The organism is Pantoea sp. RIT-PI-b (assembly GCF_001187905.1).
Taxonomy (GTDB): domain Bacteria; phylum Pseudomonadota; class Gammaproteobacteria; order Enterobacterales; family Enterobacteriaceae; genus Pantoea; species Pantoea nemavictus.
Window position 1 is genome coordinate 56,821 of sequence record NZ_LGIS01000015.1, and the last position, 57,317, is coordinate 114,137.

The 57,317-nt window shown below is 55.0% G+C and carries 54 protein-coding genes (2 of these 54 only partly in view); 24 read left to right on the forward strand and 30 right to left on the reverse strand.

The annotated features are described in order from the left end of the window. Together tdh and AC790_RS09340 are read right to left on the reverse strand one after the other, a co-directional pair. Positions 1-451, reverse strand: the 5' end (the start) of a protein-coding gene (tdh, locus tag AC790_RS09335) for an L-threonine 3-dehydrogenase (protein ID WP_049851578.1). Its footprint begins 578 nt before the window's first position; only the first 451 of its 1,029 coding nucleotides appear in the window; the start codon lies at positions 449-451; the stop codon falls past the left edge of the window. Positions 452-462: 11 nt separating this feature from the next. Continuing rightward, a complete protein-coding gene (locus AC790_RS09340) occupies positions 463-1,659 on the reverse strand; it encodes a glycine C-acetyltransferase (RefSeq protein WP_049851579.1) in 1,197 nt (398 codons plus the stop codon). Positions 1,660-1,890: 231 nt separating this feature from the next. Between AC790_RS09340 and rfaD the strand changes: the two genes are divergently transcribed. The 4 genes from rfaD to AC790_RS09360 are packed head-to-tail and all read left to right on the forward strand — an operon-like array spanning position 1,891 to position 5,972. Then, positions 1,891-2,823, forward strand: coding sequence for an ADP-glyceromanno-heptose 6-epimerase (rfaD, locus tag AC790_RS09345; protein ID WP_049851580.1), 933 nt, complete (start codon positions 1,891-1,893; stop codon positions 2,821-2,823). Between the two features lie 17 nt (positions 2,824-2,840). After that, the gene (rfaF, locus tag AC790_RS09350; RefSeq protein WP_049851581.1) at positions 2,841-3,884 is read left to right on the forward strand and encodes an ADP-heptose--LPS heptosyltransferase RfaF; all 1,044 of its coding nucleotides are present in this window, start codon (positions 2,841-2,843) and stop codon (positions 3,882-3,884) included. Between the two features lie 2 nt (positions 3,885-3,886). After that, positions 3,887-4,885, forward strand: coding sequence for a lipopolysaccharide heptosyltransferase RfaC (gene rfaC, locus AC790_RS09355; RefSeq protein ID WP_049851582.1), 999 nt, complete (start codon positions 3,887-3,889; stop codon positions 4,883-4,885). Next, complete coding sequence (locus AC790_RS09360; protein WP_152929123.1) at positions 4,878-5,972, forward strand: glycosyltransferase family 9 protein; 1,095 nt, start codon at positions 4,878-4,880, stop codon at positions 5,970-5,972. Before rfaC ends, AC790_RS09360 begins: the two co-directional genes overlap by 8 nt. Before the next feature lie 72 nt (positions 5,973-6,044). Here the strand turns inward: AC790_RS09360 and AC790_RS09365 are convergent, their stop codons facing one another. The 3 genes from AC790_RS09365 to envC all read right to left on the reverse strand — a co-directional run bounded on the left by AC790_RS09365 (position 6,045) and on the right by envC (position 9,494). Further along, a complete protein-coding gene (locus AC790_RS09365) occupies positions 6,045-7,145 on the reverse strand; it encodes a glycosyltransferase family 9 protein (RefSeq protein WP_049851583.1) in 1,101 nt (366 codons plus the stop codon). 138 nt (positions 7,146-7,283) lie between these two features. Continuing rightward, entirely contained in the window at positions 7,284-8,189 is a 906-nt protein-coding gene (locus AC790_RS09370; protein ID WP_007885322.1) for a divergent polysaccharide deacetylase family protein, read from the reverse strand. A 3-nt stretch (positions 8,190-8,192) separates the two neighbouring features. Continuing rightward, positions 8,193-9,494 carry a murein hydrolase activator EnvC gene (gene envC / locus AC790_RS09375; protein WP_049851584.1) on the reverse strand — a complete coding sequence of 434 codons (1,302 nt, stop codon included), beginning with the start codon at positions 9,492-9,494 and terminating at the stop codon, positions 8,193-8,195. A gap of 249 nt (positions 9,495-9,743) precedes the next feature. Between envC and AC790_RS09380 the strand changes: the two genes are divergently transcribed. From AC790_RS09380 to cysE, 5 genes are all read left to right on the forward strand, one after another. Next, positions 9,744-10,175 carry a rhodanese-like domain-containing protein gene (locus AC790_RS09380; protein ID WP_007885326.1) on the forward strand — a complete coding sequence of 144 codons (432 nt, stop codon included), beginning with the start codon at positions 9,744-9,746 and terminating at the stop codon, positions 10,173-10,175. Positions 10,176-10,193: 18 nt separating this feature from the next. Then, on the forward strand, positions 10,194-10,448 hold the full coding sequence (gene grxC, locus AC790_RS09385) for a glutaredoxin 3 (RefSeq protein ID WP_007885328.1): 255 nt from the start codon (positions 10,194-10,196) through the stop codon (positions 10,446-10,448). Positions 10,449-10,488: 40 nt separating this feature from the next. Beyond that, entirely contained in the window at positions 10,489-10,953 is a 465-nt protein-coding gene (gene secB, locus AC790_RS09390; RefSeq protein ID WP_049851585.1) for a protein-export chaperone SecB, read from the forward strand. Next, positions 10,953-11,972 (forward strand): NAD(P)H-dependent glycerol-3-phosphate dehydrogenase, encoded by a 1,020-nt coding sequence (gpsA, locus tag AC790_RS09395; protein WP_007885332.1) that lies wholly within the window; start codon positions 10,953-10,955, stop codon positions 11,970-11,972. Before secB ends, gpsA begins: the two co-directional genes overlap by 1 nt. Before the next feature lie 69 nt (positions 11,973-12,041). Then, the gene (gene cysE / locus AC790_RS09400) at positions 12,042-12,857 is read left to right on the forward strand and encodes a serine O-acetyltransferase (RefSeq protein WP_007885334.1); all 816 of its coding nucleotides are present in this window, start codon (positions 12,042-12,044) and stop codon (positions 12,855-12,857) included. Here the strand turns inward: cysE and trmL are convergent. The 3 genes from trmL to cpxR are packed head-to-tail and all read right to left on the reverse strand — an operon-like array spanning position 12,854 to position 15,434. Next, positions 12,854-13,327 carry a tRNA (uridine(34)/cytosine(34)/5-carboxymethylaminomethyluridine(34)-2'-O)-methyltransferase TrmL gene (trmL, locus tag AC790_RS09405; protein WP_007885336.1) on the reverse strand — a complete coding sequence of 158 codons (474 nt, stop codon included), beginning with the start codon at positions 13,325-13,327 and terminating at the stop codon, positions 12,854-12,856. The two genes, cysE and trmL, sit on opposite strands and share 4 nt — an antisense overlap. A gap of 35 nt (positions 13,328-13,362) precedes the next feature. Continuing rightward, on the reverse strand, positions 13,363-14,739 hold the full coding sequence (gene cpxA / locus AC790_RS09410) for an envelope stress sensor histidine kinase CpxA (protein ID WP_007885338.1): 1,377 nt from the start codon (positions 14,737-14,739) through the stop codon (positions 13,363-13,365). Continuing rightward, on the reverse strand, positions 14,736-15,434 hold the full coding sequence (cpxR, locus tag AC790_RS09415) for an envelope stress response regulator transcription factor CpxR (protein ID WP_007885339.1): 699 nt from the start codon (positions 15,432-15,434) through the stop codon (positions 14,736-14,738). Before cpxR ends, cpxA begins: the two co-directional genes overlap by 4 nt. A gap of 150 nt (positions 15,435-15,584) precedes the next feature. On the opposite strand from cpxR, the gene cpxP reads away from it, so the two are divergent. The 4 genes from cpxP to AC790_RS09435 all read left to right on the forward strand — a co-directional run bounded on the left by cpxP (position 15,585) and on the right by AC790_RS09435 (position 19,507). After that, a complete protein-coding gene (cpxP, locus tag AC790_RS09420) occupies positions 15,585-16,097 on the forward strand; it encodes a cell-envelope stress modulator CpxP (RefSeq protein ID WP_049851586.1) in 513 nt (170 codons plus the stop codon). A 202-nt stretch (positions 16,098-16,299) separates the two neighbouring features. Then, on the forward strand, positions 16,300-17,202 hold the full coding sequence (gene fieF / locus AC790_RS09425) for a CDF family cation-efflux transporter FieF (protein ID WP_007885341.1): 903 nt from the start codon (positions 16,300-16,302) through the stop codon (positions 17,200-17,202). A 207-nt stretch (positions 17,203-17,409) separates the two neighbouring features. Continuing rightward, positions 17,410-18,372, forward strand: a complete 963-nt coding sequence (gene pfkA / locus AC790_RS09430) for a 6-phosphofructokinase (protein ID WP_007885343.1) — start codon at positions 17,410-17,412, stop codon at positions 18,370-18,372. A gap of 145 nt (positions 18,373-18,517) precedes the next feature. Next, positions 18,518-19,507 carry a sulfate ABC transporter substrate-binding protein gene (locus AC790_RS09435; protein ID WP_007885344.1) on the forward strand — a complete coding sequence of 330 codons (990 nt, stop codon included), beginning with the start codon at positions 18,518-18,520 and terminating at the stop codon, positions 19,505-19,507. 42 nt (positions 19,508-19,549) lie between these two features. Here the strand turns inward: AC790_RS09435 and AC790_RS09440 are convergent, their stop codons facing one another. From AC790_RS09440 to AC790_RS09475, 8 genes are all read right to left on the reverse strand, one after another. Further along, complete coding sequence (locus AC790_RS09440; protein WP_049851587.1) at positions 19,550-20,719, reverse strand: hypothetical protein; 1,170 nt, start codon at positions 20,717-20,719, stop codon at positions 19,550-19,552. Between the two features lie 10 nt (positions 20,720-20,729). After that, positions 20,730-21,512, reverse strand: coding sequence for an HpcH/HpaI aldolase/citrate lyase family protein (locus AC790_RS09445; RefSeq protein WP_049851588.1), 783 nt, complete (start codon positions 21,510-21,512; stop codon positions 20,730-20,732). Then, a complete protein-coding gene (locus AC790_RS09450) occupies positions 21,494-22,210 on the reverse strand; it encodes an alpha/beta fold hydrolase (RefSeq protein WP_049851589.1) in 717 nt (238 codons plus the stop codon). The genes AC790_RS09445 and AC790_RS09450 overlap by 19 nt, the downstream gene beginning before the upstream one ends. Before the next feature lie 2 nt (positions 22,211-22,212). Then, positions 22,213-23,394: an MFS transporter gene (locus AC790_RS09455; RefSeq protein WP_049851590.1), complete on the reverse strand. Its 1,182-nt coding sequence runs from the start codon at positions 23,392-23,394 to the stop codon at positions 22,213-22,215. Between the two features lie 10 nt (positions 23,395-23,404). Further along, entirely contained in the window at positions 23,405-24,166 is a 762-nt protein-coding gene (locus tag AC790_RS09460; RefSeq protein ID WP_049851591.1) for an SDR family NAD(P)-dependent oxidoreductase, read from the reverse strand. Between the two features lie 10 nt (positions 24,167-24,176). Then, positions 24,177-25,496, reverse strand: coding sequence for a histidinol dehydrogenase (gene hisD, locus AC790_RS09465; protein WP_049851592.1), 1,320 nt, complete (start codon positions 25,494-25,496; stop codon positions 24,177-24,179). A gap of 180 nt (positions 25,497-25,676) precedes the next feature. Beyond that, positions 25,677-26,981 carry an amidase gene (locus AC790_RS09470; protein WP_049851593.1) on the reverse strand — a complete coding sequence of 435 codons (1,305 nt, stop codon included), beginning with the start codon at positions 26,979-26,981 and terminating at the stop codon, positions 25,677-25,679. Beyond that, positions 26,978-28,213: an MFS transporter gene (locus tag AC790_RS09475; RefSeq protein ID WP_049851594.1), complete on the reverse strand. Its 1,236-nt coding sequence runs from the start codon at positions 28,211-28,213 to the stop codon at positions 26,978-26,980. The genes AC790_RS09470 and AC790_RS09475 overlap by 4 nt, the downstream gene beginning before the upstream one ends. A 300-nt stretch (positions 28,214-28,513) precedes the next feature. Here AC790_RS09475 and AC790_RS09480 point away from each other — a divergent pair, with 300 nt between their 5' ends. The 5 genes from AC790_RS09480 to AC790_RS09500 all read left to right on the forward strand — a co-directional run bounded on the left by AC790_RS09480 (position 28,514) and on the right by AC790_RS09500 (position 33,968). Beyond that, complete coding sequence (locus tag AC790_RS09480) at positions 28,514-29,581, forward strand: LacI family DNA-binding transcriptional regulator (protein ID WP_007885356.1); 1,068 nt, start codon at positions 28,514-28,516, stop codon at positions 29,579-29,581. Beyond that, positions 29,581-30,549: a nuclear transport factor 2 family protein gene (locus tag AC790_RS09485; RefSeq protein WP_007885358.1), complete on the forward strand. Its 969-nt coding sequence runs from the start codon at positions 29,581-29,583 to the stop codon at positions 30,547-30,549. Before AC790_RS09480 ends, AC790_RS09485 begins: the two co-directional genes overlap by 1 nt. A gap of 153 nt (positions 30,550-30,702) precedes the next feature. Next, the gene (locus AC790_RS09490; protein ID WP_049851595.1) at positions 30,703-31,857 is read left to right on the forward strand and encodes an ester cyclase; all 1,155 of its coding nucleotides are present in this window, start codon (positions 30,703-30,705) and stop codon (positions 31,855-31,857) included. Further along, positions 31,854-33,152 (forward strand): histidinol dehydrogenase, encoded by a 1,299-nt coding sequence (hisD, locus tag AC790_RS09495; protein WP_049851596.1) that lies wholly within the window; start codon positions 31,854-31,856, stop codon positions 33,150-33,152. Before AC790_RS09490 ends, hisD (AC790_RS09495) begins: the two co-directional genes overlap by 4 nt. Before the next feature lie 63 nt (positions 33,153-33,215). Then, positions 33,216-33,968, forward strand: a complete 753-nt coding sequence (locus tag AC790_RS09500) for a CDP-diacylglycerol diphosphatase (RefSeq protein ID WP_049851597.1) — start codon at positions 33,216-33,218, stop codon at positions 33,966-33,968. A gap of 63 nt (positions 33,969-34,031) precedes the next feature. Here AC790_RS09500 and tpiA read toward each other — a convergent pair whose 3' ends face one another. The 3 genes from tpiA to fpr form a co-directional block, all read right to left on the reverse strand. Then, positions 34,032-34,799, reverse strand: a complete 768-nt coding sequence (gene tpiA / locus AC790_RS09505) for a triose-phosphate isomerase (protein WP_049851598.1) — start codon at positions 34,797-34,799, stop codon at positions 34,032-34,034. Positions 34,800-34,919: 120 nt separating this feature from the next. Beyond that, a complete protein-coding gene (locus tag AC790_RS09510) occupies positions 34,920-35,510 on the reverse strand; it encodes a YiiQ family protein (protein ID WP_049851599.1) in 591 nt (196 codons plus the stop codon). A gap of 106 nt (positions 35,511-35,616) precedes the next feature. After that, the gene (fpr, locus tag AC790_RS09515) at positions 35,617-36,363 is read right to left on the reverse strand and encodes a ferredoxin--NADP(+) reductase (protein ID WP_007885373.1); all 747 of its coding nucleotides are present in this window, start codon (positions 36,361-36,363) and stop codon (positions 35,617-35,619) included. A gap of 284 nt (positions 36,364-36,647) precedes the next feature. Between fpr and emrD the strand changes: the two genes are divergently transcribed. Further along, the gene (gene emrD / locus AC790_RS09520; protein ID WP_007885374.1) at positions 36,648-37,844 is read left to right on the forward strand and encodes a multidrug efflux MFS transporter EmrD; all 1,197 of its coding nucleotides are present in this window, start codon (positions 36,648-36,650) and stop codon (positions 37,842-37,844) included. On the opposite strand, the gene glpX is transcribed toward emrD, so the two are convergent. From glpX to AC790_RS09535, 3 genes are all read right to left on the reverse strand, one after another. Beyond that, positions 37,834-38,844: a class II fructose-bisphosphatase gene (gene glpX, locus AC790_RS09525; protein WP_049851600.1), complete on the reverse strand. Its 1,011-nt coding sequence runs from the start codon at positions 38,842-38,844 to the stop codon at positions 37,834-37,836. The two genes, emrD and glpX, sit on opposite strands and share 11 nt — an antisense overlap. A gap of 98 nt (positions 38,845-38,942) precedes the next feature. Further along, a complete protein-coding gene (glpK, locus tag AC790_RS09530; RefSeq protein ID WP_007885381.1) occupies positions 38,943-40,454 on the reverse strand; it encodes a glycerol kinase GlpK in 1,512 nt (503 codons plus the stop codon). 30 nt (positions 40,455-40,484) lie between these two features. Then, entirely contained in the window at positions 40,485-41,333 is an 849-nt protein-coding gene (locus AC790_RS09535; protein ID WP_007885383.1) for an MIP/aquaporin family protein, read from the reverse strand. 420 nt (positions 41,334-41,753) lie between these two features. Between AC790_RS09535 and zapB the strand changes: the two genes are divergently transcribed. After that, positions 41,754-41,993, forward strand: a complete 240-nt coding sequence (gene zapB, locus AC790_RS09540) for a cell division protein ZapB (protein WP_007885384.1) — start codon at positions 41,754-41,756, stop codon at positions 41,991-41,993. A 50-nt stretch (positions 41,994-42,043) separates the two neighbouring features. On the opposite strand, the gene rraA is transcribed toward zapB, so the two are convergent. From rraA to priA, 6 genes are all read right to left on the reverse strand, one after another. Then, positions 42,044-42,529: a ribonuclease E activity regulator RraA gene (rraA, locus tag AC790_RS09545; RefSeq protein ID WP_007885386.1), complete on the reverse strand. Its 486-nt coding sequence runs from the start codon at positions 42,527-42,529 to the stop codon at positions 42,044-42,046. A 153-nt stretch (positions 42,530-42,682) separates the two neighbouring features. Further along, positions 42,683-44,020 (reverse strand): HslU--HslV peptidase ATPase subunit, encoded by a 1,338-nt coding sequence (gene hslU / locus AC790_RS09550; RefSeq protein WP_007885388.1) that lies wholly within the window; start codon positions 44,018-44,020, stop codon positions 42,683-42,685. An 11-nt stretch (positions 44,021-44,031) separates the two neighbouring features. Continuing rightward, on the reverse strand, positions 44,032-44,562 hold the full coding sequence (gene hslV / locus AC790_RS09555) for an ATP-dependent protease subunit HslV (protein WP_007885391.1): 531 nt from the start codon (positions 44,560-44,562) through the stop codon (positions 44,032-44,034). A gap of 105 nt (positions 44,563-44,667) precedes the next feature. After that, positions 44,668-45,552 carry a cell division protein FtsN gene (gene ftsN, locus AC790_RS09560; protein ID WP_049851612.1) on the reverse strand — a complete coding sequence of 295 codons (885 nt, stop codon included), beginning with the start codon at positions 45,550-45,552 and terminating at the stop codon, positions 44,668-44,670. 151 nt (positions 45,553-45,703) lie between these two features. After that, a complete protein-coding gene (gene cytR, locus AC790_RS09565) occupies positions 45,704-46,741 on the reverse strand; it encodes a DNA-binding transcriptional regulator CytR (protein ID WP_007885396.1) in 1,038 nt (345 codons plus the stop codon). Positions 46,742-46,907: 166 nt separating this feature from the next. Beyond that, on the reverse strand, positions 46,908-49,106 hold the full coding sequence (gene priA, locus AC790_RS09570; protein ID WP_049851601.1) for a primosomal protein N': 2,199 nt from the start codon (positions 49,104-49,106) through the stop codon (positions 46,908-46,910). Between the two features lie 224 nt (positions 49,107-49,330). On the opposite strand from priA, the gene rpmE reads away from it, so the two are divergent. Then, a complete protein-coding gene (gene rpmE, locus AC790_RS09575) occupies positions 49,331-49,546 on the forward strand; it encodes a 50S ribosomal protein L31 (RefSeq protein ID WP_007885402.1) in 216 nt (71 codons plus the stop codon). A gap of 77 nt (positions 49,547-49,623) precedes the next feature. On the opposite strand, the gene metJ is transcribed toward rpmE, so the two are convergent. Further along, positions 49,624-49,941, reverse strand: coding sequence for a met regulon transcriptional regulator MetJ (gene metJ, locus AC790_RS09580; RefSeq protein WP_007885403.1), 318 nt, complete (start codon positions 49,939-49,941; stop codon positions 49,624-49,626). A gap of 274 nt (positions 49,942-50,215) precedes the next feature. On the opposite strand from metJ, the gene metB reads away from it, so the two are divergent. From metB to metF, 3 genes are all read left to right on the forward strand, one after another. Then, the gene (gene metB, locus AC790_RS09585; protein WP_049851602.1) at positions 50,216-51,376 is read left to right on the forward strand and encodes a cystathionine gamma-synthase; all 1,161 of its coding nucleotides are present in this window, start codon (positions 50,216-50,218) and stop codon (positions 51,374-51,376) included. A 2-nt stretch (positions 51,377-51,378) separates the two neighbouring features. Further along, positions 51,379-53,811, forward strand: coding sequence for a bifunctional aspartate kinase/homoserine dehydrogenase II (locus AC790_RS09590; protein ID WP_007885405.1), 2,433 nt, complete (start codon positions 51,379-51,381; stop codon positions 53,809-53,811). A gap of 217 nt (positions 53,812-54,028) precedes the next feature. Beyond that, a complete protein-coding gene (gene metF / locus AC790_RS09595) occupies positions 54,029-54,925 on the forward strand; it encodes a methylenetetrahydrofolate reductase (RefSeq protein ID WP_049851603.1) in 897 nt (298 codons plus the stop codon). A gap of 86 nt (positions 54,926-55,011) precedes the next feature. Here the strand turns inward: metF and ppc are convergent, their stop codons facing one another. After that, positions 55,012-57,317 carry the 3' portion of a phosphoenolpyruvate carboxylase gene (ppc, locus tag AC790_RS09600; protein ID WP_049851604.1) on the reverse strand. Its footprint extends 346 nt past the window's final position, so 2,306 of the gene's 2,652 nt are visible here — the last part of the coding sequence; its start codon lies off the right edge, out of view; it ends in the stop codon at positions 55,012-55,014.

Below are 57,317 nucleotides of genomic sequence, written 5' to 3' on the forward strand. Positions count from 1 at the left end.
AGGGATCGAAAATGGCCGCCAGCTCATCAGAGATATTGTCGGGAATCTTGAAAGCATTAAAAGCCGGGATCACCAGATATTCGGCGAAGCAGCCCTGACGATTGACGCCGACACCGACCGTATTGCGGCATAAATGGGTGCGTCCCGCACGGCAGTTACGGCAATGACCGCAGGTGATGTGGCCTTCACCGGAGACGCGATCGCCAATGGCAAAACCTTTCACTTCCTGCCCCATGCCCACCACTTCACCCACATATTCGTGTCCGGTGATCATCGGTACCGGAATGGTTTTGCGTGACCAGTCGTCCCAGTTATAGATGTGCACGTCGGTGCCGCAGATGGCGGTTTTGCGGATCTTAATCAGCAGGTCATTGTGGCCCGGCTCCGGAATCGGTGCGTCGTTGACCATCCAGATGCCTTCTTCAGCTTTTAATTTGGCGAGTGCTTTCATGTCCTTGCTCCTTAAGCGATAACGCCCAGCTGCTGACCAATGCGCGTAAAGGCGGCAACCGCGTGTTCCAGCTGTGCCTGTGTATGTCCGGCCGAAATTTGTGTACGGATACGCGCCTGGCCTTGCGGCACCACCGGATAGAAGAAACCGGTGACGTAAATGCCTTCCTGCTGTAACAGGCTGGCGAATTGCTGCGCCACTTTGGCATCGCCCAGCATCACGGGAATGATGGCGTGGTCGGCTCCAGCCAGTGTGAAACCAGCGGCGGTCATTTGTTCGCGGAAGAAGCGCGCGTTTTCCCAGAGTCGCTGGCGTAAACCATCGCCTTCGCTTAGCAATTCCAGCACGCGCAGCGAGGCAGCCACAATCGCCGGCGCCAATGAGTTGGAGAACAGGTAAGGGCGCGAGCGCTGGCGCAGCCATTCCACAACCTCTTTCTTCGCTGCCACATAACCACCGGATGCGCCGCCCAGCGCTTTGCCCAGCGTGCCGGTCAGGATGTCGACGCGATCCATCACGCCGCAATATTCGTGCGTGCCGCGCCCGGCCGAGCCGACAAAGCCCACTGCATGCGAATCATCAACCATCACCAGTGCATCGAACTCATCCGCCAGATCGCAAATCCCCTGCAGATTGGCAATCACGCCATCCATAGAAAACACGCCGTCGGTGGCGATTAGGATATGACGCGCGCCTTTGTCGCGTGCTTCCTGCAAGCGTGCGCGCAGTTCGCTCATGTCATTGTTGGCATAACGAAAGCGCTGCGCTTTGCACAGACGCACGCCATCAATGATCGATGCATGATTGAGTGCATCCGAAATAATCGCGTCTTCCGCGCTGAGCAGCGTTTCAAACAGGCCGCCGTTGGCATCAAAGCAGGAGGAAAACAGAATGGCGTCTTCCATACCAAGGAATTCGGCTAACTTGTGCTCGAGCTGCTGGTGGATGTCTTGCGTGCCGCAGATAAAGCGCACTGAGGCCATGCCGAAGCCATGTGAATCCATGCCGTCTTTCGCCGCCTGGATTAATGCCGGATGATTAGCTAAACCCAAATAGTTATTGGCGCAAAAGTTGATGACGGGCGGGCTATTAGCGACGTTGATTTCCGCCTGCTGCGCCGACGTGATGGTGCGTTCTTGTTTGAACAATCCGTCGTGACGTGTTGTCTCAAGCTGTTGACGAATTTGCGAATAAAACTGACTGGACATGATTCTGCTCCTCAGATAGCAAAATTTTGGCACATATTACTGATCGAAAAGCGAATAGACGATATTTCAGCCATCAATATCTCGGTTTTGCAGCATAGTTCACGCTGCGGACAGGATTTGTGCAACGCTTCCGGAGTCATCTGGCTGCCTGCGTCTGGCTGAAATGTTATGATGTTAGGCATTCGTGGGTGAAACCTCCTGTTGCACCCCAACTCTTTAAAGGCAAAGCATATGATTATCGTAACCGGTGGCGCTGGCATGATTGGCAGCAACATTGTTAAAGCGCTGAACGACCGCGGTCTTACCGACATTTTGGTGGTGGATAATCTGAAGGATGGCACCAAGTTCGTGAATCTGGCCGATCTCGATATCGCTGATTACATGGATAAAGAGGAGTTCCTCAGCTACATCATGTCTGGCGAAGATCTGGGTCCAATCGAAGCGGTATTCCATGAAGGTGCTTGCTCGGCAACGACCGAATGGGATGGCAAGTACATGATGGATAACAACTATCAGTACTCGAAAGATCTGCTGCATTTCTGTCTGGAGCGTGAAATCCCGTTCCTGTACGCCTCTTCTGCCGCGACGTACGGTGGCCGCAATGAGAACTTCATCGAAGAGCGCCAGTACGAGCAGCCGCTGAACGTCTACGGCTACTCAAAAATGCTGTTCGATCACTATGTGCGCCAGATTCTGCCAGAAGCCGAATCACCGGTATGCGGATTCCGTTACTTCAACGTCTATGGTCCGCGTGAAGGTCATAAAGGTGGCATGGCCAGCGTGGCGTTCCATCTCAATACGCAGATCGGCAATGATGAAAATCCGAAGTTGTTCGAAGGCAGCGATGGCTTCCGCCGCGACTTTATCCATGTCGATGACGTGGTTGCCGTAAATCTGTGGTGCTGGGAAAACGGCGTATCCGGTATTTATAACTGCGGTACCGGCCGTGCCGAGTCTTTCCAGGAAGTGGCGGATGCGGTGCTGAACTTCCATCAGAAAGGCCAGATTGAGTACATTCCATTCCCGGATAAGCTGAAAGGTCGCTATCAGGCGTTTACTCAAGCCGATCTCACTAATCTGCGTGCAGCCGGTTACGACAAGCCATTTAAAACCGTCGCGCAAGGCGTGGGCGAATACATGGCCTGGCTAAACCGTAGCGCATAAGGAAAGCGGCTCCAGCGATGAAAATTCTGGTTATTGGCCCATCATGGGTCGGCGATATGATGATGTCGCAAAGTCTCTATCGCACGCTCAAGGCTGAGCATCCTGAGGCGGTGATCGATGTGATGGCGCCGGCCTGGTGCCGCCCGTTACTGTCGCGCATGCCGGAAGTGAACCAGGCACTGGCGATGCCGCTCGGGCATGGCGCATTAGCGCTGGGTGAGCGGCGCCGTTTGGGGAAAACCCTGCAGGCGAGCGGCTATGACCGCGCCTATGTGTTGCCGAACTCCTTCAAATCAGCGCTGGTGCCGTTTTTTGCCGGAATCAAACGTCGCACCGGTTGGCGCGGCGAGATGCGTTATGGCGTATTGAATGACGTACGCGTGCTGGATAAAGCGGCGTTTCCGTTGATGGTGGAGCGCTATGTTGCGCTCGGCTACGACAAACCGCTCGCTTCAGCCCAGCAACTGCCGCAGCCGTTGCTATGGCCGCAACTGCGTGTTGATGACGATGAGAAACGCATGACGGCGGCGCAGTTTGCCCTGTCAGCCGATCGTCCGGTCATCGGTTTTTGCCCGGGCGCCGAGTTCGGACCGGCAAAACGCTGGCCGCATTACCATTACGCCGCGCTGGCAGAACAGTTGATTGGCGAAGGTTATCAGGTGGTGCTGTTCGGTTCGGCGAAAGATCGTGAAACCGGCGATACCATTATTCAAACGCTGTCGGAAGCGGCACGTGTACATTGCCGCAATCTGGCTGGCGATACGCAACTGGAGCAAGCGGTGATTCTGCTGGCGAACTGCGCCGCCGTAGTCAGTAACGATTCGGGTTTAATGCACATTGCAGCTGCGCTGAATCGTCCGCTAGTGGCGCTGTATGGCCCAAGCAGCCCGGATTTCACTCCGCCGTTGTCCCAGCATGCTCGCATTATTCGTTTGATCACCGGCTATCACAAAGTCCGCAAAGGCGATGCCGAGCAGGGTTATCACCAAAGCCTGATTGATATTCAGCCGGCGCGTGTTCATCAGGAATTGAGCGCGTTGCTGTATCCGGTGCAGGAGTAGAAATGCACGTTTTGATTGTTAAAACCTCCTCGATGGGAGACGTGCTGCATACGTTACCGGCGCTCACTGATGCGATGCAGGCCATTCCAGGCATTCGGTTCGATTGGGTCGTTGAAGAGAATTTCGCCCAAATCCCGAGCTGGCATCCCGCTGTGGATAAAGTGTTGCCTGTGGCGATTCGCCGCTGGCGCAAGCATTGGTTTGGCAGCCAGCAGCGTGAAGAGCGCGTGCGCTTCAAGCGGGAACTGCAATCACGTGAATATGATGTGGTGCTTGATGCGCAGGGCTTGATCAAAAGCGCCGCGCTGGTCACACGTCTGGCAAAAGGTGAGAAACACGGCCAGGACAGCCGCAGTGCACGCGAGCCTTTTGCTAGCTGGTGGTACGACAAGCGTCATGAAATCGACAAGCAACAGCATGCCGTAGAACGCACGCGTGAGCTGTTTGCTAAGAGCCTCGGCTATGCAAAGCCCGCTACCCAGGGTGACTACGCCATTGCCGATCATTTCCTGTCAACGCTGCCGCATGATGCGCAGCCCTATCTGGTGTTTCTGCACGCGACTACGCGCGACAACAAACATTGGCCGGAATCACACTGGCGCGAGTTGATCGAATTAGTGCAGCCAACGGGCCTGCGCATAAAGTTGCCGTGGGGCGCAGAGCACGAGCATCAGCGCGCGCAGCGCCTGGCGGAAGGCTTTGAACATGTTGAGGTGCTGCCGAAATTAACCCTTGAGCAGGTAGCGCAGCAATTAGCAGGCGCGCGTGCGGTGGTTTCGGTGGATACCGGTTTAAGTCATCTGACCGCAGCGCTGGACCGCCCAAATATCACGTTATTTGGGCCGACCGATCCGGGATTGATTGGCGGATATGGTAAGAACCAGCATGAACTTAAAGCGCAGGATAACAATCTGGCCTCGATTGCTGCGCAGGATGTTTTTATTCAGCTTGAAACCTTATTACATTTCCCACAAGATGCCGGACAAATCAGCCGTGGATAAGAAGAAAAAATTCGCCAAACTGCGTGCGCTTAACCGTCAGCGTAATTATTTGATGAAAGCGTTGCGCTTGCATATTGCACGGCTGATATTGGATCATCGCTCAAAGCGACAGTTTGCGATTTCAGAGCGTAAATCCGTACTTTTCTTACGCGATGACGATAAAATTGGCGATATGGTGGTTTCAACCTCACTATTCCGTGAGTTTAAGCGTGCAGGATATGTCGTTGACGTATTGGCAGGGAAAAATAATGCCAAAATCATCGAATTTAATCCCTATGTGAATAAGTATTATGTGGTGGGGAAGGATAACAAACATAAGCTGGAGCAAGCTAAGGCTCTGGCGAAAAATAACTATGATGTTGTTATCGATATGGGGGATAAAATTTCCCCGTTCCACTTGCTGTTACTTAAAACGTTGAATGCCAGTAATGTGGTTGGATTTAATAAAAAAGGCTTTAATATCTATAATAAGTCATTAGATTATCTCGGATATTCCAGCCACGTAACTGAGCGTTATCAGTTGCTAATGGAAAGTTTTGATTTTATCGCCTTTAGTACCGATTATGACATTCATGTGCCTGACGCGGTACGTAGTGAGATTCATGAATTTATGTCGGGCATATCAGCGCCATATAAGATTGTTATCAATCCCTATGCTGCCGATCCGCGCCGGGATATGTCGCTGTCACAACTGAATGCACTGATTGAAAGAGTTAAACAAGAATGGCAGCAGGTAGAGGTTATTGTGGTTGGCGATCCGGCCAGGATTAAGCAGTTGACGCATTTGGATGCGATCATCAATCCTTATCCCACGTTGACCGGCGCATGTGAAATCGTTCGCTTAGCAGACATGGTGATCTCTCCTGACACCGCAATTGTCCACATTGCCGCCGCATGGAAAAAACCGTTGGTCAGCCTTTATGGTAATGATCTCCACGGTGAATTCGTGAATAGTAAGGTTTGGGGACCAGGATACGATACCGCTCGCCAACTCTATACCAGGGATAAACATCATCCAGTTTCAAGCATCGAAGTAGATGATATTATCTGCGCCATGAAAGATCTGAGGATTCTAGGCGAACGATGATAAGAGAATCAGTTGATTAATATCGGAAAGCAGAGTTTCCGATATTAAACCTTATTATTCGAGTAATAAATATTAATGCTTAGTTTGGGCTTTTAAAGCCAGCCTATGTGATAGTTTTTCAATTACCATACTGGGTTCAATAACATCCATGATATGTGCGCTATTCTGGCGATCCTTGTCCGGAAGAATATGGATGATATCGTGCAGTTCGGGATTCTGCAGTGGGCCGGTTGCATAGGGATTTGCGGTAGTAAACAAGCCAACCGTAGGGGTTTTAATCGCAACCGCAATATGCAAAGGACCCGTGTCGCCAGTTAATAGCACATCCAGATTATTCAGCAGGTCTGTTAGTTCAGGCAGGCTGGTATTCCCGACACGATTACTCACTCGAGAATGAAAAGATTCCGGCAAATGCTGGAGAAATGTTTCAGCACGGTGTTTATCATCTGGACCACCGATAAGCGTAATTTTTAAGCCTGCATGCGTTATGAATAATGAACTGGCTACTGATGCAAAGTGTTGCGGTGCCCAGCAACGTTCTGTTGTTGATGCTCCCAGTTGAAATCCAACAAGGGGTGAGCTGTTAACCTTTTTCTCAGCGATCGGAAAGGGCATCTTCATTTCAATATTTGAGCTGTCGCATCCTAAGGCCTCTACTAATGAGAGTTTACGCTCAATGATGTGACCGCGAAAATCAATCTGATATCTTGATAACCATTTGTCACGATAAGCGAAATGGTCAACATAGTTATCTTTAATAATACATTTCGAGCCCGCGAGTAGTGCCGCGATATAGTCGTAAGGTTCGTGTGAGTGTAAAAGCAGCATTAAATCAGGTTTTGGAAACTTGCCTAAATTTTTAAGCATGTCAGGCAAAGTGATGGCTTTATTATTCCAGAAAACTAAATTATCCCAGTCTTCGCCATCTTTTAAAAAATCAGCAAACTTCTGATGGGCGACAAGGGTAATGATCGCTGTGGGATAGCGCTGTCTCACTGCTCTTATTGCGGGGGAGTTAAAGAGAAAATCACCTAATGCGGTAGTAGAGAAAATAACAACATGACGGGCATCGATATTCGCCAGGTCGGGTGGTGTTTGCAGTGGATTGCCTTTCACCAGCATGTACAACCTGATCGCTTTATCAAGTGCCTTTATTTTCCACAATTTACGCATTATTAGAATTCATTCCATCATCATTAAAATTAACCAACTGAAACCTGTATGACCTGCGCCCAATTTATTAGTTTCATTTTTCACTGAGCAGAGCGGTACTTTGGCCCAGTTTGACGTCACCGGGCCTCGGCGAAAATCTTAAAAAAGCTGGCTCAATTGATGCGCAACATAACTGTTTACGATGCTCTCTTCCAGTACCTGCCATACCCGGCTCTGTGGCACCGGCGGCAACGGCTTGCCAGCCTTACACACGCCCGGCGCGCGGAAACGTGAATCTGGTAGTGGTAGGTTTTTAGCAGGCGACGAGGTTGAGCCGTGATGCAGCGGCTCATTCAGCAGCTGACTTGGGCGCACCAGCGTAATATCGGCGGGTAAGGACGGCAACATCTGCTGCAGTACGCGCACCGTTGTAGGATGCGGATGACCAATGGCGATGGCATAACCATCGCGCTGTGCCAGCTTCACTGCGCGGGTGAATTGCGTGCGGATGGCGGCTTCGTTCTGGCTATCATCGAGGAATACCCGACGTTTCAGCACTTTAACGTTTGTGCCTTGCGCTGCCGGAATCGACTGGCTGTTACCAATCGTCATGCTATCGAGAAAGTAATAGTTGTAGTGATTGAGCACCTGCATCACTTTCTGCATCCCGGGCAGGCTGGAGGTCATTTTACTGCCCATGTGATTATTCAGCCCAACCGCGTAGGGCACTTTGCCACTGGCTTCACGAATGATGCGCTCGATCTCGGCGCTGCTCATCTCCGGCGTCAGCGTGTCCTTCTCCAGCGGCTGTTTACTGAGTGGAGCCATTGGCAGATGGATCAGCACTTCGCGGCCGCCCTGATGCGCCTTTGTGGCCATCGCGCGCGCATGTGGCGCATTGGGCAATACCGCAACAGAAATTGCCGTGGGCATCTGCAGCACTTTATTCTCTTCAACCGGCCGGTAACCAAAGTCATCGATCACGATGGAGAGTTTGCCCGCATGGGCAGAAAGTGTCATAAACAGGCCGCACAGGGCGGCCGAGAGCTTAAAGGGTTGAAACAAAACTTATCTTCCTAACCACGGTAGTGGATTGACGGCCTGTCCTTGACGTCGGATTTCAAAGTAGAGCGAAGGCGTGCCGCGGCCGCCGCTGGTGCCCACAAGGGCGATAGGCTGTCCTGCCTTCACCTGAGCACCTACGCTCACCAGTGCACTTTGGTTGTAACCATAAAGGCTCATGTCGCCTTTACCGTGTTCCAGTACTACAACCAGACCGTAGCCTTGCAGCCAGTCGGCCATTAATACCCGTCCATCAGCGATGGCTTTCACTTCGGTGCCTTCTGGCGCATCAACCACCAGGCCTTTCCAGCGCAGTTCGCCCTGCATCGATTCACCGAAGCGATGTTCAATACGTCCACGTACCGGCCAAACCGCTTGCCCGCCGGGTTTGCCTAATCCACCGGTACGCGCCATCAGCTCGCGTTCACTCTGCGTTGGCTGATAACTGGATCCTTTGGCTTTCGCCTGCGCCTGACGCTGGCGCACCTTCTCGGCCTCGCGCGCTTCGCGTTCGGCACGTTCACGCGCTTCACGTTCAGCCTTGGCGATTTTGCTTTGCAGACGGCTTTCGTTCTCGCGCATCTCAACCAAATCGGCCTGATCTTTTTCTAGCGAGCTTTCCAGCACGCTGAGCGTCTTCTTACGCGCTGCGCTGGCCACTTGCAGTTTGTCTTGTTGCGTTTGCTGCTGAGCTAACAAGGATTTTTGTTGGTCTTGCTTACCTTGTAATGCCTGACGCTGTTCGGCCAATTGCTGCTGAGTTTGCTTGAGATCGTCGATGTTTTTCTGACGTGCGGCGTTGAGATAGCCGAAATAGGCAAGAATACGCTCGCTGCGTTGAGCTTCTTCACCACCGAGCAGTAACTGCAAACCGTTGTGTTGTCCCTGACGGAAGGCGGCATCAAGCTGCTGCGCCAGCAGTTTTTCCTGCTGTGCTTGCTGCTTTTCCAGACGAGAAATTGATGACGTAATCTGGGCAATTTCACCATCAAGCGTGCTCAGGCTATTGCGTGTTTCCCGCAGTTGACGGCTAGCTTGCGCGATCACCTTTTCCTGACTTTGCAGCTGGTCCAACAGTTTACTGCGCTGAAGTTTTTGCGCTTTAACGCTTTTCTCTTTCTCGGCAATGTCCTGTTGAATGGACTTCAACTGCGTTTTGCTATCATCCGCACTGCGAGCAGCAGCAGGTATTAACAGTGTGCCCGCCAGAAGCAGACTCAGGGAGATTTCGGACCAGCGGAATGACAACGGATGCGCAGTGCCGTTGTGACGGGTCCTTGTGTGTGTAACGGTCGCTTTTCCCTTCATAGTCGATAATTATTCCACGATGAACAGCCGCTTACCAGTTAGCCCGGCCGGGTTTTACTTTGCTAAAAATGTCTGTACCGAGCTTACCGGCATAAACTTTGTCTTAATTTTGGGATTAGAACACTTTTTTTGGAAAATGACGCACAAATCGTAACTCTGTCCCCTTAGCGACTGTACATGCGAAGTGGCGCAGGTATACTCAGAACCCTTGTTTTAGCTTATCAGCCCGGTTTGGAGTCGTTACCCCTCATGCAAGAAATTATGCAGTTTGCAAGCAATCACCCCATCCTCAGTCTGGCATGGGTTGCTTTACTCGTTCTCGTGATTGTGACCACCGTTAAAGGTATGTTCTCTAAGGTAAAAACCATCAGTCGTGGTGAAGCAACCCACCTGATTAATAAAGAGGACGCGGTGGTGGTAGACGTTCGTTCACGTGACGACTACCGCAAAGGACACATTTCTGGGGCTATCAACGTAGCGGCAGCAGACATTAAAAAAGAGAGTTTTGGCGAGCTGGAAAAGCACAAGTCACAACCCATAATTGTAGTTTGCGCTACCGGTCAAAGTGCGGGTGAATCTGCGGCTAAATTAAGCGCTGCAGGTTTCGAGAAAGTCTCCGTATTGAAGGATGGCGTGAGCGGCTGGAGTGGTGAAAATCTGCCACTGGTGCGCGGTAAATAACTTCTCAGAGGTAACCGTATGGCGAATGTTGAGATCTACACCAAAGTCACTTGTCCTTATTGCCACCGTGCAAAGGCGCTGTTGGATCAGAAAGGCGTGTCGTTCCAGGAGATTCCCATTGACGGGAACGCGGCGAAACGTGAAGAGATGATTCAACGCAGCGGCCGAACCACGGTGCCGCAGATTTTTATTGATGCGCAGCACATTGGCGGCTGTGACGATCTTTACGCGCTGGATGGGCGTCAGGGACTTGATCCTTTACTCCAGGCATAACTTTTCGGTCAGACAATTTTAACTCACAGGATTTAGTCACATGTCAGAACAAAGCAACAGCGAAATGCAGTTCCAGATTCAACGTGTATATACCAAAGATGTCTCTTACGAAGCGCCAAACGCGCCACAGGTTTTCCAGAAAGAGTGGGAACCAGAAGTTAAGCTGGATCTGGATACCGCCTCTTCTCAGTTGGCTGACGGCGTTTTTGAAGTTGTTCTGCGTGTCACCGTAACGGCAACCGTTGGCGAAGAAACCGCATTCCTGTGCGAAGTTCAGCAGGCCGGTATTTTCACTATCAGCGGTATTGACGGTACGCAGATGGCGCATTGCCTCGGTGCTTACTGCCCGAACATTCTATTCCCGTACGCACGTGAATGCGTAACCAGTCTTGTGTCTCGTGGTACTTTCCCGCAACTCAACCTGGCGCCAGTTAACTTTGATGCGCTGTTCATGAATTATCTGCAGCAGCAAGGTGAAGGCGAAGCGCCACATCAGGATGCCTGATGACTACACTCAACGCTTCAATTAGCGTGATCGGTGCCGGCTCGTACGGCACCGCATTGGCCATCACGCTGGCCCGCAATGGCCATCCAGTCCTGCTTTGGGGCCACAACCCGCAAAGCGTGGCGCAGTTGCAAGCAGACCGCTGCAATGCCGCTTTCCTGCCCGATGTTCCTTTCCCTGATAATCTCGTTCCTGAAGCCGATCTGGCGAAAGTGGTTAATGCCAGCCGCGATCTGTTGGTTGTGGTGCCAAGCCATGTCTTTGGTGATGTATTAACGCAGCTAAAGCCGCATTTGCGTGCCGATTCGCGGATTGTCTGGGCAACCAAAGGTCTGGAGAAAGAGACCGGTCGTTTGCTGCAGGATGTGGCGCGTGAAATCCTCGGGGATGCGATTCCATTAGCGGTGATTTCCGGGCCAACCTTTGCCAAGGAGTTGGCGGCAGGCATGCCAACTGCTATTGCGCTGGCATCAACCGACGCGCAGTTCGCTGAAGATTTGCAGCAAAAGCTGCATTGCGGCAAAAGTTTCCGCGTTTACAACAATCAGGATTTCATCGGCGTGCAGTTAGGCGGCGCGGTGAAGAATGTGATTGCGATTGGTGCCGGGATTTCTGACGGAATTGGCTTTGGTGCCAATGCGCGAACCGCACTGATTACACGTGGCCTGACGGAAATGAGCCGGCTTGGCGCAGCGCTTGGGGCCGATGCCACCACCTTTATGGGCATGGCAGGCTTGGGCGATCTGGTGCTGACGTGTACCGATAACCAGTCACGTAACCGTCGTTTCGGCATGATGCTGGGGCAAGGTGAAGGCGTGGAGGATGCGCAACGCATTATCGGACAAGTTGTAGAGGGCTATAGAAATACTAAAGAAGTCAAAGCATTAGCGGCTCGTGTTGGCGTTGAAATGCCGATTACTGAACAGATTTATCAGGTGCTCTATTGCGGAAAATCTGCGCGAGAGGCAGCATTGACTTTACTTGGCCGTGCAAGGAAGGACGAAAACAGCCAAAGCTGAAGCAGGATGCGCCAGCGTCACCACCTGTAGCGCCCTATCAGGCGCTTTTTTTATCGGGAGCAAACAGCAATGTCGTCTGAAGAGTTAGAACTGGTCTGGAACCATATCAAAGCCGAAGCCCGCGCGCTGGCTGACTGTGAACCAATGCTGGCCAGCTTTTACCATGCGACATTGCTTAAACACGAAAACCTCGGTAGCGCCCTCAGCTATATGCTTGCCAATAAGCTGGCAAATCCCATCATGCCCGCTATCGCCATTCGCGAAATCGTGGAAGAAGCCTACCGCGAAGATCCGGAAATGATTGTTTCTGCGGCTTACGATATCCAGGCGGTACGTCAGCGTGACCCAGCGGTTGATAAATACTCCACGCCGCTGCTCTATCTGAAAGGCTTTCATGCGCTGCAAGCTTATCGCATTGGTCATTGGTTGTGGAAAGAGGGGCGCCGCGCGCTGGCTGTTTATTTGCAGAATGAAATCTCCGTCTCATTTGCCGTGGATATTCACCCGGCGGCGCGCATTGGACGCGGTATCATGCTCGACCATGCTACGGGTATCGTCATCGGTGAAACCGCCATCATTGAAAATGATGTTTCAATACTGCAATCGGTGACGCTCGGCGGTACCGGCAAAACCAGCGGCGATCGCCATCCGAAAATTCGTGAAGGGGTGATGATTGGCGCGGGCGCCAAGATTCTGGGCAATATTGAAGTGGGACGCGGAGCGAAAATTGGTGCCGGTTCTGTCGTCCTGCAACCTGTGCCGCCGCATACTACGGCGGCCGGTGTGCCTGCACGTATTGTTGGCAAACCGACCAGTGATAAACCGTCGATGGATATGGATCAGCACTTCAATGGTGCGGGCTTTGAATACGGCGACGGTATCTAGCCTTTAATCAGCGCGCCAGCATAATCGAGTTGGCGCCACGCTTCATACACCACTACCGAAACTGCATTAGACAGATTCATGCTGCGGCTTTCTGCCATCATAGGGATACGGATTTTCTGCTCGGCTGGCAACGCGTCGAGCATCTCTGCGGGTAAGCCACGGCTCTCCGGACCAAACACCAGATAATCACCCTTTTGATAGCTCACCGCGCTGTGTGCAGGCGTACCTTTGGTAGTGAGGGCGAACATACGCTGTGGGTTTTCAGCCGCAATAAATGCCGCGTAATTAGCGTGTTTTTTCAAAGCGGTGTATTCGTGATAATCCAACCCGGCACGGCGCAGGCGCTTATCATCCCAGGCAAAACCAAGCGGTTCGATAAGGTGTAACTGGAAACCGGTATTCGCGCACAGGCGGATGATGTTGCCGGTATTTGGCGGGATTTCAGGTTCAAATAAAACAATGTTTAGCATAAGGCCCCCAGAAACGAGGGCCGAAGCATAACAAATTATTGGCGGGCGGAGTACAGCGGCAACCACAGCGTGAGGCGCAAGCCGCCTAACGGGCTATCATCGGCTTTGACCCAACCGCGATGCTGCTGAACGGCAGTTTCAACGATCGCCAGACCTAAACCGGTACCGCCGGATTCACGATCGCGCGCTTCATCAGTACGATAAAAGGGACGGAATATCTGCTCGCGATCTTCTGGGCTGACACCCGGACCATCATCATCGACATGGATAGTGATACCCTCAATATCCACCGAAAAGCTAACGCTGATGTGCGAATTCGAATAGCGCAAAGCATTACGCACGATATTCTCCAACGCACTCTCCAACGCGTGCGGGTTACCGTACAGCGGCCATGGACCAGGCGGATAGGGCACATCCATCATTTTCCCCATCTGCTCGGCTTCAAATTTGGCATCTTCCAGCACGCCGTTCCACAGCTGGTTGGCTTTCATCGCTTCGCTAACCAGCGCATTGTTGTGCTGCGTGCGTGACAGCACCAACAAATCGTTAATCATGCCATCAAGACGCTGCGCTTCAGTTTCAATACGCTGCAACTCTTTGCCCTCACCATTACGTCGGCGTAGCAGCGCGGTTGCCAGCTGCAGGCGAGTTAATGGTGTCCGCAATTCGTGGCTGATGTCAGACAGCAAGCGCTGCTGAGCGGTCATCATGCGTTCGAGTGCGCTCACCATTTGGTTGAAGCTTGAACCCGCGGCCAGGAACTCCTGCGGCCCTGATTCCAGTTCCGGATGCTGACGCAAATTACCGCTTGCCACTTCATCTGCAGCATATTTAAGTTTGCGGGCTGGGCGCGCTAAACTCCATGCTAGCCAAAGCAGCAGCGGCGAGCTGATCAACATAGTGACAATCAGCAGCAACAGCGGGCGATCAAACAGCAGATTAACGAAATCAAGCTGCGAGCTGGTGGCCGGACGAATCAGGTACAGCTGATAGTTGTCTTCGCCATCGCGAACGGCGAACGGTCCTACCATCTCAACGCGACCATACTTCTTCTTCTGCGGATGATCGGCATTATCAGACTGGCCAATAAAGTTGCGGATAATCTGCATTTCATTGTGCTGCGCGCCAATCACACGGCCTTCGCTGGTTACCAGCAGCAAACGCTGACCGGGCGGTGCCCATTTGTCGATGGAGCGGAACAGACGACGCCACCACATCAAGTCGTTTGGTGGGTCCTGAGACAACTCCGCTTCAACGTGTTGTTCGATCATGGTGCCCTGACGCTGCTCGCTCTCCAGTAACGCGGTCATCTGGCGCGAATCAAGTTTGGGCACCATTAAAACCAGCATCAACACCAGCGCTAGCGTGAGCCAGAAGATGGCGAAGATGCGGGTGGTTAAACTTCCAATCATGATGCCGAAACCATCAGATAGCCGCGTCCGCGCAGGGTTTTAAACCACGGGTGACCATCACGACGTTCCGGCAATTTACGACGCAGGTTAGAGATGTGCATATCGATAGCACGGTCAAAAGGTGTCAAGCGTTTACCTAACACTTCCTGACTTAGGTGCTCACGCGAAACCACCTGACCCAGATGCTGTGCCAGCAAATAGAGTAGGGTGAATTCGGTGCCGGTGAGATCCAGCGTTTCGCTATCGAAGCTGGCTTCCTGACGGCCTGGATTCAGGCGCAAGCAGTCAACTTCTAACGTCGGTGAGCTGTTATCGTGCTGCTGTTGCTGCTCGCTCCAGTTTGAACGGCGCAAAATGGCACGGATACGCGCCACCAGTTCGCGATCGTTAAACGGTTTAGGCAGATAGTCGTCCGCGCCCAGTTCAAGGCCGAGAACGCGATCCAGTTCGCTGCCACGTGCAGTCAGCATAATGACTGGAGTTTGGTGCTGTTGGCGTAGTTCTTTCAAAGTGTCGATACCGTTCTTCTTCGGCATCATCACATCAAGCAATAGCAAGTCTACGGTGTTGTCTAACAGGTTGAGAGCCTGCTCACCATCACTTGCCACAATCACCTCAAAACCTTCCATCTCAAGCAGTTCTTTAAGCAGCGAAGTTAATTCGCGGTCGTCATCAACCAACAGGATTTTATTCATTTTTTATTGCCCTCCGCAGGCAAAATACCGTGTTCCTTGACTTGCAATCCAACGCTTTACGTAGTTTTACACCCCCTGACGGATGTTTGCAGCCATCGCCGTACACTGGCTCTCGTTGAATCGCAAAACGGAACGAACTGGGAGTTAACGATGCGCTACTTAACCGCCGTCGTCATTGCCTCAGCGATGGTTCTCAGTCAGGCCAGCGCCGAAGCAGCAGACACGACGACGATTGACGAGATGCATCCGAACAGCGGATTGACGACAGGCAGTATGACGCAAAATCCGCAAAGCTACATGTTCGACGGCATTGAGCTGACTGAACAGCAGCGGCAACAGATGCGAGACCTGATGCAGCAAGCGCGCCATGAGCGCCCAACAATCAGCGTTCAAGACATAGAAACTATGCATGACCTTGTCATTGCAGACAAATTTAACGAATCGGCTATTCGACAGCAGGCAGAGAAACAAGCCCGCGCAGCGGTAGAGCAGCAAGTCGAGATGGCTCGGGTTCGTAATCAGATGTACCACCTGCTAACGCCTGTACAGCAAGCGACATTGCAGAAGAATTATGAGCGACGACTCGCTGAAGTTCGTCGGCTCTCAGGATTGCAGCCATCATCACCGCTGCAAGCAGTGAGTAGTACCAGCAGTAACCAGTAACATAGTATCCCTGTTTTCCTTGCCATAGACACCATCCCTGTCTTCCCCGCCATGATGGCGGGGTTTTTTTTGTCTGTCATTTCTCTCTAACATCATTGCCTTAAAATTCAACCACGCAGCACACTTCTGCCGATGATAAACTTTAGCCATCTTAGGATTAAAAGGCCGCACCTTTGCTATGTGCGACCCGGCGAGGCATAGCATGGATTCTTCCTATGCAAAATTAGTCAATCGGGCGGCGCTGGCGGCAACCACGCTGGCCACATTGCTGTTGATCGTGAAAATTTTTGCCTGGTGGCATACCGGTTCGGTCAGTATGTTGGCGGCGCTAGTGGATTCTTTGGTGGATATCGCGGCTTCTCTTACCAACTTGCTGGTGGTGCGATATTCACTGCAGCCTGCCGATGACGATCACACCTTTGGGCACGGTAAAGCGGAATCACTGGCCGCGCTGGCCCAGAGCATGTTTATTTCAGGCTCGGCGCTGTTTCTGTTTCTTACCGGCATTCAACATTTGGCGTCACCTGAAACGTTAAATGCGCCGCTGGTAGGTATCGTCGTGACGGTCATTGCGCTGTTTTCCACTTTGACATTGGTCGCTTTTCAGCGCTGGGTGGTGCGTCGTACACGCAGCCAGGCGATTCGGGCTGACATGCTGCACTATCAATCTGATGTGGTAATGAACGGTGCAATATTGGTCGCACTCGGTTTAAGCAGCTATGGTTTTGTACGGGCTGATGCTTTGTTCGCGCTCGGCATCGGGGTTTATATTCTCTATAACGCGTTACGAATGGGTTATGACGCAGTACAAGCGCTGTTAGACCGCGTACTGCCCGAGCATGAAACGCAGGAGATTATTAACGTGGTGAGCAACTGGCCGGGCGTACGCGGTGCACATGCGTTACGCACGCGACAATCGGGGCCCACGCGTTTTATCCAGCTGCATCTGGAGATGGAAGATCAGTTACCTTTAGTGCAGGCGCATCAGGTGGCCGATCAAATTGAGCAGGCATTACTAAAGAAGTTTCCCGGCTCAGACGTGATCATCCATCAAGATCCCTGTTCAGTTGTGCCGAGTAACCAACACGGCTTTTTTCAAGGTTAGCGATTTAAAATCATGCAATTACACAAAGAAAGTGACGTAACGCTAACAACTCTGTAAAAAATTAGCGAAAACTTGTCTGACCTGAATCAATTCAGCAGCAAGCCTTTGATATACTATCTGCAACTATTAAGCCATGCGATCGCGAGCTGCTCCACGCCAGACACATGGCAGGAATAATCCTTAGTTTTGAACAATCCAGAGGTTGTCATGATCAAAAAAATCGGAGTACTGACCAGCGGCGGCGACGCCCCAGGCATGAACGCAGCCATTCGCGGAGTTGTACGTTCCGCGCTGAGTGAAGGACTGGAAGTTTTTGGTATTTACGACGGCTATCTGGGTTTGTACGAAGATCGCATGATCAACCTCGACCGCTATAGCGTGTCAGACATGATCAACCGCGGCGGCACCTTCCTCGGCTCCGCGCGCTTCCCAGAATTCCGTAACGATGAAGTGCGCCAGACTGCGATTGATAACATGAAAAAGCGCGGTATTGATGCGCTGGTGGTTATCGGTGGGGATGGTTCATATATGGGTGCTAAGCGCCTGACCGAAATGGGCTTCCCATGCATCGGCTTGCCGGGCACCATCGATAACGACGTAGCGGGCACTGATTACACCATCGGCTACTTCACAGCGCTGGAAACGGTGGTTGAAGCCATTGACCGTCTGCGCGACACCTCATCTTCACACCAGCGTATTTCAATCGTCGAAGTGATGGGCCGTTATTGCGGTGATTTGACGCTGGCGGCAGCGATTGCGGGTGGTTGTGAATTCATCGTTCTGCCAGAGATTCCTTATACGCGTGAAGAGCTGGTTTCTGAAATCAAAGCCGGCATTGCTAAAGGTAAAAAGCACGCCATTGTGGCGATCACCGAGCACATCTGTGATATCGACGATTTAGCGCATTTCATCGAAGCTGAAACCAAACGCGAAACGCGCGCGACCGTGCTCGGCCATATTCAGCGTGGTGGCGCTCCTTGTGCATATGACCGCATCCTGGCGTCACGCATGGGTTCATACTCTATTGAACTGCTGCTGCAGGGTTATGGCGGCCGCTGCGTCGGTATTCAGAACGAGAAGATGGTGCATCACGACATCATCGACGCGATTGAAAACATGAAGCGTCCATTTAAACGCGACTGGCTGGATACCGCGAAAAAACTCTACTAATCATTATCATCAAGGCGCGACGAGATTCGCGCCTTTTTTATGCCTGTTCATATTCCGTACGGTTATAACAGCTTATTTTTAATTCTTTAATCCATGGATAAGTTTGTGTCAGTCTTGTTCTATAACGACCTCGGGAGAGCAAGCAATGAATAAGTGGAGTATTGGTGTCACCCTGTTACTGGCTTCAACCAGTGTTCTGGCAAAGGATATTCAGCTGTTAAACGTCTCTTACGATCCCACCCGTGAGCTGTACGAGCAGTATAACAAAGCATTTAGCGCTCACTACAAGCAGGAAACCGGCGACAACGTCGTAATTCGCCAGTCGCACGGCGGATCGGGTAAACAAGCGACTTCCGTGATCAATGGCATTCGTGCTGATGTGGTTACGCTGGCGCTGCAATCCGATGTAGATGCTATTGCTGATCGTGGTCGTATCAATAAAGATTGGATCAAACGCCTGCCAGACAACTCTGCACCATACACCTCGACCATCGTGTTCCTGGTTCGCAAAGGCAACCCGAAAGGCATTCATGATTGGCCAGATCTGATCAAACCGGGTGTTTCTGTCATCACACCAAACCCAAAAACGTCGGGCGGCGCACGCTGGAACTATTTGGCGGCCTGGGGTTGGGCACTGGATCAGAACCATGGCGATCAGGCCAAAGCACAGGCTTACGTGAAATCGCTGTTTAAGAACGTTGAAGTACAGGATTCTGGCGCACGCGGCGCAACCAATACCTTCGTTGAGCGTGGCATTGGTGACGTGCTGATTGCGTGGGAAAACGAAGCGTATCTGGCGGTTGATAAGCTGGGTAAAGACAAGTTTGAAATCGTTACGCCGAGCGAATCGATTCTGGCCGAGCCAACGGTTTCGGTGGTGGATAAAGTGGTTGATGAGCAGGGCACGCGTAAAGTGGCCGAAGATTACCTCAAGTATCTCTATTCACCGGAAGGCCAGACCATCGCCGCCGAGAATTTCTACCGTCCACGTGATGAAACTGTAGCGAAGAAGTTTGCTGATAAATTCGCGCCGGTGAAACTGTTCACGATCGACAGCAAGTTTGGTGGCTGGACGCAAGCCCAGAAAACCCACTTTGCTGATGGCGGCAGCTATGATCAGGTGATGAAACCTTAAGGCATCAAGAAACGGCCAGCGCTTATGCTGGCCGTTGGTCTTTTATGCTTCCTGCGTGGCCAGTCTTCGGCCAGCCCGCTGTGCCACCAGCGGTAACAGCGCCAAACGTACCAGATAGCCATCGGGATCGAGTCCCCAGCCCAGCTCTGTTGCGGCATCGACAATCGCTTTATCCCACTCCAGCTTTTTCCGTTCGTCACCTGCGGTGGTGATCACCACTTCGCAATCATCATTTTGTGCTTGATAGCGACGCCAGCTGCCTGCTGGCACGGAAACCACCGAACGTTCTGGCGCGGTAATAGTGACTTCTTCGCCATCACGGTTGAACGTGACGCTAAGCGTGCCCTTAAACACCATCAACACTTGCACCTGTTCACAGCGGTGTAAGCCCATTTTGCCCTTCTTGGGTAGCGCCAGCCACTCTACGGAGAAGCCATGCGGCGATCTTATCGGCGGAGTGACCTGACGATCCTGGCTGATGCCGTAGCCGATAACAGGTGCCAAACGCGCGCCGTGACCAGGCAACATCGCATCCAACAATGCGCACTCGCTCCACGCGCGCTGCTCGCCAGTAACGGCAAATTGCGCCATTTGCTGCGGTGAGAAGTGATCGAGCTTTGCCATCTCTGCATCGGGCAGCGGCGGCATACGTTCAGCGACATCGGGAATTGCCGCGCCGGTTGAGGTATCGATAAGCATGTTATTGGGGCTGAGATAGAGTCCATATTCCGCCGCAGCCGACATCACATCGGGATGCCAGATAATACCGCCGGTATTATCACCTCCGAGTACGGTAAATACCCAACCATCGGTATCGGTGGCTGAAACGTTGGTGAACCCGCGGAAAATCCATGTCGGCAGGCTAACAATCGCCGGTGCTTCAAGCTCCAGTGACTCTTCACCTTTGTTGCCCCAGCGAAAACGCCAGCGGCCTTCATGGATCAGGAACACTTCGGCGGTGAAATGCAGATGCAGATTGTTGGTAACACCTTTCGGCATGGCTGCGGCGCCAATATTAAAACCGTGTGCTTCGGGAATATTAATAACCTGCTCAGACGACTGTGTGACGCCCGGCCCGATAAACGAATAATTCTGCTTCAGATGCGATCCCGGCAGTTTGCAGTCGATAAACGCCAAATTGCACGACACCATATCTTCTGGCGCAATCAGACGCGCACGTGCTGCTTCTTTAGACAACGTTTGCTGTTTCATCATCTTCTCCTTAGTAACCAGAACCGGAACGTACCGGCATCACCTCACCGCGCGCGGTGGCAACGGCATGGCGTGCTGCATGGGTGAGTTGCATTACATCGTTAGCGGGTGTCACCAGTTGAAAGCCCTGCGCAATACGCTGTGCGGCGGCTTCTCCGCTGGTACAAAAAATCCCGGCCAACTTATGGCAGGCGCGAGTGCGGCTAAGTACGCGTTCGATAGCATTCAGCATCTCAGGATGTTGCGATTCGGCGCTGGCCTGGCCGGTAAGCGTCAGAGAGAGATCGTTTGGACCGATAAACACGCCATCCAGCCCGTCAACGTCGAGAATGGCATCCAGATTGGCCAGCCCAGCGCGGGTTTCGATCATCGCCAGCGTCAAAATTTGCTGGTTGGCGTGCTGTGGATAATCTTTGCCGCCGTATAGCAGCGCACGTGCCGGGCCAAATGAGCGCGAACCTAGCGGCGCATAGCGACAGGCGTCGACAAACTGCTGCGCCTCGGCGGCATCGTTAATCATCGGGCAGATAATGCCGTAGGCTCCGGCATCCAGCATGCGCATGATTTGTGCCGGTTCGTTGTGCGAAACGCGCACCAGCGGCGTAGTGGGCGTAGATGAAAGCGCCTGCAACATAGTGAGCGCGGCGGCAAAATCTATCAGGCCATGTTGCAGGTCAACGGTTACTGCGTCGTAGCCCTGATGCCCGGCTATCTCAGCGCTGTAGCTGCTGGGAATCGCCAGCCAGCCATTAATGATCGGCTCATGTCGTTGTTTTAAAGGGTTGATACGCATAATTCGCTCTCCTCAATCCAGGTTTGCAGCGCGCTGGCACAGGCCTGCGGCCGCTCCAGCAGCAGAAAGTGTCCGCACTGCTCAAGGGTGATGTGTCGGGCCGCGGGTGCGGCCTTGACGAGCAGACGATGATGTTCAGGTGTGCAGATGGCGTCGCTGTCGCCGTTGAGGATCAACAACGGAGCATGTAGCGACAGTAGTGTGTGCCGCAGGTCGCGACGTTGAATAGCGATTGCCGTTTGCTGGCGAAAGCGCTCAACGCTGGTGCGTTCAGCCATCTCAACCAGCGTGCGCAGCAGCGCGCGATCCGCCAGTCGCGAAGCATGGACGTAACGCGGCCACAGCCGTTCAACAATTGGCTGCATCCCGGCTTGCTCGGCATGAGAAAGTAAGGCAATGCGGTTCGCGGCATTTAGCGGCGCATCAGCTAGCGGATTGACTGCCAGCAACGCCAGGCCAGCGATGCGCGTTGAGGCTTGCGCTTGCATCTCCAGCGCCACTAATGCGCCTAACGAAAACCCCGCCAGTAGAAAGCGTGCAGGTAAATCGGCCAGCAGCTGCGCCGCCAACTGTTCAGCACTCTCGGCTCCCCCCATCTCGGGAATGATCACCGGTTGCTGCGGCAGATGGCGACAAAGCGGTTGCCACAGTGCGCCATCACATAATGTGCCGCCTAATAACACCAAAGGCAGTTGCATGGTTAGCCCTCCGCCATAGGACGGGCATGCACCATCTGCATGACATGGCGCACCAGCAGCAGCGACAGCAGGGAAATAATGCCAATCACCATGAAACCTTGCTGCATCGCAAAGTAGTACTTGATGTAGCCGACCAACACCGGACCAAAGAAAATCCCGGCCGAATAAATGCTTTGATACAGGCCAACGCGCGTTGATTGCTGCCAGGCTGGCGTGCGGGTGACAATCAGCGAATTCAGCACAGTAGAGATCATGCCGAAGGCGCATCCGGCCAGGGCCTGCAAGCCATACAGCAGCCAGATATTGGGCGCATAGGGCATAGCGATCGCCCCCCCCCCTTGCACGACACCGCCGATAATGGCGGTATTACGTAAGCCCAACACGCGATAGAAGAAGGGCGCGCACAGCGCAGTGGCCAGCGCATAGAAGAACAGATGAATGCCGCTGAGTGTGGCCAGCGAGGCGGCCGCCATACCAAAGCCTTCTGCCAGCAACGGCGTTAGCGTATCGCGCGTGGCGAACGGCACCATCATCACCAATGCACACAATCCACCGAGATACCACACCGAGGGATCGCGTAGCTGAATGCGCACCGCAGAGAGGCGCTGAGCCGTGGGCATGGCTTCCGGGCGTTTTTCACGGATGAAAAATGTCAGCAAAAAGGCCAGTAGCGCAGCGGTGGAAGCGACCAAAAAGCTCGATTCGGCCCCAAAATGACGGGCGATAAAACCGGCAATTGAGATTCCAATAAACGTGCCTAACGGCGAGGTAACACTCAGCATGGCTACCGCGGCGGCGGCCTCCAGCGGCGGAAAATAAGCAACAAACATCACGTTGTAAACGACCCACGTCGCGCTGGTCACACCATCGGCGAGCTTGGCGATAAACAGCGTTTCCGGCGTTGGCCAGAGATACACAACCGGCCAGGCGACGATGGTAAACAGCAGGCCAATCTGGATGATGCGCTTACGGCTGCGAAAGCGATCCGACAGGATGCCGGTAGGAAAACGCAACAACATGGAAGCTAATCCGGTGGCGCCGATAATAATTCCCATCACGCGCGCCTCCACATTCAGTGAAGTAATGTAAGGCGCGAGAAACGGATCAAAGGCGTGAATGCTGATAAAAAACAGCAGACTAATAATGAAAAACAGCAGCACATCGCGACGTAATAACGCTTTCATAATCCGATCCTCAATAAGCCGTCCAGCCGCCATCCACCTTCAGCGCGCTGCCGGTGATCAGTGCAGCCGCACGGGACGCCAGAAACACCACCGGGCCCATCACATCTTCAAGCGTGCCGAGGCGGCCCAACTGAATACGGCGCAGCGTCTGCTGACGGAACGCTTCATCTGCCAGCGAAGCCTGCGATAGCTCGGTTTCAATAAAAGTGGGACACAGCGTGTTGACGCGAATGCCGTCGCGTCCCAGCTCCAGCGCCATGGCGCGCGTCAATCCTTCCAGCGCGGCCTTAGACGCGCAGTAGACGCTGCGCTGTGGCCCGCCAACGTGTGCCATCTGCGAGGAGAGATGGATAATGCTGCCGCCGTGTTGCGCAGCCTGCATTCTCGCCGCCACCTGCTGCGACAGAAAAAACGTCGCGCGCAGATTCACATCCATGACGGCATCGAAATTTGCTTCGCTGACTTCGCTGAACGGTTGATGACGTGCCAGCCCAGCGCTGTTAACCAGCACATTAAAGCTCGGCAGGTCGTGCAGCGTCTGGCGTACCGCGTGTATGTTGCAAACGTCGAGCGGCAGCGCATGCAGCGTCAGGCCAGCGTTAGCTGCCTGCTGTACGGCGTTGTTCAGGCGATCGGCATCGCGGGCGGCAATCCACACCTCTGCACCGGCTTCGGCCAGCGCGATAGCGGCAGCGAAGCCGATACCGCGCGATCCACCGGTTACCAGCGCACGCTGTCCATCAAGACGAAATGAAGGGGTCATCGGAACCATGTGCGCCTCCTTATTTCACCGTCACCGGAGCAGGTGTGGCGTAAGGTACGTCTTGTTGGCCGTAACGGCGCACGCGGATGTTGGCCTGTTCAGCATGGCCAGCAAAGCCTTCCAGCAGCGCCAGACGTGAGCAGTAAGCGCCTATTTCCGCCGAAGCTGCATCACTGGTGACGCGTTGCCAGGTGCAGGTTTTCATAAATTTGCCCACCCACAAGCCGCCGGTATAGCGCGATGCGCCCAGCGTTGGCAGCGTGTGATTGGTGCCGATTACCTTGTCGCCGTAGGCCACATTGGTACGTGGACCGAGAAATAACGCGCCGTAATTGCGCATATTTTGATGATACCAATCGTCGCGATCGGTCATCACCTGCACGTGTTCTGACGCGATACGATTAGCTTCTGCCAGCATCTCATCGTGGTCGGCACACAGAATGATTTCGCCGAAGTCGTGCCAGGCTTTTTGCGCCACATCGGCGGTGGGCAGTTGCAGCAACAGCTGGTGGATGTAGCGCTCGGTATCCTCAGCGAGCTGGCGCGAGCAGGTCAGCAAAATCGCGGGTGAGGTGGGGCCGTGTTCCGCCTGGCCGAGCAGATCGGTAGCGCAGAGTTCGCCGTCGACGCTGTCATCGGCAATCACCAGCGTTTCGGTGGGACCCGCGAACAGATCGATGCCGACGCGACCAAACAGCTGGCGTTTGGCTTCCGCAACCCATGCGTTACCGGGTCCGACTAACATGTCGACCGGCGCAATGCGTTCGGTGCCAATCGCCATGGCGCCTACCGCCTGAATGCCGCCGAGCGCATAGATTTCGTCTGCGCCAGCCATCGACTGCGCCGCCACAATCGCCGCGGCCGGTTTACCGTGAAACGGCGGCGCACAGCTCACAATGCGATCGCAACCTGCCACTTTGGCGGTGATGATCGACATATGCGCCGAAGCCAGCAGCGGATATTTGCCGCCAGGCACGTAACAGCCGACATGACTAATCGGAATGTTGCGATGGCCGAGAATCACGCCCGGACGGGTTTCAATCGCTAAATCGGTCAGGCAATTTTTTTGTGCCTGCGCGAAGTTGTGCACCTGTTCCTGGGCGAATTCGATATCGCGAATTTCTTGTTTCGTGAGCTGTTGCAGGCAGGCATTGATCTCCTGCGGCGTTAAGCGGAAATCATCGCGAGCGAAGCCATCAAATTTTATGGAGAGTTCACGTACCGCGTCATCACCGCGTGCTTCAATGTGCGCCAGCACGGTTTCAACATCGCTGCGTACCTGTTGCTGCTGCTGTTGGCGTTCAGCCTTTGCTGCCGCCTGTTTTAACCAAATTGCCATGTCCAATTCCTCATGATTGCATCCCGGGAAATAGGTTTGCATACGTATGCAAAAAGCGTAAAGGGGGCAAATCAGGAAAAGATGAAAAGTGAGAATGTGCGCAGTTTTATGCGGCATCAGGCAGCCAAAAAGCCCCGCGGGAGAAGGGTTCCCACAGGGTTAATACCGACAATGCTGCCGTTAACGCTGGCGTTCTATGGCTAGCGCCAGCGCCAGTAATGCCTCTTCATCAGCGGTGGGATAGAGCAGTTCCAGACCGAGCGGCAAACCGTTAGCTATTTGCCCGAACGGCAACGTCACGGCCGGCAAACCGCTTATAGCCGCCAGCTCAGGCGCCCAGCCCGGTGGCATTTTCTCCAGCGAAACCGGCGTGCGCTGGCTGGTGGGATAGATCAGTGCATCCAGCCGCAGCGCCTGCATTTGCTGTTGCAACTGCTGACGCAGATGGCGTTGAAAACGGCGCTGTTCGCGCCACGCTTCGCACACCAGCGCGTGCCGCGTGAGATGCAATTGCAATAAAGCGTCGAATTCGGCGAGATGTTCGCCACGGGCAAGCAGCGCAGAGAGTGACGTGGGTGCATACGCCATTTTTGTTAGCCAGCGTGCAATGGCAGGATGGAACTCGCGCAGGCTCAGGCAAGTTTCCTTCGCGACACGCGATGCCAGTGGCAACCGCAGCGGAACCAGCGTCGCACCAGCACGCCGCAGCCGGCAGAAAGCCTGTGCTAACGCCTGACGCTGCGCAGCCTCATCGCCCAGCAGATCGCTGACAACCCCTAAACGCACGCCGCGCAGGGATCGCGGCGGTAGCGGACGCACCGGCAACCCATGCATCACCTGATGCAGCAGCGCCGCATCGGTGACGCACCATGTCATGGGTCCAACCGTATCTTTACTCAGCGAAAGAGGCGCGACGCCGTGCAACTGGCGACGACGAAATGCCGGACGTAATCCCACCAAACCGGTCCAGGCAGCGGGAATGCGGATAGAACCACCGGTATCGCTGCCGAGAGCCGCATCCGCCATGCCCGCCACCACTGCCGCCGCGCTGCCGCCGCTGGAACCGCCTGCGGTCAGAAGTGGATTGAGTGGATTGCGTACATCGCCGCCCAGTGAACTGCGCGAGCGTACATCAAAGGCAAACTCGGAGAGATTGGTTTTAGCGAGAATTAACGCGCCCGCAGCTTTGAGGCGCGTAATAACACGCGCATCTTCGCGAGGCTGTGCGTCGGCCAGTGCGCGACAGCCGAGCGTGGTAGGGAGACCAGCACAATCAATATTGTCCTTTATCACCAGTGGAATGCCGTGCAGCGCGCCGAGCGGCGTGCCGGTGCGCCACAAGCGATCGCAGTGCTGCGCATCATTCATCACGTGCGGATTAACACTAATGATGGCGTTAAGTGAATGGCCCGCGCGCAGGGCGTCCAGCCGTCGCTCAACCTCATCTGCGCTATGAGGCTGTGGCTGCAGGCGCGCGGCAATCATTTCACCGCATCCTGTGACAACATGCCGCTGGTTTCAGAGGCAGCCTGCGGCATCTGGCGCTGCTGTACGCGTTTTGCCGCCAGTGGCGTCAACACGCCCGCGACCAGACACAATCCACCAATCACCCAATAACCCGCATGCAAGTTAACGTGCTGCAACAACACGCCCATCAACACCGGGCCAAAAAACATGCCGCACGAATAGATGGTCTGAAACAGCCCCATGCGCGTGGTTTGCTCATTCTCCGAGGTATTCACCACGCTGAGCGACATAAACACCGCGAACGCCATACCGAAGGAGAAACCGGCGAGACCTTGCCAGAGATAGATCAGCCATAAACTGCTGGTGAGTGGCACGAAAATCGACGAAACAATTTGCAGGCCAATGCCGATTAGCGCGGTGTTGACCAGGCCAAGGCGCTTATAAAACACGGAACTGCATAGCGCCACGGCGATGGCATAAAACAGTAAATGGATATTGCTCAACACCGCCAGCGTACCGGCCTGCGCGCCAAGCTGTTGGGCGTAAATTGGCGTCAAGGTATCGCGGGTGGCAAAGGGCACCAGAATCACTATGGTTGCCAGCAGGCCGATAAACCAGATGGTGCTATCACCCAGCTGGCGTTTGGCACTTAGTACGCAGGCTTTCAGATGCGGCGCTTTATGAATATCTTCCCCTTCACGAATGCGCAGGCTGAGCATCAGAGCCAGGCAGCCGGCCACGGCGGGGACGAAAAAGGCCTGCGTGCTGCCGAACCAGTGCACGATGACGCCACAGATCGCATTACTGATGAACACGCCGATCGGACCTGCCAGCGCCAGTAAGGCGACGGCGGCGGGCGCTTCATCGCGCCGAAAATAGCGAATGAAAATGATGTTGTAGAGCACCCAACTGGCGGCCGTAAAACCGCAGGCCAGCTTCGCCAGCCAGAATGTCAACGCGCCAGGAAAAAGCCACGCCAACGGCCAGGCGATGACCGGCAGCAGCAGTGCGACCTGCATAAACACTTTACGATTTTTCAATACGTCGGAGACGACGCTGAGTGGGAATCGGGTGCAGAGTGAGGCCAAACCGGTTGCACCCATAATCATACCGATGGTTTGTGGTTCAATGCCCAGCCGCACCATGTAGGGCGCCAGAAAGGCATCAAAGCCGTTGATGCAGATAAAAAACAGCACGCTCATTAAGAAAAACGTCAACAGCTCGGAACGGCTAAACAGTGCTCGAAACATGGTGTTGAACCTCTTGCAAGCCAGGTAAGTGACTAAAAACGCGGGTTTCATCCTGAGTCCGGGTCGCTAATTTTGCACTCTTTGAATACGTATTCAACGGCCGAAGTTACGAAATGATTACAACTTTGTAAAGTGTCGCTGTGGCATTGTGAAAAAAAAGTTATTGAGTGTTGCATACGCATGCAAAACTGGTGTAAGAGTAAAAAACACACACCGAAGCAGGTGAGTCCGGCTGGTGAAATTGGCTACAATGCTCAGCAGTCACCCGCGCATCAGTGTGCTAAACAGGAAGATAACACCATGAAACGTAAGACCTTCGGTCCAGTGACCTCACAACAAGTTGCGCAGCATGCTGGCGTTTCACAGTCTGCGGTGTCGCGTACCTTCACGCCGGGAGCCAGTATTTCACCCGCCACGCGTGAAAAGGTGCTGCAATCTGCCCGAGAGCTGGGTTATCGACCCAATGCGCTGGCGCGGTCGCTGAACACCGCACGCTCACGCATTGTTGGCGTGGTGATCTCCTGTTTCGATAACCCGTTTTATCCGCATGTGCTGGAAGCGCTGGGACGGGAACTGGATGCGCTTAACTATCATTTGCTGCTGTTCGTTAGCGATCGTGACAGCAATGTTGACCGCATTTTCGATCAGATTATGCAGTACCGCGTAGATGGCATCGTGCTGGCGTCTGGCGCGTTGTCCGATGCCTTGTCGGAAGAGTGTCACGGTGCCGGTATTCCCGTGGTGCTGTTCAATCGCACCGCCGAAAGCGAGATGGCGTCGAGTGTGAATACCGATAACCGCGCCGCCGCACGGCAGATCGCCGAATTTCTGCTGGCGGGCGAACATCAACGTTTTGCTTGCATCTCTGGCGCTGATAACGCTTCGGTGAATCAGCTACGGCTGGACGGCTTCCGCGATGCACTCAATGCACGTGATGTTGATGTCACCGTCGTTGCAGGCCATAACGACAGTGAGCACACCGCGCAGGCGGCACGTCAACTGTTCAGCAGCACCACGCCACCTGATGCGGTATTTGCGGTTAACGACCATATGGCATTGACGGTTATGGATGTGGCGCGCTACGAGTTCGGCTTGCGCATTCCGCAGGATGTGTCAGTGGTGGGTTATGACGATGTTGGGCCCGCGGGCTGGCCTTCATATGCGCTGACCTCCATCTGCCAGCCGGTTGAAGTGATGGTGCAACGTACGATTGGCCTGCTGATGCAGCAAATCGACAGTGCGGTGATGGCACCTGAGCAAATTGTTATTCCCGGCACGTTGGTAGTGCGCCACTCCGCACGGCGTCCGCGTCACGGCGTGGTAGAAGAGAACGGCCAGCTGCTATTTCGTTCTGAGGAGGTTGAGTAATGCGATTGCCGGGTTTCAGTCCCCAGTTTGATTCTATTCAGCAGTTCGTCCTGACGCTAACTCACGTGGTGTGGGAGCAGAAGGACATCGGGCAGCTGGCCGACTTCTATGCCACACCGGTGGTCTTTCACACGCCGGAAAAGCGGTTAACTGACTTAAGCGATTTTATGCGCCTGACCCTGGAAGCGCTGCACTGTTTCCCGCAGCGTCAGGTACTAACAGAAGATATTCTCGCCGCTCGTGAAGGCGATACGTGTTGGTACGCCTCGCAACGCACCCAGGCACGCATTCAGCATCTGGGTGAAGGTTTCTTTGGCGCGCCGAGTGGCAAAACGCTATGGGTGCGCACCTTCGCCGATCGTATTTGCCGGGATGGCCTGGTGGAACAAGAGTGGCTGTTACAGGATCGCGCAGGGATTTTGGCGCAGATTGGCGTCAACGTAGCGGAGTTTGCTCAGCATCTAACGCAGATGCGCCAACAGCAAGGACTGGAGATGCCGGCACCTGAAGAGCTGGAAGCGCGTTGGGCGGGCGGCCCGGATGGTGATGATGCGGAGGGCGCGCTGGCCGGCTTGATTGAGCGCTATCTCAGCATGTGGGCGGGCGGCAACAGTGGGGTAGTCCCAGGCGTTTATCATCCCGCCGCCACCTTGCACGGTCCGGGCCACAGCAGCTTTACCGGCGAGCAGGAGATTGGCAGCTTCCTTTCTGGCTATCGCGCCTCATTCGCTGACAGCGAAACACAGCTGCATCATTTGGTGGTGCGGCGCGATGCCAACGAACCGGTGCGCATCAGCCTGCGCTGGTCACTGTTGAGTTGGCATGATGGCTACGGAAAGTTTGGTCCACCGTCCCGTAAGCCGGTGTGTATTTCCGGAATTTCACATTTGGAATTACGTGATGGCGTAATTATGCGGGAATATTTAGGTATCGATGAACTCTCAATCTGGTTGCAGCTACTCAACTGAATAACCAGCACTTTTAAATAACGCGTTACGTCACGGTAATTAATTCCCTTAATTACCGACGGCGTTCTGCACCCTGAATTCAGCCGGGTGAATCGGCAGCGCTTGATTGCGAGGACCGCGCTCACCCTTAATTCGTCAAAAGCAGGAGTGTTTATGTCTACAACGGACACGGCTAATAAAGCCACCGCCAGTGAAAAGAGCGCAGAAAAAACCTCAGCACGTACCCAGGTCGAACCGGTTTTGCAGGTTGAGCGACGGGATTTTGTCGATCTGGTTCCAGAAAACCGTGCGCGAGTACAGCCGATGCGCGGTTTCGATCCCTGCTATACCGATATTGTTGATTACATTGTGCGTTGCACCCACAAGATTTGGGATGAGCGTGATGTCGGACTGATCTACAGCCATTACACCCATAACTGCGTGCTCTATAACGCGCTAGGCACAATTTATACCCGTGAACAGGTGGTGCTGGATACGCTGCAGCGCTTGGTGGCTTTCCCGGAGCGACGTGGCATGGCAACGCAGGTGATCTGGAACGGCAACGATGTTGACGGTTTTTACACTTCGCATCTGGTCACCGGCAGCGGTCGACACACGCAGCCAAGCCAGTACGGTAAGCCGACCAACCGAACCTTCACCACGCGTACCGTCGCGGACTGCATGATTCTGGAAAACAAGATCTACCGCGAATGGGTGGTGAGCGACAACATGTCGCTGATGCGTCAGCTGGGACTGGATACCGATCAGATCGCCTACAACATGGCGAAAGAGCAGTTTGATAAAGGTTTCCGCCTGACGGAGATTGGCGAAAACCGTCGCCTGCTGGGGCAATATCCGCCGGAAAGCGACCCGGATTATACGCTGGCGCACAGCGATACCGAGGCCCAGGTGCTGGGCTGGCTGCATGAGATCTACAACAAACGCATGCTGGGCAAAGTGAAAGACGTTTACGCCAGTAATGTGCAGTGGCACGGCCCGCTGATGAAAGAGCTGTATGGTCAGGCCTCGGTGATCCACCAGACGCTGGCGTTGATCGGCATGATCCCTGACGGCGCGTGGATGCCGCAGCATATTTGCTCCAATCCGTGTGAAGAAGGCGGCACTAAAGTGGCGGTGCGCTGGATGATGGAAGGACATCATCTGGGCTATGGCGAGTTGGGCAAGCCGACCGGGCAGCGTCTGCTGGTGATGGGCATGAGCCACTATCACGTGGTAAACGGTAAAATTGTGGATGAGTGGGTGGTTTACGATCATCTGGCGATGCTGGCGCAGATCAAATTGGGCCAACTGGCGGAGACGGAAGCATGAGTAAGCAACGCGTGCAGTTTATTAAGCAACCCGCAGGCGAAGATGCGCAGGCCGATGCCAGCCTGATCGCCACGGTAAGCGACATTATCAGCAATGTGCGCCAGCATGGTGATGCGGCGCTGCAGGCGTATTCACTGAAATTTGATGGGGTAGCGCCGGAACAGCTGGAAGTTTCGGCAGCGGAGATCGAGCAGGCGCTCACACAACTGGCCGCTCAAACTCGCCACGACAGTGAATTTGCCATCGCCCAGGTGCGCCGCTTCGCCGAAGCCCAGCGTGCAACACTGCAGCCGCTAGAGATTGAAACGCTGCCCGGCGTGCATTTGGGGCATCGCATCATTCCTATCGAAACCGTGGGCTGCTATGTGCCGGGCGGACGCTATCCGATTCTCTCCGCACCGGTGATGTCCATCGTGCCCGCGGTCGTAGCGGGCTGCGACAACATTATTGCCTGCCTGCCACCGGGCGCGCATCCGGCGATGATTGCTATCTGCCATTTAGCCGGGGCACACCGTATTTTTAAAGTTGGCGGCGCGCAGGCGATTGCCGCGATGGCGTATGGCACCGCATCGCTGCCGGCAGTGGACAAAATTGTTGGACCGGGTAACGCCTTCGTCAATGAGGCCAAGCGTCAGGTTTTTGGCAAAGTGGGTATTGATGCGCTGGCAGGGCCAAGCGAAATCTTTATTGTGGCCGATGATAGTGCCGATCCACGCGTGCTGGCGGCGGATCTGCTGGCGCAGGCGGAACATGATGTGCGCACTCGCGTAGGGCTGGCCACCACCAGCGAGCGCATAGCGCATGAAACCTTGCGTGAAATTGAGGCGCAGCTGTCATCGCTGCCGACGGCGAAGACGGCTGGTGAAGCATGGCAAAGACAGGGCGAGATTGTATTGTGCGCCGACGAAGATGCGATGGTGGCCTACACCGATGAGATCGCCACCGAACATTTGCAAATCCATGCTCGCGATCCCCATGCGCTGGCGGCGCGTATCCGCAACTACGGATCGCTGTTTATCGGTCAAAATGCCAGCGTGGTGTTCTCTGATAAGTGCTGCGGTACTAACCACACGTTACCCACCATGGCAGCGGCGCGCTATACCGGCGGGTTGTGGGTGGGCGCCTATCTGAAAACCTGTACGCATCAATGGATTGACGATCAGGGTATCGCGGCCATCGCCGCGCCTGCGGTGCGTCAAAGTCGTACCGAAGGCATGCAGGCACATCGTCGTGCGGCGCAGATTCGTCTGCAGCCGGAAAAACTCGATGCCATCCTGCGTGGCGCCGAGGATTAGTCCGTGACTTTCATCACCTGCCAGGCGAGGATGCTGGCAGGTGATGAACAGAGGAATCGGGCTATGCAGGGCAGTCGTCGTACCCTGAAGTTACTTACCGCACTATTGGTGCTGTTGATTGTCGGATTGATTGCCGCCGCCATTCATTTCCAGAAAAATTCCAACGCCTTGTGGCAGATCATTAGCGAGAAATGCGTGCCTGGCATGGCCGCCAGCGGCAAACCCGCGCCTTGCCAGCAGGTGAACAGTGCGCAGGGTTACGTCACGCTGAAAGATCTCAACGGTCCGTTGCAGTATCTACTGATGCCGATCGAAAAAATCAGCGGCATGGAAAGTCCCATCATTCTTGAGCCGTCTACGCCGAATCTGTTTGCCGACGCCTGGCAACAACGGACATTACTTGCACAGAAGCACGGCGCGCCAATATCAGATAGCGCGCTGTCGCTGGCAATCAATGCGCAATACGGGCGTACGCAGAATCAGCTGCATATTCACATCTCTTGTCTGCGACCGGATGTGCGTCAGCAACTTGATGCCCTGGCGCCGAGGCTTAACGCGCAGTGGCAAAGCGAAACGCTGCGCAAGCATCGTTACCTGATACGTACGCTTTCAACAGCAGAACTGGCGCAGCAGAGTGCGTTTATCCGTCTGGCAAACGAAGTGCCTCACGCGCGCACCGAGATGGGGAAATATGGCCTGGCGCTGGCGCAGCTGCCGGATGGTCGCTTAGCGCTGCTGGCGTTAGAACGCAACTGGCTCAAGCTGAACAGCGGTTCGGCGGAAGAGCTGCAGGATCATCAATGCGGGATTTTGTAAGGTCGACATTTCAGGTGACATAAAAAAGGCGGCTAATCAGCCGCCTCATCATACATCCAAAACTTACGCGTTTTTCGCAGCGGCTGCGGCTTTCACGATCACGGCGAAAGCATCGGCTTTCAGTGAAGCACCGCCAACCAGCGCGCCATCGATATCTGGCTGGGTGAACAGCTCAGCGGCGTTTTTGTCGTTTACCGAACCGCCGTACTGGATGATCACTTGCTGTGCGATGGCAGCGTCTTTCTTCGCGATGTGGTCACGAATAAATTTGTGCACGGCCTGAGCCTGCGCTGGCGTAGCGGATTTGCCGGTACCGATGGCCCAAACTGGCTCATAAGCGATGACCGCGCCTTCGAACGCTGCTGCGCCCTGCATTTCCAGCACGGCGTCGATCTGACGTGCGCACACTTCTTGCGTTTGGCCCGCTTCGTTTTCTGCGTCGGTTTCACCGATGCACAGAACGGGTACCAGGCCCGCTTCCTTCACGACGGCAAATTTCTTCGCGATGAACTCATCGCTCTCTTTATGGTAGGTACGGCGCTCAGAGTGGCCGATGATGATGTATTTCGCGCCAACGTCTTTCAGCATGTCTGCGGAAGTTTCGCCAGTGAATGCGCCAGACAAGTTAACGTCGACGTTCTGAGCACCCAGAGCGATGTGGCTACCGGAAATGGCGTGTTTCGCCAGGTCCAGATAGATGGCTGGCGGTGCAATCGCGACGCCACAACCATCAACACCAGACAGCTCTTTGCGCAGGCCTTCAATCAGCTCTTTGGTGATCTGCTTGCTACCGTTCAGTTTCCAGTTACCCATAACCAGTGGATGTCGCATTCTTTCCTCCGCATAACGCGATTCATGAAATAGCGCTGCCATCGGGCAGCGATGTCTGCGAGACAGTATAGAGATCAAATGGGTTGCTGGCTTTGCTTTTCGTCATTTTTGCCGGTGTGATCAGGGCGTAGCGAGCGCCAGTTTTATCGGCTCCACGGCGAAGGTTAAACCCTTGTCGCCGTTGTCTGCGACCACGAAGCGCAGTGCGCCTTCGGTGCGGGCAAAATAACGCGCACCTTTGCCGGCGCTCAGCAGAGAATCGAGCTTTTTGCGGCCATCTTCGGCCGACAAACCGGGGATGAAGAAACGCAGCAGGGCAGTCATGTAATCCATGGCACGTGCCTGCGCCGCTTTCATATCGGGACCGGGAACCGGCAGCCAGGTGATTTGCAGGGTTTTAATTTTGCCGGTGCCTTGCTCCAGCGCGGTTGAAGCATACAGCGTTTCGCTGATTTTACTGGCGGCACGCGTCAGGTTACTTTTATCGCCGCGACTATCAATGGCGCGATATTCCTGCAGCGGTTCATTGGGATTGGCGGCGTTGTACTTTTCACGGAACTGCGCAACGGTCATATCGAACGTCGGCGCACCCGCGAGCAGATAGGGCGCAGCAGGCAGATGATCGCTACGATCCAGTGCAGGTGCGTCCTCCGCCCAGGCGGGAAATGTCAGTGCGAGGCCAAGCAGCAGCGCGACTGGCAGGTTCTTCATTGCTTCGGCCCTAAATCATTCACTTAGCCCACGATTAGAACGGTTTTTACCGGGGAAAGTCAAAACCCACATTGGGAAAAATCTGACAATCTTCGCCTCGCGCCTCTTACCAATAATGCTCGCTGGTCATATGCCCGGGTTTACGTTTGAAATGCTTGCGCATCTCACGTGTGTCTTTTAGCAATTGTTGGGTATCGCGCACCATTTGCGGATTACCACACAGCATCACATGGCTGGTTTCTGCCGTGAGCGGCAAGCCAACCGCGCGCTCCAGTTCGCCGCTCTCAATCAACTGCGGTACGCGGCCGTGCAGCGAACCGGCGATCTCTTCGCGGCTTACCACGGTCTGAATATGCAGTTTGCCCTGATAGCGCTGCTGCAGCTGCTGCATTAACGGCAGGAAGCTCAGGTCATCCGCGAGACGGGCAGCGTGCACCAGCACAATATTGTCGAAACGCTCCAGATCTTCGCCCTGTTGCAGAATCGATAAATAGGGGCCAATCGCCGTGCCGGTGGCCAGCATCCACAGCGTTTGGCAGTCAGGAATTTCGTCGAGTACAAAGAACCCTGCGGCTTCTTTGGTAATCATCACCTGCTCGCCGGGCTGCAGTGCCTGCAAGCGTGGACTCAGTTTGCCTTCCGGCACGGTAACCAGATAAAACTCCAGCAGCGAATCTTTGGGCGCGTTGACGTAAGAGTAGGCGCGCTGCACACGCTCGCCGTCAATTTCTAATGCCAGCTTGGCAAACTGACCTGCGGTAAAGCTATCAATGGGCGCTTCGACGCGCAGACTGAACAGTGCATCGGTCCAGTTTTTTACCTCTTTCACTTCAGCATTGATCCACTCTGCCATGTTGGCTCCTTAATCTTGATTGTGTAGGTACATCATCGCCATCGGCCTAACGGATTTCCAGTCCATGCTCGGGCAAAGGGCTCTCAGCGACAAACGCAGCGCACAGATCAGCAACTGTAGCGGCCGGTTTACAATCTGGACGTCAACCTTGACGGCTTAAGACACTACAGCTTTGCCGGTGCCTCTCGATTTGTCACTGAATCCTGATATTTTTGCCGCCATAAATCCGAGGCAGCCTGTTTTGTGCTGCTTATTCTTTGTTTCTCAGGCAGACATTTTGTTCCATGTTGATAAGTAAAACGCAAAATCGCTTTCTGTTATTCATGCTGATCGTGCTGGTGGCGGTGGGGCAGATGGCGCAAACCATCTATGTGCCAGCGATGGCCAACATGGCAGAGACGCTCAATGTGCGCAGCGGTGCCATTCAGCAGGTGATGGCCGCCTATCTGATGACCTACGGTGGATCGCAGCTGATCTACGGCCCGCTTTCGGACAGCTTTGGTCGACGTCCGGTGATCCTTATCGGCATGACGATCTTTGCCATTGGTGCCTTGATCGCCATGTTCGCGCCCTCACTGGATATTCTGGTGCTGGGCAGCGCGGTGCAAGGTTTAGGTACCGGCGTGGCCGGCGTGATGGCGCGCACCATGCCGCGTGACCTTTACTCTGGTATTGCATTGCGCCAGGCGAACAGTTTACTCAATATGGGTATTCTGGTTAGCCCGCTGCTGGCGCCGGTGATTGGCGCGCTGCTGACGCATCTGTTTGGCTGGCACGCCTGTTTCGCCTTCCTGCTGCTGCTGTGTGTTGGCGTTACCGCGTCGATGGCGCGCTGGTTACCGGAAACCCGTCCCGTTGATACACCTGCTACGCCATTCCTGAAGCGTTATGCCACCCTGCTGAGTGACGGCAATTTCGTACGTTACCTGCTGCTGCTGATTGGCGCGCTGGCAGGCATCGCAGTATTCGAGGCCAGCTGCGGCGTGCTGATGGGCGGTGTTTTAGGTCTGGATGGTTTGACCGTCAGCATCCTGTTTATCCTGCCGATTCCGGCGGCGTTCTTTGGCGCCTGGTTTGCCGGACGCGAGCAGAAATCCTGGCACACGCTAATGTGGTATGGCGTCAATAGCTGCCTGCTGGCGGGCTTATTGATGTGGGTTCCCGCCTGGTTTGGCGTGATGAATATCTGGACGCTGTTGGTGCCGGCTGCGCTGTTTTTCTTTGGCGCCGGCATGCTGTTCCCGCTGGCAACGTCGGGTGCGATGGAGCCGTATGCATGGCTGGCGGGCAGCGCTGGAGCGTTAATTGGGGGGTTGCAGAACCTGGGTTCCGGCGTGGTAGCGTGGCTTTCTGCTCTGCTGCCGCAGCACGACCAATCCAGCCTCGGCATGTTGATGTTTGTGACGTCGCTGGTGATGCTGCTGTGCTGGTGGCCGCTCTCACGTCATCCGGAGAGCGGCAAGCAGGCGATTACAGGATAAATTGATGCAGCGCCGCGTCTTTGCGATCGAGATAGTGGATCGACTGGATGCGGCGAATAGTGCGTGATTTGCCGCGCACCAGCAGCGTTTCGCTGGTGGCGATGTTGCCGTTACGCGTGATGCCTTGCAGTAAATCGCCGGTGGTGATGCCCGTGGCGGCGAAGATCACGTTATCGTTACGCGCCATCTGATCCAGCTTCAGCACCTGACCCGCTTCAATGCCCATCTCGGCGCAGCGCTGTAGCTCATTCTCACCTAAGCGACGATTCTCTTCGCTATCGCCTTTCACTTGATGACGTGCCAGCAGGCGTGCCTGCATGTCGCCATCCATCGCCCGGATAACCGCCGCCGATACCACCCCTTCCGGCGCGCCGCCGATGCCATACATCACATCCACTTCGCTGTCCGGCATGCAGGTAAGAATTGAAGCCGCCACATCGCCGTCCGGGAAGGAGAACACGCGCACGCCGAGCTGTTGCAGCTGAGCAATCACCGCATCGTGGCGTGGTTTAGCCAGAATCGATACCGTCAGCTGGCTGAGCGGCTTGCCCAGTGCCAGCGCGATGTTTTTCAGATTAATATCGAGTGGCAGATTAAGGTCGATGGCGCCGCGTGCGCCGGGCCCGACAATCAGCTTCTCCATGTACATATCAGGTGCGTGCAGGAAGCTGCCCTTATCGCCGACCGCCAGCACCGCCAGCGCATTGGCTTGGCCCATCGCCGTCATGCGCGTGCCTTCAATCGGATCGACGGCGATATCTACCGCGTCGCCGCGACCGGTACCGACTTTCTCACCGATATACAGCATTGGCGCTTCGTCGATTTCGCCCTCGCCAATCACAATCTGGCCGTCGATATCGATAGTGTTAAGCATAATGCGCATGGCGTGAACGGCTGCGCCGTCGGCCGCATTTTTATCGCCGCGTCCTAACCAGTGATAGCCCGCCAGAGCGGCGGCTTCGGTCACGCGGGAAAATTCAAACGCGAGTTCTCGTTTCATGGTTGCACCTGACAAAAAACAGGCGGGCAGTTTAACACAGCGGGGGAGGGGGACGGGGGGAAAACCCGCGGCAGGGGGCGCCGCGGGTCAGCAGGATTTTACTCTTCGTCTTCCCATGCTTTCGCACGTGCCACGGCTTTCTTCCAGCCTGCGTAGCGGACGTTACGTTCGGTGGTTTCGATGCTTGGACGGAACTCACGCTCAATCACCGCTTTCTCGCGGACTTCATCCAGATCGCCCCAGAAGCCGACTGCCAGGCCAGCAAGATATGCCGCACCCAACGCAGTCACTTCACGCACTTCCGGACGCTCAACGCGTGTGCCGAGAATGTCGGACTGGAACTGCATCAGGAAGTTGTTGGCTACCGCACCGCCATCAACGCGCAGCGATTGCAGGCGGGTGCCGGCATCGTTCTGCATCGCTTCCAGCACGTCGCGCGTCTGATAAGCAATCGATTCCAGCGTGGCCCGGATGATGTGGTTAGCATTTGCACCGCGCGTCAGACCGAAGATCGCACCGCGTGCATACGGGTCCCAATAGGGCGCGCCCAAACCGGTGAAGGCAGGCACCATGTAAACACCGTTGCTATCTTTCACTTTCAACGCGAAGTATTCGGAGTCAGTGGAATCGCTGATCAGCTTCATCTCGTCGCGCAGCCACTGAATTGACGCACCACCGATAAACACCGCACCTTCCAGCGCATAGTTCACTTCGCCGCGTGGACCGCAGGCGATGGTGGTCAGCAGGCCGTGCGTTGAGGTTACGGCTTCGGTGCCGGTGTTCATCAACATAAAGCAGCCGGTGCCGTAGGTGTTTTTCGCCATACCCGGTTGTACGCACAGCTGGCCGTACAGCGCCGCCTGTTGGTCACCCGCGATACCGGCGATGGGAATACGCGTACCGCCTTTACCACCAATGTTGGTCTGGCCGTAAACTTCTGAAGAACCTTTCACTTCCGGCAGCATTTCACGCGGAATATCGAGGATCTCCAGCATGCGCTCATCCCACTCCAGCTTGTGGATGTTGTACATCATGGTACGTGAGGCGTTGGTGTGATCGGTTACGTGCACACGCCCTTGCGTCATTTTCCAAATCAGCCAGGTATCAACGGTTCCAAACAGCAGTTCGCCGCGTTTAGCACGTTCACGTGCGCCTTCAACGTGGTCAAGAATCCACTTCACTTTGGTGCCGGAGAAGTAAGGGTTAATCACCAAACCGGTGGTGTGCTGGATATACTCTTCCAGTCCCTCTTTCTTCAGCTTGTTACAGTAATCTGCGGTGCGTGGATCCTGCCAGACGATGGCGTTGTAGATAGGCTTGCCGCTCTCTTTATCCCACACGATGGCGGTTTCACGCTGGTTGGTGATACCAATCGCCGCGATTTGATCGGAGTTAATGTCGGCATGTGCCAGCACTTCAACCAGCGTTGAGCTTTGTGACGCCCAGATATCCATTGGGTCATGCTCAACCCAACCCGCTTTCGGGTAGATCTGGGTAAATTCACGCTGTGAAACGGCGACGATGTTCGCGTCATGATCGAGCACTACGGCACGTGAGCTGGTTGTGCCCTGATCGAGCGCGACAATATATTTTTTATCAGTCGTAGTCATTGTGCTTTCCTGATGATGTATCGATGAAACTTACGCTTTACGCTGCTGAGCGCGCGCAACCGGTTTTTCTGTTGTGCTGGCTTCCGCCACGTTAACTGGCAGATGACGGCCAATCAGTGAACGGTAACCCCAGGCACCGAGGCAAGCGCCGACCAGCGGGCCAAAAATCGGAACCAGGAAGTAAGGAATATCTTTGCCACCGGTGAAGGCGACGTTGCCCCATCCGGCGAAGAAGGCGAACAGTTTTGGACCGAAGTCACGCGCCGGGTTAAGTGCGAAGCCGGTCAGCGGGCCCATTGCACCACCGATAATGGCTACCAGCAGACCAATCAAAAGCGGTGCCAGCGGGCCGCGTGGTACGCCGTTGCCGTCATCGGTCAGCGCCATAATGACGCCCATCAGTACGGCGGTAATCACCATCTCAACCAGGAACGCCTGACCAACACTGATGTGCGGGTTTGGATAGGTAGAGAAGATGCCGGCCAGGTCGAGGCTTTCAACGCTGCCACGTACCATCTGATGACCTGTTTCGTAATCCAGGAACAAATTGTAGTAGAGACCATAAACCAACGCGGCAGCGCAGAAGGCGCCGGCAACCTGCGCCAGAATATAGGGTACGACTTTACGGCCTTCAAAGTTTGCGAACAGGCACAGCGCGATAGTCACCGCTGGGTTAAGATGCCCGCCTGAAACACCGGCGCTCAGATAGACCGCCATGGAAACCGCTAAGCCCCAGATGATACAAATTTCCCACTGACCGAACGCAGCACCGGCCAATTTCAGTGCGGCAACGCAGCCGGCACCAAAAAAGATGATCAAACCGGTGCCGATAAATTCGGCGATGCACTGACCTGTTAGTGTGTTAGTTGTTTGACTCATAATGGCATTCCTGAAGCGAGGTTAAATTTTATCAGTTTTTGTTCTCATCCATGAGTCGCCCAGCTTTTAATGTAGGGTTGATGTGAATTTATCGTTAACGAGCATAAACGAGAAATAGCGAAATTGAAAACTGTGTACTGCGTCATAAAAATGCGCGTTTTCGCGTCTTTTGCGTTTCTTTACGGCCCATTCAGCCTGCTTTGCGCGTGGACGGTTAAGTGATCGCGCACACAGATGCGCGAAGATGAGCATTTTTTTAGGCATTGACTGAAAAGTGTTACAGACTGCCCTCGCAGGCCTTGTGCCGCTGGACTTGCTGGGTTTGGCTACATACAATCGAGTCATCGTGGCTGAGCGCACCATAATAAGGCATGCGCTAGCCCCATCAACGCCTTGCAAGATTTAGGAGAGGTCAGAAAGATGTCATTTGAAGTGTTCGAGAAACTGGAAGCGAAAGTACAGCAGGCGATTGATACCATCACTCTGCTGCAGATGGAAATTGAAGAGCTGAAAGAGCAAAACAATACGCTGAAAAACGAAGTCAGCCAGGCTTCAGGTAACCAGGATGCGCTGGTGCGTGAAAATCAGCATCTGAAAGAAGAGCAGCATGTCTGGCAGGATCGTCTGCGGGCACTGCTGGGAAAAATGGAAGAGGTTTAAGCGTACAGGCTTGAACCAACGGGTGCCGCGGCACCCGTTTTTGTTGCGGCTTACTCGATGTCGAGTGCGTCTTCAGACAGGATAATGCCGGTATTGTCGGCATACAGATGGTCGCCAGAGAAGAAAGTCACGCCGCCAAAGTTAACGCGTACGTCACTTTCGCCAATGCCTTCACCCGCTGCACCCACCGGAATGGCTGCAATCGCCTGAATGCCGATTTCCAGCTCTTCAAGGTCGTCAACCTGACGCACCGAACCGTAAATCACAATGCCTTCCCACTCATTTTGCGCCGCCAGACTTGCCAGCTGAGCATCGACCAGGGCGCGACGAACGGAACCGCCGCCATCCACCAGCAATACGCGACCCCGACCGTTCTCTTCCAGCAAATCGTAAAGTAAGCCGTTATCTTCGAAGCATTTCACCGTGGTGATTTGACCACCGAATGAACTGCGTCCACCAAAGTTCGAAAAAAGCGGTTCAACAACGTTCACAGCTTCGTGGTAGATGTCACAGAGTTCAGATGTATCGTATTTCATGAGGGTTTTCGTCTGTTTGCCACAGGAGCGCTAAGTATATCGCTATCTGGCGATTGTTGGCAAAATCATCAGCCGCCAAAAAAAGCGCTGCATCAATATCCTGCGTAAAAAAAGCCCGGCGCAGTGGCCGGGCGGGGATATCGCAGACGAAGCTTACAGAATGAAGCGGCTGAGGTCTTCGTCGGCCACCAGCTCATCCAGATGCTTACCAACGTACTCGGCATCGATAGTGATCGACTCACCGTTACGATCGCTGGCGTCATAGGAGATATCTTCCATCAGACGCTCCAGCACGGTATGCAGACGACGTGCACCGATGTTTTCGGTGGTTTCGTTTACCTGCCATGCGGCTTCAGCGATACGACGCACCGCATCGTCCGTGAAGTCGATGTTGACCCCTTCGGTGCCCATCAGCGCTTTGTACTGCACGGTAACCGAGGCGTTTGGCTCGGTCAGAATGCGTTCGAAGTCATTGACGGTCAGCGCCTGCAGCTCAACGCGAATCGGCAGACGGCCCTGCAGCTCGGGAATCAAATCGGAAGGGCTAGCCACCTGGAACGCGCCGGAAGCGATAAACAGGATGTGGTCGGTTTTCACCATGCCGTGCTTGGTGGACACGGTGCAGCCTTCAACCAGCGGCAGCAGGTCGCGCTGCACGCCTTCGCGTGACACGTCTGGACCGCCTGCATTCTGGCCGCCGCGCTTACAGATTTTGTCGATTTCGTCGATGAACACGATACCGTGCTGCTCAACCGCATCGATGGCGTCCTGCTTCAGCTCTTCAGGATTCACCAGCTTGGCCGCTTCTTCTTCAATCAGCAGCTTCATGGCTTCTTTGATTTTCAGCTTACGCGGTTTCTGCTTCTGCCCACCGAGGTTCTGGAACATCGATTGCAGCTGGCTGGTCATCTCTTCCATGCCAGGAGGCGCCATGATTTCGACGCCGGCGGAGGAAGCGGCCAGATCGATCTCAATCTCTTTATCGTCCAGCTGGCCTTCGCGCAGTTTCTTGCGGAATGACTGACGCGCTGCCGAGGGCTCAGCCGCTTGCTCAGCCTGGCCCCAGTTGTTTTTCGCGGGCGGGATCAGCACATCGAGGATGCGCTCTTCCGCCATCTCTTCAGCGCGGTATTTGTTCTTCTCAATCGCCTGGCTGCGCACCATCTTGATGGCAGAATCGGTCAGATCGCGAATGATGGAATCAACCTCTTTACCGACGTAACCGACTTCGGTGAATTTGGTGGCTTCTACTTTGATGAACGGTGCGTTAGCCAGCTTGGCTAAGCGACGGGCGATTTCGGTTTTACCGACGCCGGTAGGACCAATCATCAGAATGTTCTTTGGCGTTACTTCGTGGCGCAGCTCTTCGTCGAGCTGCATACGGCGCCAGCGGTTACGCAGGGCGATCGCGACCGCCTTTTTTGCGCCATCCTGGCCGATAATAAAGCGGTTAAGCTCGCTGACAATCTCGCGTGGAGTCATCTCGGACATGATTTTGATCCTTACGCCTTAGACGGTAATGCTTCGATGTTGATGTTGTGGTTGGTGTAGATACAGATATCGCCGGCGATGTTCAGCGCCTTCTCCACAATATCTTGTGCACCAATGTCCGTGTTCTCCAGCAGGGCGCGAGCCGCTGCCTGGGCGTAAGGCCCACCGGAACCAATAGCAATCAGGTCATTTTCCGGCTGGATAACGTCGCCGTTGCCGCTGATGATCAGCGAGGCGTTTTCATCAGCGACCGCCAGCAGCGCTTCAAGGCGACGCAGCATGCGATCGGTACGCCAATCTTTTGCCAGTTCGACCGCCGCTTTCACCAGATGACCCTGGTGCATCTCCAGCTTGCGCTCAAACAGTTCAAACAGGGTGAAGGCATCTGCGGTACCGCCAGCAAAACCGGCGATCACTTTATCGTTGTAAAGACGACGGACTTTTTTGACATTGCCTTTCATTACGGTATTGCCGAGCGTAGCCTGGCCATCACCGCCAATCACTACCTGGCCGTTGCGTCGTACACTTACTATTGTTGTCACGGGCAGACCCCTTGTTGCAGTAGAAAAGGAACTCCGCGCACTCGGCGCGGAGTATCATGCAACCAGATATGGGGCAGGATTGGGGAGTTTCAACCCCTAAAGAATTTAAGGTAAGGCGAGGGGAATACAGCTTCCGTGGCCGGAGCTGTGTAAGCGTTTTACCGTGCTGTCCGCGCTGCTGCGATCTTTGAACGGCCCGATCACCACGCGATTCCAGCCACCGCCGGTCGTAATACGGCTCTCAAATCCTTCAAATGCCAGACCAGCGCGCACGGATTCCGCCTGATCGGTGCCTTTGAACGAACCACACTGCACCATCCAGCGCTGCGAAGAGGCTTTCTCTTCCGCTTTCGCTTTGGCGGTTTCCTGCGGCTTAGTCTGCTGCGTTGGCTCGCGCGTGATCGGCGCAGCCTGCTGCTGTTGCTGCTGACGCACGGCCTGTTGTTGCTGTTGCTGTTGCTGGCGCTGTAGCTGCTGCTGACGTTGCAACTGTTGCTGCTGTTGCTGCTGTTGCTGCACCTGCTGACGCTGCAGCGTCTGCTGGCGCTGTGCCGGGGTTTGTTCGTTCCACGGTACTTCGTTCAGCTGCGTAGGCTGCTGGCGCATATCGGCCTGCATCTGCTCCAGCAGCTGGCGCTGTTCATCGGTCAACTGGGTTTGTGATTGCACGCCACCCGCTGAAGGCTCAGTCGGCGACGGAACGGTAATCTGGCGATTTTCCAGCTCTTTGATGTACTTCCAGCGCTCTTCCGGCTTCGGCGGCAAGCCGTTACCGTTAGCTTTGTGATTGGGAATGACTTCAATCTCTTCTTTCTTATGATGCGAGATGAACCATAAACCACCGGCAAAGGTGACCAGCACGGCCGCGGCCAGTACCATCATGAGCTTTGAAGTGCCTGAGCCGCCTTTGCTTTTCTTGCTGCGGCTGGCGGGTTTTTTGCGACGCGTCCCTGTTGAACGCCCGCGGCCTACATAATCTTTCTGTGCCACTTTCGTTCTGATACCCTTCAAAAAAATGCCAATGGGCATGTAAATGTGCTGTTAATTGCCCGGCAATGAATGCGCCATGTTACGCAAGGGCTGGAACTTTGACCAGCACAGTCTGCCTTCAGAATCCGCTGAAAATGCAGGCGTCAGTCGGTTATTTTTCACGTTTTGCTGCCGGTGCCGTGCTGCCGCGCACGCGCAATTCCGCATCCAGCAGGCGCGAACCGTTATTCACGCGTTTGCCCTGCAGCTCATCGAGTAATAACAGCATGGCCTCACGACCAATCGCAAAGCGCGGCTGCGCCACGGTGGTCAGCGGCGGATCGTAGTATTGCGCCAGCTCGATATCATCGAACCCCACTACCGACAGATCCTGCGGAATCCGCATGCCAAGTTTACGCGCCTGATTCATGGCACCTAGCGCCATCAGATCGCTATGGCAAAAAATCGCTTTCGGCGGCTGCGGTAAACTCATCAACTGCTTAAGCGCATTGGCACCGGCTTCAAAGGTGAAGTCGCCGTGCACAATCATGGTCGGATCGATGGCGATACTGCTGCGGCGCAGCGCCTGAATGTAGCCCTGCAACCGATACTGGCTCAGCGGAATATGCTCTGGCCCGGTGATGCAGGCAATTTGGCGATGGCCGAGCTGCAGCAGATGATTCACCGCTTCAAATGCCGCCGTCAGGTTATCGATATGGACCGTTGGCAACGCCATCTCTGGCGCAAATTCGTTACCCATTACCATTGGCGGCAGGTTGCGCTGATCTTCAATTCCGGCGTCAAACGGCAGCTGCGAACCCAACAGCACCATGCCGTCGATCTGCCGCGTCAGCATTAAATTCAGGAAGGTTTTCTCCTGTTTATTCTGATGCGCGCAGTCGCCAATCAATACCAAATAACCTTCATGCGCAGCGGTAACTTCCACGCCGCGAATGATCTCACTGAAGAAGGGATCACAGATATCCGGCACAATCACCAGAATGGTTTGTGTTTCACCCCGTTTGGCATTGCGCGCCAAACCGTGCGGCGCATACCCCACGGCCAGCACCGCTTTTTCGACTTTGAGACGGGTGGCGGCCGAGACTTTTTCTGGATTCATCAACGCACGTGAAACCGTGGCGGTTGAAACGCCGGCTTTCTCGGCCACATCTTTCATGGTGGCAGCGGTTGAGGGTTGCTTCTGGTCCAACGTATAACTCCTGACGCGGTACAGCGCATTGATTTACAGAGATTGCCGGGCTTTAACCGGGTCGGCACTATTGTTAACCGAAGGTCGCGGCGGGTTGTTACTTAATTTGCATAAAAATTGTGACTTGTGCGACTTTTTTCGATCTGGCTCGCAGATGTGGCGCGGCTTAACTCTCGGTGGGGTCGATATCCAGCGTCCACTTTACTTTACGTGCGGCGGGTAAGGTGGCGATCAGCGGCAGCGATCCGCTCAGCAGCTGTTGCAAACGCTTACGTGACGGATGCTGCAACAGCAGTTGCCAGCGCCAGCGTCCACTGCGTTTCGGTGCCAACGCCGGAACCGGCCCCATCAGCCACATCGCCTCATCTTTTAACGGGCTGGCTTCCAGCAAATTGCGCAGTTGTGTGAGAAATTCCGCTGCCTGCTGGTTATCCATATCTTCGGCGCGGAACAGCGCATGGCTGGTCCACGGCGGCAGTTGTACCGATTGACGCTCCAGCAGGGTTTGATCGGCAAAGGCGAAATAGCCGCGATGCAGCAAGGTTTGCAGCAGCGGATGTTCGGGATGGTGGGTTTGCAGCAACACTTCGCCCTGTTTTCCGGCGCGACCCGCGCGACCCGCAACCTGGGTATACAGCTGCGCAAAACGCTCGGCGGCGCGAAAATCGGCCGAGAACAGCGCGCCATCAACATCCAGCAGCGACACCAACGTAACATCCGGGAAGTGATGGCCTTTCGCCAGCATTTGCGTGCCCACCAGAATGCGTGCGCCGCCGCGATGCACATCGGCCAGATGCTGCTCCAGCGCACCTTTGCGGCTGGTGGTATCACGATCGATACGCGACACCGGCACGCCAGGAAACAGCGTACCGAGCTGCTGCTCCAGCTGTTCGGTACCCACGCCGACCGGCATTAAATGCGTTGAGCCGCAGTCGGGACACTGATTTGGCAGCGGGCGCTGGCTGTCACAATGGTGGCAGCGCAGCTGGCGATGATTCTGATGCAGCGTGTAGTAGCTGTCGCAGCGCTGACATTCTGCCAGCCAGCCGCAATCGTGACACATCAGCGCCGGTGAGAAACCGCGGCGGTTAAGGAACAGCAGCACCTGATTATCGGCCTGCAGATGCTGGCGCATTTTGCCGAGCAGCGCGGGTGCCAATCCCCCTTTCAGCTGCTGACCTTTCAGATCAATTAGCTGTTGTAATGCTGGTTTAGCGTTGCCCGCGCGTTTGGTGAGATTGAGCTGGCGATATTTGCCGACGCGCACATTGTGCAAGGTTTCCAGCGCCGGCGTAGCCGAGCCCATGACAATCGGAATATCTTCCTCATGCGCGCGGAACACCGCCAGATCGCGCGCCTGATAGCGCCAGCCTTCCTGCTGCTTGTACGAGCTGTCATGCTCTTCATCAATGATGATCACGCCCGGACGCGCTAGCGGTGTGAACAGTGCTGAACGCGTCCCGATGACAATCGCGGTTTCACCACTGCGCGCGCGCAGCCACACGGCAAGGCGTTCGCTGTCATTCAGCGCGGAGTGCAGCACATCAATCGGGGCGTCAAAGCGTTCGCGGAAGCGGGCGATGGTTTGCGGCGTCAGGCCGATTTCCGGCACCAGCACCAGCGCCTGCTTGCCGCGCGCCAGCACGTTCTCCAGCACGCTGAGATACACCTCAGTTTTACCTGAACCGGTAATGCCGGCCAGCAGCCACGGCGCGTAGTGATCGTCTTCGCTGCGCATCGCGCCTACCGCCATCGCCTGATCGGTATTCAGGCGCAGGCGATCACCTTTAACCGCAAAGCGGGTGCGCCAGTCGTGCATCTGCGGCGCGTGTTCGCGTAGATCGCACAAACCTTTTGCACGCAACGCCTGCAGCGCCGCATCGGTAAAATCGTATTCACTGACCTGATGACGATACAGCGGCCGTTGACGCAGCATCGCCAGCGCCTGCTGCTGTTTCGGCGCGCGCTTCAGGCTCTCCATCGCCACTTCCCGGCCAGCATCATTGATCACCCATTGCCACAGCGGTGCCTCCTGGGCCGGCTTGCCCTGGCGCAGCAGCACCGGCAGCGCATGGCTGAGCACCTCGCCGAGCGGTGAGTGATAATAATTCGCGGCCCAATGCAGGATGCGCCACAACGCGGGCGAGAACAGGCTGCGATCGTCGAGCACGCTTTCAATCTGCTTGAGCTGGGCCAGCGGCAGATCGCTGGTCTCACGCGTGCCGACGACGATGCCAATCATTTTGCGATTGCCGAACGGCACATTCACGCGCGCACCCGCCACCGGCTGCGGCGCATCGGCTGGCAGCAGATAGTCAAACAGACGAGGTAGCGGAACGGGCAGGGCAACCTGAACAACGGGCATGTGAATCTCTATCCGGTTCTGAATTAAGGAGAAGAAGTAGTGTACACGTTGATACCCTGAGCGGATATATTACGGTGGTTTGCTAAAAGTGGTTAATTTCTGTATACTATGCCGCCTTCGATGAGATCGCTTGTCGGAGCATACACTTAATGTTCAATCGCGTGTGGTGCTGTGCAGGCTGAGCCTGGCACGGAGAGCGACACGGCCTTTTATGAGGTTCTCCCATGAAACAAGGTATTCACCCTAAGTACGAAGCAGTAACCATGACTTGCTCTTGCGGTAACGTGATCAACACCCGTTCAACCATGGCTTCTGGTCTGAACCTGGACGTGTGCGGCAAATGCCACCCGTTCTACACTGGTAAGCAGCGTATTGCTGACACCGGTGGCCGTGTAGATCGCTTCAACAAGCGTTTCAGCGTGCCAGCAAGCAAGAAATAAGATTATTTGCCGTCGAATCTTCGCGATTCGGATGCAAGAAAAAACCCAGCCTCGGCTGGGTTTTTTTATTTCTGGCTTCAGTATTCCCAGCTATCGGGATCGATGCCCATCTCGCGCATAATCTGTTTCGCTTCTTCCGGAATCTCATCGCTGCGCTCTTTACGCAGATCGACATCGTTCGGCAGAGGCTGCCCGGTGAAAGCATGCAAAAAGGCTTCACACAGCAGTTCGCTGTTGGTGGCGTGACGCAGGTTATTCACCTGACGGCGGGTGCGCTCGTCAGTTAAAATCTTCAGCACTTTCAGCGGGATAGAAACTGTGATTTTCTTGACCTGCTCGCTCTTCTTGCCATGTTCAGCGTAAGGGCTGATATATTCGCCGTTCCATTCAGCCATGGGTTACCTTAATCAATAAAAGTTGAATATGGGGAAATCCGTTGATTATGCCCGATTTTTCGATGCCTGACCCCTTAAACCGCAGGTTTTATGCTTGAGCACCGCTTCTGAAAAGGAAAGCGCGCTGAACACCAGGCGATGACGGACAATTTTAGCGGTTATTGATGATTTGCTCAATCTATACGCAAAGACATTTAGATGTCCAGATGTATTGACGTCTATGCGCTGAATGTTATGCTGTTGCTCTTCTTTTTCTTCAGGAACAGTAGGCACCATGACGCGCAAACAGGCAACCATCGCAGTACGCAGCGGTTTGAATGATGACGAGCAATATGGCTGCGTTGTCCCACCGATTCATCTCTCCAGCACCTATAACTTTCTCGACTTCAACGAGCCGCGTGCGCACGACTATTCACGTCGCGGCAACCCAACGCGTGATGTGGTTCAGCGCGCACTGGCGGAGTTAGAAGGGGGTGCAGGCGCGGTATTAACCAATACCGGCATGTCAGCGATTCATCTGGTGACCACTGTGTTCCTGAAGCCGGGCGATTTGCTGGTGGCACCGCACGATTGCTACGGCGGCAGCTATCGCCTATTCGATAGCCTGAGCAAGCGCGGTGCCTATCGCGTGAAGTTTGTCGATCAGGGCGATAAAGCCGCGTTGGCTGCTGCATTAGCTGAAAAGCCAAAGCTGGTGCTGGTCGAAAGCCCAAGTAATCCGCTGCTGCGCGTGGTTGATATCGCCAGCATTTGTGCTGCCGCGCGCGAAGCCGGCGCCATTAGCGTGGTGGACAACACCTTCCTCAGCCCGGCGTTGCAAAACCCGCTGGCGCTAGGCGCCGATCTGGTTGTTCACTCCTGCACCAAATACCTGAACGGCCACTCTGATGTGGTGGCAGGTGCGGTGATCTCGAAAGATGCGGAGATGGCCAGCGAAATGGCGTGGTGGGCGAATAATATTGGTGTAACCGGCGCAGCGTTTGATAGCTACCTGCTGCTGCGCGGTTTACGCACGCTGTCACCGCGCATCGCGGCAGCGCAACGTAATGCATTGGCGATAGTTGATTACCTGAAGCAACAACCGCTGGTGAAAAAACTGTATCATCCGTCTCTGCCGGAAAATGCCGGACATGAGTTTGCGGTACGTCAGCAGCGCGGTTTTGGCGCGATGTTGAGTTTCGAAATCGATGCCGATGAGGCTCGTCTGCGCCGCTTCCTGAAAGCGCTGCAGCTGTTTACGCTGGCTGAATCACTCGGCGGCGTAGAGAGTTTGATTTCGCATACCGCGACCATGACGCATGCGGGCATGTCTGCAGAAGCACGCGCGGCAGCGGGAATTTCTGACACACTGCTGCGTATTTCTGTTGGGATTGAAGATCACGAAGATTTAATCGCCGATCTGGATAATGCATTCCGGATCGCAGCCGAGGGGTAACCATGACGAGTTCAGTGGGCGCGGGAACGCCGATCAAGCAGTTGCATAAATTTGGTGGCAGTAGCCTGGCCGACGCACGTTGCTATCAGCGCGTGGCCAGCATCATGGCGGATTACAGCCAGCCAGGCGACTTAATGGTGGTCTCTGCCGCAGGCAGCACCACTAACCAGTTGATTAGCTGGCTGAAATTAAGCCAGAGCGATCGCTTATCTGCCCATCAGGTGCAACAGGCTTTACGGCGCTTTCACAGCGAGCTCATTGCTGCGCTGCTGCCTGCTGAATATGCCGAAACCCTGACCTCTACCTTTATACGCGATCTGGAACGTTTGGCGGCGCTGCTCGACGGCCCCCTCACCGACGCGGTTTATGCCGAAGTGGTCGGTCACGGCGAAATCTGGTCGGCGCGTTTAATGGCTGCCGTGCTGAGCCAGCGCGAAATCGAAGCCGCCTGGCTCGATGCGCGCGACTTCCTGCGTGCCGAACGTGCCGCGCAGCCGCAGGTTGATGAAGGTAAATCCTGGCCGCTGCTGCAGGAGCTATTGACGCAGCATCCGCATAAGCGCCTGGTGGTAACCGGATTTATCAGCCGCAGCGAAGCGGGTGAAACCGTGCTGCTGGGCCGTAACGGCTCGGACTACTCGGCCACGCAGATTGGCGCCCTGGCGGGCGTGGGTCGCGTCACCATCTGGAGTGATGTGGCGGGCGTGTATAGCGCCGATCCGCGTAAAGTCTCTGATGCGTGCCTGCTGCCGCTGCTGCGTCTGGATGAAGCCAGCGAATTGGCGCGTCTGGCGGCGCCGGTGCTGCACACCCGCACTTTGCAGCCGGTCGCCAATAGCGATATCGATTTGCAGCTGCGTTGCAGCTATCAGCCGGAGCAGGGCTCAACGCGCATTGAGCGCGTGCTGGCATCGGGCACCGGTGCGCGCATCGTCACCAGCCACGATGATGTGTGCCTGGTGGAGATTGAGATCCCCGCCAATCACGATTTCAAAACGCAGCAGAAAGAGATCGACCTGCTGCTGAAACGCGCGCAGCTGCGTCCGCTGGCGATGGGGATTCATCCCGATCGTCGTCTGCTGCAGCTGTGTTACACCTCGGAAGTGGTGAATAGCGCCTTTAATCTGTTGCAGGATGCCGCCTTGCCGGGCCATCTGCAGCTGCGCGACGGCTTAGCGCTGGTGGCGCTGGTCGGTGCAGGCGTGACGCGTAATCCGCTGCACAGCCATCGCTTCTGGCAGCAGATCAAAGATCAGCCGGTGGAGTTTGTCTGGCAATCAGAAGATCACATCAGCATCGTAGCGGTGTTGCGCGTTGGCCCAACTCAGCACCTGATTCAGGGCTTGCATCAGTCGCTGTTCCGCGCCGAGAAACGCATCGGTTTGATGCTGTTCGGCAAAGGCAACATCGGTTCACGCTGGCTTGAGCTGTTTGCCCGCGAGCAGGAATCCTTGTCTGCGCGTACTGGATTTGAGTATGTGCTGGCGGGCGTGGCGGACAGCAACCGCAGCCTGCTGAGCTACGACGGTCTGGAAGCTAGCCGTGCGTTGGCCTTCTTTGATGACGAAGCTGTAGAGCGCGATGAAGAGTCGCTGTTTCTGTGGATGCGTGCGCACCCGTTTGATGATTTAGTGGTGCTGGACGTCACCGCCAGCGAGCAGCTGGCGCAGCAGTATCACGACTTCGCCAGCCACGGTTTCCACGTTATCAGCGCCAATAAGGTCGCCGGTGCCGCGAGCGGCCAGAGTTGGCGTCAGGTACGTGATGCCTTCGCCAAAACCGGTCGCCACTGGCTGTACAACGCCACCGTGGGTGCCGGTTTGCCGGTCAATCACACGGTGCGCGATTTACGTGAAAGCGGCGACAGCATTCTGGCTATCAGCGGCATTTTCTCTGGCACGCTTTCCTGGCTGTTCCTGCAGTTTGACGGCACGGTGCCGTTTAGCGAGCTGGTCGATCAGGCATGGCAGCAAGGCTTGACCGAACCGGATCCGCGCGTGGATTTATCCGGCCAGGACGTGATGCGCAAGCTGGTAATTCTGGCGCGTGAAGCGGGCTACGATATCGAGCCGGATCAGGTGCGGGTGGAATCGCTGGTGCCGTCGATTTGCGAGGGCGAGTCGATTGATCACTTCTTCGAAAACGCCGATGAGCTGAATGAGCAGATGCTGCAGCGGCTGGAAGCGGCGCAGGAGCTTGGTCTGGTGCTGCGTTACGTGGCGCGTTTCGATGCCAATGGCAAAGCGCGCGTTGGCGTGGAAGCGGTGCGTCCTGAGCATCCGCTGGCCGCGCTGCTGCCGTGCGATAACGTGTTTGCCATCGAAAGCCGCTGGTATCGTGATAACCCGCTGGTGATTCGTGGGCCGGGCGCAGGTCGTGATGTTACGGCCGGCGCGCTGCAGTCCGATATCAATCGCCTCGCGCAATTGCTGTAACCTGCCTCAGCGTGCAGACGGCATCGTCCGTCTGCATGTTTCATCTTCTCCCCGCATCATGAAACGCTTTCATCCTGATTGAAGATTTGTCACGCCTGTTCATTAATTTTCAGTTGACGCTAACGCGCTAATGGTTCATTTTGTGCATCTGGACGTCTAAACGTATGGATGTTCGCGAGCCGCAAAATAATCGATATGTGATGATGAGGTAATCAGGATGAGTTTCTTTCATGCCAATCAACGCGAAGCGTTGAACCAGAGCCTGGCTGAGCTGAACGGGCAAATTAATGTCTCTTTCGAATTTTTCCCGCCACGCACCAGTGAAATGGAAGAAACCTTGTGGAGCTCAATTGATCGTTTGAGCAGCCTGAAGCCAAAATTCGTCTCCGTAACATACGGTGCCAACTCGGGCGAGCGCGATCGCACGCACAGCATCATTAAAGGCATCAAGGATCGCACCGGTCTGGAAGCGGCGCCGCATTTAACCTGTATCGATGCCACGCGCGATGAACTGCGCGGGATTGCGCGTGATTACTGGGATAGCGGTATTCGTCATATCGTCGCGCTGCGCGGTGATTTACCGCCGGGCAGCGGCAAACCGGACATGTACGGTTCCGATCTGGTTGAACTGCTAAAAGATGTCGGCGATTTTGATATTTCCGTGGCGGCCTATCCGGAAGTGCACCCCGAAGCCAAAAGCGCGCAGGCCGATCTGATTAACCTGAAGCGTAAAATTGATGCCGGGGCTAACCGCGCGATCACCCAATTCTTCTTCGACGTTGAAAGCTATCTGCGCTTCAGAGATCGCTGTGTCGCAACGGGTATTGATGTTGAAATCGTGCCGGGCATTTTGCCGGTCTCTAACTTCAAGCAGCTGCAACGCTTCGCTACCATGACTAACGTGCGTGTGCCGGGTTGGATGAGCGCAATGTTTGAAGGTCTGGATAACGATCCGGAAACGCGCAAAATGGTTGGCGCGAGTGTCGCCATGGACATGGTCAAAATCCTGTCGCGTGAAGGGGTGAAGGATTTCCACTTCTATACGCTGAATCGCGCCGAATTGAGCTACGCCATTTGTCACACGCTGGGTGTGCGTCCGGCTATTGGTGGTTAAAATTGGCGGTCGCCATGAATGGCGACCCTACGAAATCCAATAAAAAAAGGAGCCGGTTGGCTCCTTTTTCACATCATGTGGGGAGATTAGCCCGTATTACGCATCCCCGCCGCGACACCGGCAATCGTCACCATCAGCGCTTGCTCAACGCGCGCATCAGGCTCGTCACCGCGCTCTTCCTGTGCGCGTGAACGATGCAGCAATTCAGCCTGCAACACGTTCAGCGGATCGGTATAGACGTTACGCAGCGCGATTGATTCGGCAATCCACGGTTGGTCAGCCATCAGGTGCGCATCGTTGGCGATGGTCAGCACCGCTTTAATATCCGCATCTAGCTGATCGCGTAGCTGCTTGCCGAGCGGCCACAGCGACTTATCCACCAGACGCTGATCGTAGTATTCCGCCAGCCACAGATCGGCTTTCGAGAACACCATCTCCAGCATGCCAAGACGCGTCGAGAAGAACGGCCAGTCGCGGCACATAGTTTCAAGCTCATCCTGATGCCCTTCATCCATCGCTTTTTGCAGCGCGGCACCGGCACCGAGCCAGGCCGGCAGCATCAGGCGGTTCTGCGTCCAGGCGAAGATCCACGGAATGGCACGCAGCGACTCCACACCGCCGGTTGGGCGACGCTTAGCCGGACGTGAACCCAGCGGCAGTTTACCCAGTTCCTGCTCAGGCGTAGCCGAACGGAAGTACGGCACGAAGTCCGGATTCTCACGCACATAGCCGCGATACATCGCGCAAGAGTGCGCTGACAAACCGTTCATGATCTCCTGCCATTCGCGTTTTGGTTCTGGCGGTGGCAGCAGGTTGGCTTCCAGAATCGCACCGGTATACAGCGACAGGCTGGCGATAGTGACTTCTGGTAAACCGTATTTGAAGCGAATCATCTCGCCCTGTTCGGTCACGCGCAGGCCGCCTTTCAGGCTGCCCGGTGGTTGTGACAGCAGCGCGGCATGTGCCGGTGCGCCGCCACGACCAATTGAGCCACCGCGTCCGTGGAACAGCGTCAGCGTGATGCCGGCACTCTCACAGGTTTTGATTAGCGCGTCCTGCGCCTGATATTGCGCCCAGCTGGCGGCCATCACGCCAGCATCTTTCGCTGAGTCGGAATAGCCAATCATCACCATCTGTTTGCCATTGATAAAGCCGCGATACCAGTCGATGTTCAGCAGCTGCGTCATTACGTCGTTGGCGTTGTTCAGGTCATCGAGGGTTTCAAACAGCGGCGCCACCGGCATGGCGTAAGGAATACCGGCTTCTTTTAGCAGCAGATGTACCGCCAACACGTCCGACGGCGTTTTCGCCATTGAGATCACGTAGGAGGCGATCGAACCCTGCGGTGCTTCGGCCACCACTTTGCAGGTATCGAGCACTTCGCGCGTCTCATCGCCCGGTTCCCACTGATGCGGCAACAGTGGACGCTTGGAATTCAGTTCGCGGATCAGGAAGGCTTGTTTATCGGCTTCTGACCAGCTTTCGTAGTCACCGAGGCCGAGATAACGCGTCACTTCGGCAATCGCCTGGGTATGGCGGGTGCTCTCCTGACGGATATCAATACGCACCAGCGGCACGCCAAAGCACTTCACGCGGCGCAGCGTATCCAGCAGCTGGCCATTGGCGATGATGCCCATGCCGCACTGTTGCAGAGATTGATAGATGGCAAATAGCGGATCCCACAGCTGATCGTTAGAAACCAGCAGATCGGCCGGACGCGGCAGGCGCTCGCCTTTCAGACGACGGCCCAGATAGGCCTGGGTTGTCATCAGCTGGCTGCGGATACGCTTCAGAACCATACGATACGGCTCCAGCGCTTCGGGATCGCCGCACAGTTCGCGCACTTCGTCGCTGCACTCGGACATCGACAATTCAGACACCAGCACGCCAATATCACGCAGGAACAGGTCCGCAGCTTTCCAGCGGCTCAGCTGCATCGCGTGGCGGGTAATCGGTGCGGTAACGTTTGGGTTGCCGTCACGGTCGCCGCCCATCCACGAGGTAAATTTGATCGGCACGAAATCAACCGGCAGTTTAATGCCAAAGGTCTCTTCGACTTGTTCATTCAGCTCACGCAGGAAGGCAGGTACGCCTTGCCACAGGCTATTTTCCACCACGGCAAAGCCCCATTTGGCTTCATCGATAGGCGTGGGACGATATTTACGGATCTCGTCGGTGTGCCACGCTTGCGCCACCAGCTGGCGCAGACGACGCATTACCTGCGTACGCTCGTAGTCAGAGATATCGCTGTGATCGAGTTGCTGTAAACAGCTGTTCACTTCGCCTAGCATATGGATCAGCGTGCGGCGGGTAATTTCAGTTGGGTGCGCGGTCAGCACCAGCTCCAGCGACAGCTCTTCAATCGACTGGCGGATAGCCGCTTCGCTAATAT

What these genes read in the sequence shown, in the direction of transcription:
- rfaC (WP_049851582.1), top strand. Translation starts at nt 3,887, where the DNA reads ATGCACGTTTTGATTGTTAAAACCTCCTCGATGGGAGACGTGCTGCAT.
- glpX (WP_049851600.1), bottom strand. Translation starts at nt 38,844, where the DNA reads ATGAAACGAGAACTCGCGTTTGAATTTTCCCGCGTGACCGAAGCCGCC.
- AC790_RS09510 (WP_049851599.1), bottom strand. Translation starts at nt 35,510, where the DNA reads ATGAAGAACCTGCCAGTCGCGCTGCTGCTTGGCCTCGCACTGACATTT.
- hisD (WP_049851592.1), bottom strand. Translation starts at nt 25,496, where the DNA reads ATGGCAATTTGGTTAAAACAGGCGGCAGCAAAGGCTGAACGCCAACAG.
- grxC (WP_007885328.1), top strand. Translation starts at nt 10,194, where the DNA reads ATGGCGAATGTTGAGATCTACACCAAAGTCACTTGTCCTTATTGCCAC.
- AC790_RS09450 (WP_049851589.1), bottom strand. Translation starts at nt 22,210, where the DNA reads ATGCAACTGCCTTTGGTGTTATTAGGCGGCACATTATGTGATGGCGCA.
- cpxP (WP_049851586.1), top strand. Translation starts at nt 15,585, where the DNA reads ATGCGCTACTTAACCGCCGTCGTCATTGCCTCAGCGATGGTTCTCAGT.
- glpK (WP_007885381.1), bottom strand. Translation starts at nt 40,454, where the DNA reads ATGACTACGACTGATAAAAAATATATTGTCGCGCTCGATCAGGGCACA.
- priA (WP_049851601.1), bottom strand. Translation starts at nt 49,106, where the DNA reads ATGCCCGTTGTTCAGGTTGCCCTGCCCGTTCCGCTACCTCGTCTGTTT.
- AC790_RS09480 (WP_007885356.1), top strand. Translation starts at nt 28,514, where the DNA reads ATGAAACGTAAGACCTTCGGTCCAGTGACCTCACAACAAGTTGCGCAG.
- AC790_RS09460 (WP_049851591.1), bottom strand. Translation starts at nt 24,166, where the DNA reads ATGGTTCCGATGACCCCTTCATTTCGTCTTGATGGACAGCGTGCGCTG.
- rfaD (WP_049851580.1), top strand. Translation starts at nt 1,891, where the DNA reads ATGATTATCGTAACCGGTGGCGCTGGCATGATTGGCAGCAACATTGTT.
- AC790_RS09380 (WP_007885326.1), top strand. Translation starts at nt 9,744, where the DNA reads ATGCAAGAAATTATGCAGTTTGCAAGCAATCACCCCATCCTCAGTCTG.
- cysE (WP_007885334.1), top strand. Translation starts at nt 12,042, where the DNA reads ATGTCGTCTGAAGAGTTAGAACTGGTCTGGAACCATATCAAAGCCGAA.
- hslU (WP_007885388.1), bottom strand. Translation starts at nt 44,020, where the DNA reads ATGTCCGAGATGACTCCACGCGAGATTGTCAGCGAGCTTAACCGCTTT.
- AC790_RS09475 (WP_049851594.1), bottom strand. Translation starts at nt 28,213, where the DNA reads ATGTTTCGAGCACTGTTTAGCCGTTCCGAGCTGTTGACGTTTTTCTTA.
- AC790_RS09535 (WP_007885383.1), bottom strand. Translation starts at nt 41,333, where the DNA reads ATGAGTCAAACAACTAACACACTAACAGGTCAGTGCATCGCCGAATTT.
- metF (WP_049851603.1), top strand. Translation starts at nt 54,029, where the DNA reads ATGAGTTTCTTTCATGCCAATCAACGCGAAGCGTTGAACCAGAGCCTG.
- hisD (WP_049851596.1), top strand. Translation starts at nt 31,854, where the DNA reads ATGAGTAAGCAACGCGTGCAGTTTATTAAGCAACCCGCAGGCGAAGAT.
- zapB (WP_007885384.1), top strand. Translation starts at nt 41,754, where the DNA reads ATGTCATTTGAAGTGTTCGAGAAACTGGAAGCGAAAGTACAGCAGGCG.
- cpxR (WP_007885339.1), bottom strand. Translation starts at nt 15,434, where the DNA reads ATGAATAAAATCCTGTTGGTTGATGACGACCGCGAATTAACTTCGCTG.
- rraA (WP_007885386.1), bottom strand. Translation starts at nt 42,529, where the DNA reads ATGAAATACGATACATCTGAACTCTGTGACATCTACCACGAAGCTGTG.
- rfaF (WP_049851581.1), top strand. Translation starts at nt 2,841, where the DNA reads ATGAAAATTCTGGTTATTGGCCCATCATGGGTCGGCGATATGATGATG.
- metB (WP_049851602.1), top strand. Translation starts at nt 50,216, where the DNA reads ATGACGCGCAAACAGGCAACCATCGCAGTACGCAGCGGTTTGAATGAT.
- fpr (WP_007885373.1), bottom strand. Translation starts at nt 36,363, where the DNA reads ATGGCAGAGTGGATCAATGCTGAAGTGAAAGAGGTAAAAAACTGGACC.
- AC790_RS09590 (WP_007885405.1), top strand. Translation starts at nt 51,379, where the DNA reads ATGACGAGTTCAGTGGGCGCGGGAACGCCGATCAAGCAGTTGCATAAA.
- secB (WP_049851585.1), top strand. Translation starts at nt 10,489, where the DNA reads ATGTCAGAACAAAGCAACAGCGAAATGCAGTTCCAGATTCAACGTGTA.
- AC790_RS09440 (WP_049851587.1), bottom strand. Translation starts at nt 20,719, where the DNA reads ATGAAACAGCAAACGTTGTCTAAAGAAGCAGCACGTGCGCGTCTGATT.
- rpmE (WP_007885402.1), top strand. Translation starts at nt 49,331, where the DNA reads ATGAAACAAGGTATTCACCCTAAGTACGAAGCAGTAACCATGACTTGC.
- AC790_RS09485 (WP_007885358.1), top strand. Translation starts at nt 29,581, where the DNA reads ATGCGATTGCCGGGTTTCAGTCCCCAGTTTGATTCTATTCAGCAGTTC.
- emrD (WP_007885374.1), top strand. Translation starts at nt 36,648, where the DNA reads ATGTTGATAAGTAAAACGCAAAATCGCTTTCTGTTATTCATGCTGATC.
- AC790_RS09340 (WP_049851579.1), bottom strand. Translation starts at nt 1,659, where the DNA reads ATGTCCAGTCAGTTTTATTCGCAAATTCGTCAACAGCTTGAGACAACA.
- AC790_RS09435 (WP_007885344.1), top strand. Translation starts at nt 18,518, where the DNA reads ATGAATAAGTGGAGTATTGGTGTCACCCTGTTACTGGCTTCAACCAGT.
- cpxA (WP_007885338.1), bottom strand. Translation starts at nt 14,739, where the DNA reads ATGATTGGAAGTTTAACCACCCGCATCTTCGCCATCTTCTGGCTCACG.
- AC790_RS09490 (WP_049851595.1), top strand. Translation starts at nt 30,703, where the DNA reads ATGTCTACAACGGACACGGCTAATAAAGCCACCGCCAGTGAAAAGAGC.
- envC (WP_049851584.1), bottom strand. Translation starts at nt 9,494, where the DNA reads ATGAAGGGAAAAGCGACCGTTACACACACAAGGACCCGTCACAACGGC.
- tpiA (WP_049851598.1), bottom strand. Translation starts at nt 34,799, where the DNA reads ATGCGACATCCACTGGTTATGGGTAACTGGAAACTGAACGGTAGCAAG.
- metJ (WP_007885403.1), bottom strand. Translation starts at nt 49,941, where the DNA reads ATGGCTGAATGGAACGGCGAATATATCAGCCCTTACGCTGAACATGGC.
- gpsA (WP_007885332.1), top strand. Translation starts at nt 10,953, where the DNA reads ATGACTACACTCAACGCTTCAATTAGCGTGATCGGTGCCGGCTCGTAC.
- pfkA (WP_007885343.1), top strand. Translation starts at nt 17,410, where the DNA reads ATGATCAAAAAAATCGGAGTACTGACCAGCGGCGGCGACGCCCCAGGC.
- fieF (WP_007885341.1), top strand. Translation starts at nt 16,300, where the DNA reads ATGGATTCTTCCTATGCAAAATTAGTCAATCGGGCGGCGCTGGCGGCA.
- trmL (WP_007885336.1), bottom strand. Translation starts at nt 13,327, where the DNA reads ATGCTAAACATTGTTTTATTTGAACCTGAAATCCCGCCAAATACCGGC.
- AC790_RS09445 (WP_049851588.1), bottom strand. Translation starts at nt 21,512, where the DNA reads ATGCGTATCAACCCTTTAAAACAACGACATGAGCCGATCATTAATGGC.
- AC790_RS09500 (WP_049851597.1), top strand. Translation starts at nt 33,216, where the DNA reads ATGCAGGGCAGTCGTCGTACCCTGAAGTTACTTACCGCACTATTGGTG.
- AC790_RS09455 (WP_049851590.1), bottom strand. Translation starts at nt 23,394, where the DNA reads ATGAAAGCGTTATTACGTCGCGATGTGCTGCTGTTTTTCATTATTAGT.
- AC790_RS09470 (WP_049851593.1), bottom strand. Translation starts at nt 26,981, where the DNA reads ATGATTGCCGCGCGCCTGCAGCCACAGCCTCATAGCGCAGATGAGGTT.
- AC790_RS09365 (WP_049851583.1), bottom strand. Translation starts at nt 7,145, where the DNA reads ATGCGTAAATTGTGGAAAATAAAGGCACTTGATAAAGCGATCAGGTTG.